51 protein-coding genes, 1 tRNA gene, 2 pseudogenes and 1 riboswitch (1 of these 55 cut by a window edge) are annotated in these 57205 nt (G+C 63.5%); of the genes and pseudogenes, 15 read left to right on the top strand and 39 right to left on the bottom strand.

The features are described from left to right. A pseudogene (locus tag ACX80Z_RS14060) lies at positions 1-252 on the top strand (IS3 family transposase) (its annotated part extends 455 nt beyond the left edge of the window); the annotation flags it as partial. A 35-nt stretch (positions 253-287) separates the two neighbouring features. On the opposite strand, the gene ACX80Z_RS14055 reads toward ACX80Z_RS14060, so the two are convergent. Continuing rightward, positions 288-1490: an IS30 family transposase gene (locus ACX80Z_RS14055; protein ID WP_459316291.1), complete on the bottom strand. Its 1203-nt coding sequence runs from the start codon at positions 1488-1490 to the stop codon at positions 288-290. Between the two features lie 426 nt (positions 1491-1916). On the opposite strand from ACX80Z_RS14055, the pseudogene ACX80Z_RS14050 reads away from it, so the two are divergent. Beyond that, positions 1917-2369, top strand: a pseudogene (locus ACX80Z_RS14050) (IS3 family transposase); the annotation flags it as partial. Positions 2370-2828: 459 nt separating this feature from the next. On the opposite strand, the gene ACX80Z_RS14045 reads toward ACX80Z_RS14050, so the two are convergent. Together ACX80Z_RS14045 and ACX80Z_RS14040 are read right to left on the bottom strand one after the other, a co-directional pair. Next, on the bottom strand, positions 2829-3452 hold the full coding sequence (locus tag ACX80Z_RS14045; RefSeq protein ID WP_459316287.1) for a histidine phosphatase family protein: 624 nt from the start codon (positions 3450-3452) through the stop codon (positions 2829-2831). 13 nt (positions 3453-3465) lie between these two features. Next, entirely contained in the window at positions 3466-3972 is a 507-nt protein-coding gene (locus ACX80Z_RS14040) for a DinB family protein (protein WP_459316286.1), read from the bottom strand. Positions 3973-4320: 348 nt separating this feature from the next. Between ACX80Z_RS14040 and ACX80Z_RS14035 the strand changes: the two genes are divergently transcribed. Beyond that, on the top strand, positions 4321-4929 hold the full coding sequence (locus ACX80Z_RS14035; RefSeq protein ID WP_459316285.1) for a phosphotransferase: 609 nt from the start codon (positions 4321-4323) through the stop codon (positions 4927-4929). 308 nt (positions 4930-5237) lie between these two features. Further along, positions 5238-6101 carry a phosphotransferase family protein gene (locus tag ACX80Z_RS14030; protein WP_459316284.1) on the top strand — a complete coding sequence of 288 codons (864 nt, stop codon included), beginning with the start codon at positions 5238-5240 and terminating at the stop codon, positions 6099-6101. Positions 6102-6162: 61 nt separating this feature from the next. Here ACX80Z_RS14030 and ACX80Z_RS14025 read toward each other — a convergent pair whose 3' ends face one another. Beyond that, positions 6163-6807, bottom strand: coding sequence for an MBL fold metallo-hydrolase (locus ACX80Z_RS14025; RefSeq protein WP_459316283.1), 645 nt, complete (start codon positions 6805-6807; stop codon positions 6163-6165). 276 nt (positions 6808-7083) lie between these two features. Between ACX80Z_RS14025 and ACX80Z_RS14020 the strand changes: the two genes are divergently transcribed. Together ACX80Z_RS14020 and ACX80Z_RS14015 are read left to right on the top strand one after the other, a co-directional pair. Beyond that, entirely contained in the window at positions 7084-7659 is a 576-nt protein-coding gene (locus ACX80Z_RS14020; protein WP_459316282.1) for a GNAT family N-acetyltransferase, read from the top strand. 174 nt (positions 7660-7833) lie between these two features. After that, positions 7834-8181, top strand: a complete 348-nt coding sequence (locus ACX80Z_RS14015) for a hypothetical protein (protein WP_459316281.1) — start codon at positions 7834-7836, stop codon at positions 8179-8181. A 288-nt stretch (positions 8182-8469) separates the two neighbouring features. On the opposite strand, the gene ACX80Z_RS14010 is transcribed toward ACX80Z_RS14015, so the two are convergent. From ACX80Z_RS14010 to ACX80Z_RS14000, 3 genes are all read right to left on the bottom strand, one after another. Next, entirely contained in the window at positions 8470-8859 is a 390-nt protein-coding gene (locus tag ACX80Z_RS14010; protein ID WP_459316280.1) for a hypothetical protein, read from the bottom strand. A 214-nt stretch (positions 8860-9073) separates the two neighbouring features. Then, positions 9074-9415, bottom strand: coding sequence for an SOS response-associated peptidase family protein (locus ACX80Z_RS14005; RefSeq protein WP_459316290.1), 342 nt, complete (start codon positions 9413-9415; stop codon positions 9074-9076). A gap of 446 nt (positions 9416-9861) precedes the next feature. Further along, positions 9862-9943, bottom strand: a tRNA-Leu gene (locus tag ACX80Z_RS14000). 146 nt (positions 9944-10089) lie between these two features. On the opposite strand from ACX80Z_RS14000, the gene ACX80Z_RS13995 reads away from it, so the two are divergent. Further along, the gene (locus ACX80Z_RS13995; protein ID WP_019482407.1) at positions 10090-10692 is read left to right on the top strand and encodes an ANTAR domain-containing response regulator; all 603 of its coding nucleotides are present in this window, start codon (positions 10090-10092) and stop codon (positions 10690-10692) included. A gap of 113 nt (positions 10693-10805) precedes the next feature. On the opposite strand, the gene pyk is transcribed toward ACX80Z_RS13995, so the two are convergent. From pyk to hisI, 11 genes are all read right to left on the bottom strand, one after another. Continuing rightward, positions 10806-12299 carry a pyruvate kinase gene (gene pyk, locus ACX80Z_RS13990; RefSeq protein ID WP_459316279.1) on the bottom strand — a complete coding sequence of 498 codons (1494 nt, stop codon included), beginning with the start codon at positions 12297-12299 and terminating at the stop codon, positions 10806-10808. A 70-nt stretch (positions 12300-12369) separates the two neighbouring features. Then, positions 12370-13827, bottom strand: coding sequence for a glutamate synthase subunit beta (locus ACX80Z_RS13985; protein WP_019482409.1), 1458 nt, complete (start codon positions 13825-13827; stop codon positions 12370-12372). Then, positions 13820-18529 (bottom strand): glutamate synthase large subunit, encoded by a 4710-nt coding sequence (gltB, locus tag ACX80Z_RS13980; RefSeq protein WP_459316278.1) that lies wholly within the window; start codon positions 18527-18529, stop codon positions 13820-13822. Before gltB ends, ACX80Z_RS13985 begins: the two co-directional genes overlap by 8 nt. A gap of 266 nt (positions 18530-18795) precedes the next feature. Beyond that, the gene (gene lgt, locus ACX80Z_RS13975) at positions 18796-19854 is read right to left on the bottom strand and encodes a prolipoprotein diacylglyceryl transferase (protein ID WP_459316277.1); all 1059 of its coding nucleotides are present in this window, start codon (positions 19852-19854) and stop codon (positions 18796-18798) included. Between the two features lie 3 nt (positions 19855-19857). Beyond that, positions 19858-20658, bottom strand: a complete 801-nt coding sequence (gene trpA / locus ACX80Z_RS13970) for a tryptophan synthase subunit alpha (RefSeq protein ID WP_019482412.1) — start codon at positions 20656-20658, stop codon at positions 19858-19860. Next, positions 20655-21989: a tryptophan synthase subunit beta gene (gene trpB, locus ACX80Z_RS13965; protein WP_019482413.1), complete on the bottom strand. Its 1335-nt coding sequence runs from the start codon at positions 21987-21989 to the stop codon at positions 20655-20657. Before trpB ends, trpA begins: the two co-directional genes overlap by 4 nt. Positions 21990-22032: 43 nt before the next feature. After that, positions 22033-22857 carry an indole-3-glycerol phosphate synthase TrpC gene (gene trpC / locus ACX80Z_RS13960; protein WP_459316276.1) on the bottom strand — a complete coding sequence of 275 codons (825 nt, stop codon included), beginning with the start codon at positions 22855-22857 and terminating at the stop codon, positions 22033-22035. Beyond that, the gene (locus ACX80Z_RS13955; protein WP_443110854.1) at positions 22858-23106 is read right to left on the bottom strand and encodes an HGxxPAAW family protein; all 249 of its coding nucleotides are present in this window, start codon (positions 23104-23106) and stop codon (positions 22858-22860) included. Between the two features lie 159 nt (positions 23107-23265). After that, a complete protein-coding gene (locus ACX80Z_RS13950; RefSeq protein WP_459316275.1) occupies positions 23266-23913 on the bottom strand; it encodes a Trp biosynthesis-associated membrane protein in 648 nt (215 codons plus the stop codon). Then, complete coding sequence (locus ACX80Z_RS13945) at positions 23910-25481, bottom strand: anthranilate synthase component I (protein ID WP_459316274.1); 1572 nt, start codon at positions 25479-25481, stop codon at positions 23910-23912. The genes ACX80Z_RS13950 and ACX80Z_RS13945 overlap by 4 nt, the downstream gene beginning before the upstream one ends. A 16-nt stretch (positions 25482-25497) precedes the next feature. Next, positions 25498-25929 (bottom strand): phosphoribosyl-AMP cyclohydrolase, encoded by a 432-nt coding sequence (hisI, locus tag ACX80Z_RS13940; protein ID WP_459316273.1) that lies wholly within the window; start codon positions 25927-25929, stop codon positions 25498-25500. Positions 25930-26049: 120 nt separating this feature from the next. Between hisI and ACX80Z_RS13935 the strand changes: the two genes are divergently transcribed. Continuing rightward, positions 26050-26697, top strand: a complete 648-nt coding sequence (locus ACX80Z_RS13935) for a TIGR03085 family metal-binding protein (protein ID WP_024475694.1) — start codon at positions 26050-26052, stop codon at positions 26695-26697. Between the two features lie 26 nt (positions 26698-26723). On the opposite strand, the gene hisF is transcribed toward ACX80Z_RS13935, so the two are convergent. From hisF to aspS, 10 genes are all read right to left on the bottom strand, one after another. Next, positions 26724-27494, bottom strand: coding sequence for an imidazole glycerol phosphate synthase subunit HisF (gene hisF / locus ACX80Z_RS13930; protein ID WP_459316272.1), 771 nt, complete (start codon positions 27492-27494; stop codon positions 26724-26726). Positions 27495-27504: 10 nt separating this feature from the next. Continuing rightward, the gene (gene hisG / locus ACX80Z_RS13925) at positions 27505-28347 is read right to left on the bottom strand and encodes an ATP phosphoribosyltransferase (protein WP_019482420.1); all 843 of its coding nucleotides are present in this window, start codon (positions 28345-28347) and stop codon (positions 27505-27507) included. Between the two features lie 81 nt (positions 28348-28428). After that, on the bottom strand, positions 28429-28692 hold the full coding sequence (locus tag ACX80Z_RS13920; RefSeq protein WP_459316271.1) for a phosphoribosyl-ATP diphosphatase: 264 nt from the start codon (positions 28690-28692) through the stop codon (positions 28429-28431). Between the two features lie 63 nt (positions 28693-28755). Then, a complete protein-coding gene (gene ribH, locus ACX80Z_RS13915) occupies positions 28756-29235 on the bottom strand; it encodes a 6,7-dimethyl-8-ribityllumazine synthase (protein WP_019482422.1) in 480 nt (159 codons plus the stop codon). Between the two features lie 61 nt (positions 29236-29296). Next, on the bottom strand, positions 29297-29953 hold the full coding sequence (locus tag ACX80Z_RS13910; protein WP_459316270.1) for a GTP cyclohydrolase II: 657 nt from the start codon (positions 29951-29953) through the stop codon (positions 29297-29299). Further along, positions 29950-30618, bottom strand: coding sequence for a 3,4-dihydroxy-2-butanone-4-phosphate synthase (gene ribB, locus ACX80Z_RS13905; protein ID WP_019482424.1), 669 nt, complete (start codon positions 30616-30618; stop codon positions 29950-29952). The genes ACX80Z_RS13910 and ribB overlap by 4 nt, the downstream gene beginning before the upstream one ends. Next, the gene (locus tag ACX80Z_RS13900; RefSeq protein ID WP_459316269.1) at positions 30615-31325 is read right to left on the bottom strand and encodes a riboflavin synthase; all 711 of its coding nucleotides are present in this window, start codon (positions 31323-31325) and stop codon (positions 30615-30617) included. Before ACX80Z_RS13900 ends, ribB begins: the two co-directional genes overlap by 4 nt. Next, entirely contained in the window at positions 31310-32422 is a 1113-nt protein-coding gene (gene ribD, locus ACX80Z_RS13895) for a bifunctional diaminohydroxyphosphoribosylaminopyrimidine deaminase/5-amino-6-(5-phosphoribosylamino)uracil reductase RibD (protein ID WP_459316268.1), read from the bottom strand. The genes ACX80Z_RS13900 and ribD overlap by 16 nt, the downstream gene beginning before the upstream one ends. Positions 32423-32427: 5 nt before the next feature. Then, complete coding sequence (gene pnuC / locus ACX80Z_RS13890) at positions 32428-33111, bottom strand: nicotinamide riboside transporter PnuC (protein WP_024475689.1); 684 nt, start codon at positions 33109-33111, stop codon at positions 32428-32430. A 102-nt stretch (positions 33112-33213) separates the two neighbouring features. After that, a riboswitch (FMN riboswitch) is annotated at positions 33214-33359 on the bottom strand. Positions 33360-33473: 114 nt separating this feature from the next. Next, positions 33474-35240, bottom strand: coding sequence for an aspartate--tRNA ligase (gene aspS, locus ACX80Z_RS13885; RefSeq protein WP_019482428.1), 1767 nt, complete (start codon positions 35238-35240; stop codon positions 33474-33476). A gap of 116 nt (positions 35241-35356) precedes the next feature. On the opposite strand from aspS, the gene ACX80Z_RS13880 reads away from it, so the two are divergent. Then, positions 35357-36622, top strand: a complete 1266-nt coding sequence (locus ACX80Z_RS13880; protein WP_459316267.1) for an APC family permease — start codon at positions 35357-35359, stop codon at positions 36620-36622. A 21-nt stretch (positions 36623-36643) separates the two neighbouring features. Here ACX80Z_RS13880 and hisS read toward each other — a convergent pair whose 3' ends face one another. Continuing rightward, on the bottom strand, positions 36644-37999 hold the full coding sequence (gene hisS, locus ACX80Z_RS13875; protein WP_459316266.1) for a histidine--tRNA ligase: 1356 nt from the start codon (positions 37997-37999) through the stop codon (positions 36644-36646). A 321-nt stretch (positions 38000-38320) separates the two neighbouring features. Between hisS and ACX80Z_RS13870 the strand changes: the two genes are divergently transcribed. After that, a complete protein-coding gene (locus tag ACX80Z_RS13870; RefSeq protein ID WP_459316265.1) occupies positions 38321-39994 on the top strand; it encodes a DUF349 domain-containing protein in 1674 nt (557 codons plus the stop codon). A gap of 125 nt (positions 39995-40119) precedes the next feature. Further along, complete coding sequence (locus ACX80Z_RS13865; RefSeq protein ID WP_459316264.1) at positions 40120-40743, top strand: hypothetical protein; 624 nt, start codon at positions 40120-40122, stop codon at positions 40741-40743. Between the two features lie 35 nt (positions 40744-40778). Here ACX80Z_RS13865 and ACX80Z_RS13860 read toward each other — a convergent pair whose 3' ends face one another. The 9 genes from ACX80Z_RS13860 to pdxT all read right to left on the bottom strand — a co-directional run bounded on the left by ACX80Z_RS13860 (position 40779) and on the right by pdxT (position 50850). Then, positions 40779-43124 (bottom strand): RelA/SpoT family protein, encoded by a 2346-nt coding sequence (locus tag ACX80Z_RS13860; protein WP_459316263.1) that lies wholly within the window; start codon positions 43122-43124, stop codon positions 40779-40781. Positions 43125-43438: 314 nt separating this feature from the next. Beyond that, the gene (secF, locus tag ACX80Z_RS13855; protein ID WP_019482434.1) at positions 43439-44449 is read right to left on the bottom strand and encodes a protein translocase subunit SecF; all 1011 of its coding nucleotides are present in this window, start codon (positions 44447-44449) and stop codon (positions 43439-43441) included. Next, entirely contained in the window at positions 44450-46186 is a 1737-nt protein-coding gene (secD, locus tag ACX80Z_RS13850) for a protein translocase subunit SecD (RefSeq protein WP_019482435.1), read from the bottom strand. Positions 46187-46275: 89 nt separating this feature from the next. Further along, positions 46276-46812, bottom strand: a complete 537-nt coding sequence (locus ACX80Z_RS13845; RefSeq protein ID WP_024475682.1) for a preprotein translocase subunit YajC — start codon at positions 46810-46812, stop codon at positions 46276-46278. 103 nt (positions 46813-46915) lie between these two features. Beyond that, positions 46916-48055 (bottom strand): Holliday junction branch migration DNA helicase RuvB, encoded by a 1140-nt coding sequence (gene ruvB / locus ACX80Z_RS13840; RefSeq protein ID WP_459316262.1) that lies wholly within the window; start codon positions 48053-48055, stop codon positions 46916-46918. Further along, a complete protein-coding gene (gene ruvA, locus ACX80Z_RS13835; RefSeq protein ID WP_024475681.1) occupies positions 48055-48681 on the bottom strand; it encodes a Holliday junction branch migration protein RuvA in 627 nt (208 codons plus the stop codon). The genes ruvB and ruvA overlap by 1 nt, the downstream gene beginning before the upstream one ends. Positions 48682-48769: 88 nt before the next feature. Further along, positions 48770-49342 carry a crossover junction endodeoxyribonuclease RuvC gene (ruvC, locus tag ACX80Z_RS13830; RefSeq protein WP_019482439.1) on the bottom strand — a complete coding sequence of 191 codons (573 nt, stop codon included), beginning with the start codon at positions 49340-49342 and terminating at the stop codon, positions 48770-48772. A gap of 49 nt (positions 49343-49391) precedes the next feature. Continuing rightward, the gene (locus ACX80Z_RS13825) at positions 49392-50150 is read right to left on the bottom strand and encodes a YebC/PmpR family DNA-binding transcriptional regulator (protein WP_019482440.1); all 759 of its coding nucleotides are present in this window, start codon (positions 50148-50150) and stop codon (positions 49392-49394) included. Then, positions 50134-50850, bottom strand: a complete 717-nt coding sequence (gene pdxT / locus ACX80Z_RS13820) for a pyridoxal 5'-phosphate synthase glutaminase subunit PdxT (RefSeq protein WP_019482441.1) — start codon at positions 50848-50850, stop codon at positions 50134-50136. The genes ACX80Z_RS13825 and pdxT overlap by 17 nt, the downstream gene beginning before the upstream one ends. A 69-nt stretch (positions 50851-50919) precedes the next feature. Here pdxT and ACX80Z_RS13815 point away from each other — a divergent pair, with 69 nt between their 5' ends. Both ACX80Z_RS13815 and ACX80Z_RS13810 read left to right on the top strand, forming a co-directional pair. Continuing rightward, the gene (locus tag ACX80Z_RS13815) at positions 50920-52191 is read left to right on the top strand and encodes a MurT ligase domain-containing protein (RefSeq protein ID WP_459316261.1); all 1272 of its coding nucleotides are present in this window, start codon (positions 50920-50922) and stop codon (positions 52189-52191) included. Continuing rightward, positions 52191-52913, top strand: coding sequence for a type 1 glutamine amidotransferase (locus ACX80Z_RS13810; RefSeq protein WP_019482443.1), 723 nt, complete (start codon positions 52191-52193; stop codon positions 52911-52913). The genes ACX80Z_RS13815 and ACX80Z_RS13810 overlap by 1 nt, the downstream gene beginning before the upstream one ends. 15 nt (positions 52914-52928) lie before the next feature. Here the strand turns inward: ACX80Z_RS13810 and ACX80Z_RS13805 are convergent, their stop codons facing one another. Then, the gene (locus ACX80Z_RS13805) at positions 52929-54215 is read right to left on the bottom strand and encodes a CapA family protein (protein ID WP_459316260.1); all 1287 of its coding nucleotides are present in this window, start codon (positions 54213-54215) and stop codon (positions 52929-52931) included. A gap of 127 nt (positions 54216-54342) precedes the next feature. On the opposite strand from ACX80Z_RS13805, the gene ACX80Z_RS13800 reads away from it, so the two are divergent. Both ACX80Z_RS13800 and ACX80Z_RS13795 read left to right on the top strand, forming a co-directional pair. Next, complete coding sequence (locus tag ACX80Z_RS13800) at positions 54343-56352, top strand: M3 family metallopeptidase (protein ID WP_459316259.1); 2010 nt, start codon at positions 54343-54345, stop codon at positions 56350-56352. Between the two features lie 6 nt (positions 56353-56358). Continuing rightward, on the top strand, positions 56359-57069 hold the full coding sequence (locus tag ACX80Z_RS13795; RefSeq protein WP_116778095.1) for a GNAT family N-acetyltransferase: 711 nt from the start codon (positions 56359-56361) through the stop codon (positions 57067-57069). Positions 57070-57205 lie beyond the last annotated feature (136 nt).

Raw genomic sequence — 57205 nt, 5'->3', positions numbered from 1 at the left:
GATCACCACCGTGATGACCCTGCGTTCGGGTACCGGTTCATCGCCGATGAAATCAACGCCAGCGCCCAGGTGGTGAGTGAACGAAGGATCTGGCGGCTGTGTTCAGCAAATGGCATCCTGTCGGTGATCCACCGTCGGCGCAGATCCGGGATCAAGACCGGCCCGCCGGTCCACGATGACCTCATCGATCGGGACTTCACTGCGGCGGCGTCGAACCAGAAATGGTTAACCGACATCACCGAACACCCCACGGCTTGAATTCTAGGCATCGTCGCAACACCGGCTCGCTATGTGAGTTCCAGTAAAGCATGCAGGCGCTCTGCCGGGGTGTCCCAGCCCAGGGACTTGCGTGGCCGCTCGTTGAGTTCAGCGGCAACTGCTCGAAGATCTTCTGCGGTGTGGGTCGAGAGACTCGTGCTCTTGGGGAAGTACTGACGCAACAAGCCGTTGGTATTCTCGTTGCTGCCGCGCTGCCAAGGACTGCCGGCATCGCAGAAATAGACGTCCATGTCGGTCGCGACTTGAAACGAGACGTGTTCGGACATCTCGGCTCCTTGGTCCCAAGTTAGCGATCGTCGTAAGGCATCAGGGAGTTGGATCACGGTCTTCACCAGCCCGTCGCGCACGGTTTCAGCGGTGTGGTCGTGCTCGAGGTGCACGAGCGAGACGAATCTGCTGGAGCGTTCAACAAGAGTTCCGATCGCCGATTGGTTCAGGGCGCCGGTAATGAGATCGCCTTCCCAATGCCCGGGCACTGCCCGATCGTCGGCCTCGGCTGGGCGCTCAGCGATGGAAATCATGGGATCCATGAAACGCCTGGTTCGGTGGGCGGAATCACGGCGGGGTTTCCTTCTTGTCCGCCCGCGGCGCATCGAGGCTGCTATCTCTCGCTTGAGTGCGCCCTGGCCCTGAATGTAGATCGCTTGATAGACCGTCTCGGTACTCACCCGCATCCTCCCGTCGTCGGGGAACTCCTTCACGATCCGGTGGCTGATCTGTTCCGGTGACCACCGCTTCCGAAGCTTCACCTCAACATAGGCGCGCAGAGCCCCCTCGTCGAGTTTGCGGGACCTGCGCCGCGGCCGGCGTGCTGCAGCGGTACGGTGCGCCGCATAAGGCAGGTAGCCGATCGTTAGGGAGGCGTTGCGCTCTAACTCTCGACTGATCGTCGACGGGCTGCGGCCCAGCACCCGGCTGACGGCACGCATCGACTGGCCGCTCCTACGCAGATCGTGGATCTGCTCGCGTTCAACCAGGCTGAGGTAACGGGCATCTACAACGGTCTCGAGTCGCACCAAATCAACTGGTGTCCCTCGTGTGTAGGTGGTGCGCGGTGACTTCACATTTGCCAGTATCGCCGCTTGGGCGTAGCGGACCACACGCCCGTCCGGGTAGCGGCGTCCGCCAGTGATCTGGGTGATGCCCTTGTCCCAGTCTGCCGCGGTCCGTTTGTCGACCTGGACTTGACTGGCCGCCGCGGCCCGATTCACCCCGGCAGCTCGGAGATCGAGAAACCGTGCCCGCTGAGCGCGGGTATCCGTGCCTGTGAAGATCCCGGCCCGATGCGCCCATTTGTAGCAGGTGACCCGGACAAAGCCGAGTTCCTTCGCCACCCGCGACACGTTTCCACTGATCTTCAGCCGTCGGAAGAACTCGGCTTTGTCCTCAGCCGTGTACGACCGGTTCTTCACGCGAGGTGTGGACAGCTGCGCCTCGCTGCGCCACCGGTAACAGGAGTCGACGCTCAGCCCGAGCTCGGCCGCGACAGCACGAATCGTGCCCCCACGATCCAAACGATGAAAGAACTCCTCCCACTCCTTCGCCATGTACTGCAGGTTCTGCTTTCCACGAGGTCGACCGACCACAACATGCTCCCTGAATCTCAGGGTGTTGCGACGATGCCTAGAATTCAAGCGGACGAAGGCAAGCTTTACCTCTGTGCCATCAAAGATCTGCACTCGAACCGGATCGTCGGGTATTCCATGGACGGGCGGATGAAAGCGTCCCTGGCAGTAGCGGCCTTGGACCATGCCGTTTCGTTCAGAAAACCCGCGGGTACGGTAGTTCACTCCGATAGAGGGTCCCAGTTCAGATCTAGGAAATTCGTCTCCGCCCTGCACGTCTATGGGCTGAGCGGATCGATGGGACGGGTGGGCGCGTGCGGTGACAATGCTGCGATGGAATCGTTCTTCTCGCTGCTGCAAAAGAACGTCTTGAACCGGAAACGGTGGGAAACCAGGGCCGAGCTCAGGCTCGCCATCACGACCTGGATCGAGCGGACCTACCACCGAAAACGCCGGCAACGCACCCTCGGCCAGCTAACCCCGATCGAGTTTGAGACAATAAACAACGCGGTCGCTGCCGCATAGCAAACTATCAACCCCAGCTGTCAACTAAACCTTCAGCAGTCCCCCCGGCCTAATGCCAGCGAGATGCTCCAACTCAGGACAAACAGATCGGTAACCTTTGCGCGCCTGACTGTCGGCTGATCACGAACGTCCGGTTCCATGGTTATCACTTTACTGATGCCGGCCGAGGGGAACTGCTGGGGGCGTTACATTCAAAAAATGGAATGGGCCTGCTACGGGTCCTGCACGGCGGGCCAGCCTCGACGAGCGGATCTCCGGATGGGGCACCGTTTGGAGGTAATCACACAAACGTAGGTACGGCACCATCCCAAACGGGCACGAATAACGAGACAACTCGCTCGGCGTGTTGCTCCATTTGTCTTGTCGCCCACAAGCATCACCCGAACCATCGTTGCGGGCAGCATCCAAAGATCAGTCCAACCATTTCGCGAGGACCACGATCTGGGGGTCTTCATCCGGTCATGCGGAAAGATGACCGGTTTCGTTCAGCGTGACCACCGCGTGGTTGTGGAAATAATCGTCTTCCCGAAGGTGAGTGATACTGCCTGAGTCGAGGTGGAAGCTCACAGTATCGAGTGAGTCTAGAGGCATACCAATCCAGTGAGCAATCGCTAAGGTTGCGGAACCTCCATGGGTAACGATGACCTTCTGGGGTGCAGGGTCTCTCATTATGGTGTCCATTCCGGAGAAGACTCGGCTCGCCCAATGCGCTTTGGTCTCAGCGCCTGCCAGACCTTCATCATGGTCCATCCTTTCCCCGTTCGGTGGGGGTGGAATGAATCGTTCCCGGAATAGAGCGTCAGGCATGCCATCACCCTCGCCATAGGATTTTTCGCGCAGGGCGGTCAGCTCCTGAGGAGCAACATCAAGGACGGATCCGACAATGGCAGCGGTTTCCCGAGTGCGGCGAAGATCTGACGTGTAAAGCGCAACTCTGGTCTCCACGAGGTTGGAAAGGGCCTGTGCGATCTGCTCCGCTTGATCTCGCCCGCGTTCGGTAAGCCGCGAGTCAAACCAGCCACCTACCCGGTTCTCTACATGGTGAGTGGCCTCTGGATGGGTGACAACGAAAATCTCCTTCATGGAAACCATCTAATCAGGCGCCGCTCCGGTCCAATATGATCTGTTCTCTCAAGATATCGGCGTGACCACAGTGTTGGGCCAGCTCGCGGAGGACATGAAGGTAGATCCACCGCATCGGTAGCGGCCCTCGATGATTGCCGCTCACTAGATCGTCAATTTCCAGGCCTGCTGCGGTATCACGAGAGACAGTGCAGACCTGGCGGTAGACAGCCCGAACGGCATCAATGGTGTCGCCTGGTTCTAATTCAAATGACTCGTCTGGCCCCACAGGACAACCAATTTCTTTGCGTGAACGGCCTGTGATCGCTTCGTTGAACCACACCTGTTCAACAAAGGTGGCGTGCTTAACGAGACCTAACAAGGTCGTCTTAGAGGGAACCAACTGGCGGCGGACTTCTTCCTCAGTCATGCCATCCAGGCAGGCATAGATGGCTCGGCGGTGGTCGTCGAGGAATGAGTCAAATTGTTGGCGCAGCGGTGCCGTGAAGCTCGCTCGATCATGGCTTGGCGTTGAGATCACATCCAAGACCCTACCTGGCCAAAGAAGATCAGCTGATGAGTAAATTGCGTCATTTATTGATCAAAAAAACGCCGCCAATAACCGATCAACTCCACACGTCGTGTCTCACTCGCCGGTGTCTCTGAATCCATCGTTACCGGACGCAGGTCGAGACATTTTCTCAATTGCTATGTTGGTGGTGCATCTTGGGAAAAGTAGGCTTCGGGTGTGAGTGATGATGAGCAGCTAACAGGCGGCAATACTTCGGACAGTGTTGTTCGCGTCGGACAAACAGTGCGGAAACCTTGGCAGCAAAAATCCGCAGCAGTACAAGGCTATTTGCAGGCGCTTCGTGAGGCAGGAACAGATGTGCCAAAACCCTTGGGGCAGGACTCCGACAATCGACACGTCGTCGAATACATTGACGGTGACCTGGCACTAAACCAGCTCCCTCTCAGCCTGGATGCCCTGACCCGGGTTGGTCGACTGGTCCGACAAATCCACGACGCAAGCGAAGCCTTCCCGCTCCCCCACGGCGTCGACTGGAACCTCCCCTTGCCGGCCAAAGCTCCGGATCTGATGTGTCATAACGACCTTGCCCCGTGGAACCTCATTATTGGAGAACGGTGGGTCTTCATTGACTGGGACGGAGCTGGCCCCAGTACCCGGCTGTGGGACTTGGCCTACGCCGCCCAATCGTTTAGTTCGATGTTTGAAGGACAACCAGTAGAAGAAGCCGCAGCAAATCTCAAAGCATTCGTTGACGGATACGGCGCGGATACCGAACTACGCCGGGCTCTCCCGGAAGCGATCACCGAGCGGACACAAGCGATGTACGAGCTACTGGAGGAATCCCATCGGACAGGATTTCAGCCGTGGGGCGCCATGTACGCCGACGGACACGGCGAGCACTGGCGTGCCGCCTCTCAATACGTGAGGCAGCATCAAACTACTTGGAAGCAAGCCGTACTTCCCTAGAGCCAGTCACCTACGGCGGTCACGTCTAATAAACCATCTTTTCCGGGCAGCGATTCGCTCTATTCCACCGAGTTCAGAATCCATTCCGTGGTCGGCCGCGCTGAAGTTTGACTATGACAGGTTGAAGTGGCCCACTGTGACGGTCTGGACCGGACCGCCATACGACTTGTTTCTGCTAACCGACAGTTGAACGCCGCCGAACTGGCAAGAATTAAACGATAGGAAGAAGTGGCGGCTTGCAATGGTCAATTTCGGACCTACGGTCGAAGGGATCTTGCCCTCTTCGGGGGCTTCGCCTGTTACTTTGGATGATGGGGAAGATAGAGAATGACGGACTAAATGCCATTGTGGATGCCGCTATCGGCTGTCTGCCGCCGGCTGCCCAGTCAGCACGTCGGTCAACTGTGGACATTGGCTCAGCTCACATCGTTGTCCTGATCGATAACCACGCTGCCGTTCGAGTTGGACGCGATTCGAATATGGCCGCCACGATGCGTCGTCGACAAGATCTCGTTGACAAGATTCCAACGTCTATCGGATTGAGCCTCCCGCGGTCATTAGGCCCCGTAGTAGAACTTGACGGGCTTTCCGCTGTCGCGAGTGAGCTGATACCTGGAGCACCCTGTCCAGCGGGTGAGGGTCAACCTCACGAGCTTGAACATTTACTTGCCCAGGTATCGTCCATCCCAACCGAACCGATCGATGAGTTGCTTGCGGAACCACTGGCTTTTTGTGGTGGGTCGGATTGGTATCGGGTTCAATGCGAAGAGGTCATCCCTCGCCTTGATCAGAGCATTCAAACGCGAGCGTTCGATGCCATCAACTCCCTAGCAAACCTCGAACCCGCCCGTGAAGTGTTTTCTCACGGTGATCTTGGGGGGCACAACGTTTTCTGGGAACAGGATCGTATTGTTGGCGTACTTGATTGGGATCTAGCCTCTCGCAGTGACCGCTCCACAGACCTCGCTTGCATCGGTGCATGGAATGGGCCGGACAAGCTGCCCCTAATCGCCAGCACTTCGGAAGTGAATAGAGCAGCCGTCAGACTCAATACTGCGCGGCTGCAACAAGTCGCGTTCTCCATACTTAATGGTCGATCTGCGGAAGAGATCGACCAGGCCATCGACCGAGCAAATATCTGGCTCCGACAGAAGCAATCGCTGTCCGCCTGAGTACATTACAATCAGGCCATCCTGCAAGCCGCTCCGTCAATTTTCTCCGGAAGATAAGGGCTTAGAGATGAACCGTTTCTCCGACGTGCAAGCGTCTGATTTCGATGCCTGCACGTTGGGCTTCGAGGTCGAGGACAGAGTCCAATACCTGAAGGCCCCAGTGGTTGAGCAATCCGTCATGGATCGCGTAGATGCGATCCCGCTGAGACGCTCGGATGTAGGTCACCAGGTCCGGCACAGTAAGCCAGGGTGCCTGTCCAGGAGCGAGAAGTACCGGCGCAGGAACAGCAGTGAGTGCATCGCCCGGATGAAGGACGGTGTCGTTAATGAGGAATCCAATATTGTTGACTGGACTCGCATCCGGATGGCTGTAGTTATGCAACGCACCGACGGCCGCTATTCGAAAGCTGCCCACAGAGACCGTCTGGCCGTCCTTCATCACTTCCACGTGATCGCGGATGCGCGGAAACGACTCAAGCTTCTGAGCAACACCAGCGCAGGTGATAATCCGCAGATTCGGCGCGTCAGCTAGAGCGGCGTCGAGGGCTTCTTCATCGAAGTGGTCGAAATGTTCGTGAGTGATTAACACTGCTCGGGCGTTCTCCCAGGCTTCCGGTTCTGGAGTAAGCCTTCCAGGATCGATAACAATGGAGTCGGCATGTTCGCTGAGCCGGACACACGCATGGCCGTACTTCGTGAGCTCCATAAACAAACCTTTCCAGTTCGAAGGTGAGCGCGTTGCCAAATATTGAAACCACCGGCGCGCAGAGCATCATTCACTTTGCCCTTCACCCTGGCTCCGTAGCCCGCATACCTCAGAAACCTACGATACCGATAGCTGTCGGAAGATTCGATGTGGATTTGAGCACTATATGGCGGCCTTCTTAGATCCGTAAGGGGCCCAGATCAAACCGAGGCGCTCGACCCGGCCTGCCCATCTATAGCGACTAAGCGCACGGAAGGAACCGCGGCGGGCACCTGAATGAAGTTGGAACGCCAGTCAATGGGCACAATTGTCTATATGACCGATTCGATAAAGGTGAGAATTGCGGACCGAGAAGACGCGCCCGAGCTGGTGAGGATGCGACACGAGATGTTTCGGTCAATGGCTAGCGCTGGTGCTGCGGGCCGACCGGAGGAGATCGAAGACACGTCGTGGTACACCAATGCGCAGGAAGCAATCGCTACCCAGATCAGTCGTGGCACGCTGGGTGCCTTCGTTATCGATGCCGAGCTATCGTCCCGATCTTCTGCCAATACTTCTAAAAGGTTGCTCGCTGCGTGCGCCATAGCAACTCTAGAGGAACGCCTACCTGGCCCAGGGTTTCCCCGTGGGCTCAGCGGGTCAATGTCGTCAGTGTTTGTTGAACCGACACATCGTGGTCGCGGATACGCGCGATTGGTGGTCTCCACCGGACTGTCCTGGCTGGATAGCAGAGGCGCTGAGGTAGTCGATCTGCATGCCACTCCCCAGGCGACTGATCTCTACCGGGCTTTGGGATTTACCGAGCCCCGCTCTTTATCTCTTCGTCGCCTTTTGTTGCACCCGAGCCGCTAGTTACCACTGGCAGAACACCGCCAAATTGTGACTGTTAGCCAGGAATGGCGGTTAATCGCAGCTTCAGTTGGCGGTCCTGTCGCCCTATTTAGCCATCCCCAACCGCAACACACTGTAGGCACTGATTGGGTAGGCTGATGATAACTCGCAGGCGAGCATTTCTATGGAGGGCCCATGACAGTAGTTGTTGTTCCTGACCCTGAGACCCTCTCCCGCGGTTGGAGTGATTGGATCCTCTTCGCGGAGGTCCAGGAGCAACTTCGGGAACGAGGTTCGAAGGAGGAAGTCTCCGATTCGATCACGTGGGCTGTGCTCCACCAGCACGAAGGCTACGTTCGGCCTGGCGTCATCTTGCCGGATCGCGTGGAGTTCTGGAGTGATTCTGGAGCTGACCTGTCTTCGCGAATGCAGACCTGGCTCGATTTTGTCCCACCTGACGACCCCCAGGGGCCAGCAATGAACCTGTTCTTCGAGATCACCGATCGGGCTATGGCCATCATCCCGGAGGAGCTTCAGTTCTGACTCTCAAGCGACCGGTTAGGGATGGGCTTCCGAACGTTCAAGACGCTAGGTTGAGTCGTTCAGCGAGTTGAGGCTAACAGAAAAGCGTTCCGCTTCCGCATCACCGATGACTTGGCTGAGTGATTCCTGGAACCAATCCAGCTCCAGATTGCATCCACTTGGTTTCTACTGACTGATCCGTTATTGAGCAGCAAACTAGCTATGGGGCTCGCCTCGGGTTCATACTCGCTCTGCGGTGCGCCGGCTGCAGTTAACCGCCGCTCCTGGCCAACAGTCACAGCCTTCTAGCTACATCCGTTCTCGACCCCGTTCACGCCAGTAGTCGTTTCTTTGCTTCCGTACAACACGGACCAGGAACACCACCAGCGACACCACGACGACAGCTTGAACTGCAAGAACAACCCACTGCCCCGCCCCGGACCCCAAAGCTGGTATCCACGGGGGGACGGTGAATACAACAAGAACCAGCACCAGAAAAACCAGCCCGGCCCGCTGCTGCTGCTGGAAAGATGGCCCTGAATCCCCGTCCGGTCTGTTTGGGATGATACGTATCCAGGGCTCCCCCGGCTTCCGCTCTGTTCTCCTGTCCCGGTTGCGCCAAAACACGAACGCAATTATCAGAAGTACTACGACAATCGGAATCAAGATCGCAAGTAATTCAGCTGCTTCAACATTCATGTCGGCACCTTTTGCAGGACAACGAAAGCATTCATGCCTGAGATCGTACTCCTGAAGGTGAGGGTTCTTGCCCGCCCGTAAGCCGGTCCCCCACCGCAACGCACGTTTCTAACCAGGCTCTCGGTTAAGACATCAGTGCCCCCTGACTAGGAGACTCGCGTATACCCCGCCCGAGAAATTGTCTCGCTTAGGTGGCTCAAGTGCGAATGGCCAGCTATTGGGCTATTTCGATGAGCTGTGGGCCATTGTGGCCCACTGAGCCGACTTCCTTGCCGACGACTCGCGGCACCAAGTGAGGTTCGGGCACGGAGCTGACCAGCTCTCGGACCTGGTTCTTGTCCGCGGTCGCCGGGTCCAGCCAGTCCGCTTGGAGGTCTTTGAGGATGATCAGCGGTGAACGTTCGTGGATATGCCCCAGCGCGTCGGTGGCCGACGTCGTAATGACAGTGGCAGTGACCAACCACTTATCTGGATGCTCCTCGGGCAGCTCGGGATTGGGCCAGAACTCATAAAGGCCGGCTACGGCCAACAGCTCACCCTCTTCCTGCCGGGACAGGTAGATCGGGGAGAAGCATCATCGCTGTGCGTCATTCTGATCCCCATCATCGCTGGGCGGGTCCTCCGTGCAACCAGGGCGCGAAGCGCCGTGAGATGGCCAAACTTTCGTTCGGCGCTCCTCCGTCGCTTATCTCCTCACGAAAGTTCGGACTTCTCCCGGTCCCCCAAGTTGCACTCCGGCCCCTCGTGCCCAGCGGTGATTCCTCTATCAGAACGGCACCAGGAGGAAAACTCGTTCGAAAAATCTTCACTAAAGTCATGTACCTTCCCCGCCACTCCCCCATGAAGAAGTAAGAAGGCCAGCAAGGGCTTCAGGAGAGAAAGGAGATAACCCGCCACAGGACGATTGCAACCCACCCACCGAAACAGGCACACCGTGTTCACCATCTGAGCCGGTTTGTGCACAGTCAGAGAGCGAAACAGCCTCTGACAAGGGGAAACGTGTGCCCGAAGTGGGACTTGAACCCACACATCTTTCGATACTGCATTTTGAGTGCAGCGCGTCTGCCAATTCCGCCATTCGGGCCAACATGCGCCCTGACTGATATGAAATGAACTACTCAAGTCTTCGTCAGTGCGCGAAACTACTCTACATGCCGATAGGCTGTTTTAGTGAACCGGTAAGGCACTGCCCTGCCGGGCAAATCTGATTGATTGAACAAGGAGCCTCCTGTGTCTGAATCCAACGAGTCGACCGTCTCGGGTGTTGCGCGGCGCGTGATTGTTGCCGAAGATGAAACTCTCATCCGTCTGGACATCGTGGAGATCCTCCGTGGCGAAGGATACGACGTCGTCGCCGAAGCCGACAACGGCGAAAAGGCCGTCCAACTGGCCAAGGAGCACAAGCCCGATCTGGTGCTGATGGACGTGAAGATGCCTGTCATGGATGGCATCACTGCAGCCGAACAGATCGTCAAGGCGCGCATCGCGCCCGTCGTTCTCCTGACCGCCTTCAGCCAAAAGGAATTGGTTGAGCGGGCACGCGACGCCGGTGCCATGGCTTACGTGGTCAAGCCGTTCACGCCAGCCGATCTGATCCCGGCCATTGAGATTGCCCTCTCCCGCCACGAAGAGATCAAGGCACTGGAAAATGAGGTCTCGGACCTGCAGGAACAGTTTGCCACCCGCAAGCTCGTGGAGCGCGCCAAGAGCCTACTCACCACCAAGATGGGCCTCACCGAGCCCGAGGCTTTCCGCTGGATCCAGAAGACCTCGATGGACCGTCGCCTCAGCATGCGCGAGGTCGCCGAAACCATCATCAACCAGGTCAACTAAACACCTAGCAGCGCCCCCGGCAGCACAAAGCTGCGTAGACACAAAAAACCGGCTGCCGCAGCACGTATCTGTGCCGCGGCAGCCGGTCTGTGTCTGCTGACTTACCTACAGACCTATTTGAGCTTGTTCTTGACCGGCCACGGACCGACCTTCTCCTTGTTGGGAGTGTAACCGTTAGGGAGCTGTCCGGCGTCCGCAATGTCGCCGACCTTATGCACCTTGATGGAGTTGGTCGAGCCTGCCTGCCCCGGAGGCGACCCGGCAGCAATGACCACCAGGTCATCCGGCTCCACGAGGCCCTGCTCCAACAGCACCCGATCCACCTGGGCGGTCATCTGGTCGGTGTGCTCCACGAACTCCACGAGCATCGGCTGGATACCCCAGATCATCGCCATTGAGTTCAGCGTTGATTGAACCGGGGTGAAAGCGAATACCGGCTTGGTGGGCCGCAGGCGCGACAAGCGACGTGCCGAGTCACCCGATTGGGTAAAGGTACAGATGTACTTCGCGTCCAGCTGATCGGCGATCTCCACCGCCGCACGGGTAATCGCACCGCCACGGGTTTTGGGCTTGCTACCCAGTGGGGGTACCCGGTCCAGACCGTGCTTCTCGGTCGACTCGATGATGTTCGCCATCGTCTGGACGGTCTCCATGGGGTACTTGCCCACACTGGTTTCGCCCGAGAGCATGACGGCGTCGGCGCCGTCGAGTACTGCGTTGGCACAGTCAGACGCCTCAGCACGCGTGGGCCGCGGGTTGTCGATCATCGATTCGAGCACCTGGGTTGCCACAATAACCGGCTTGGCCCAACGACGGGCGAGCTCGATGGCCCGCTTCTGCACAATCGGTACCTCTTCGAGGGGCAGCTCCACGCCCAAATCGCCGCGCGCCACCATGATGGCGTCAAACGCGTCGATGATCTCTTCGATGGCGTCCACCGCCTGGGGCTTTTCGATCTTCGCAATGACCGGAACCCGGCGTCCCTCTTCGTCCATAATTTCGTGAACGCGGACGACGTCGGACGCGTTCCGCACGAATGACAGTGCCACCATGTCGACGCCACGCTGGATGGCCCACCGCAGGTCGGCCTCATCCTTGTCGCTCATCGCAGGCACACTCACCGCGACACCGGGAAGGTTGATGCCCTTGTTGTTTGATACAGCGCCGCCGACGGTGACGACAGCAACAACCTTCGTGCCGTCGACCTCAGTTGCGCGCATGGCAACCTTGCCGTCGTCGATGAGCAGGGTGTCGCCCACATTGACGTCGTTGGGCAGTCCGAGGTGGGTGGTGGAGCAAATGTCCTGCGTGCCCTCGACGTCCTCGGTGGTGATGGTGAAGGTGTCGCCGGGAGCGAGTACATGCGGGCCATCAACAAATCGACCAAGGCGGATCTTCGGCCCCTGGAGGTCAGCGAAGATCGCCACCGGACGGCCCAGCTCTTCCGAAGCCTGCCGCACATACTCGTAGGTCTGGTTATGCACCGTGTGATCGCCGTGGCTCATGTTCATCCGGGCAACGTCAACACCGGCTTTCAACACCGCCACCGTGTTCTCATAGCTCGCGATTGCGGGGCCGAATGTTGCAACAATTTTTGCGCGTCTCATGAAACCTAGCCTAGTCGTCTTGTAGTAGATGATGTTGGGTGCGCGGCGGCCTGCTCGCGACTTCGTACACTCAGAGCACTGCCATGGCTCGGTCGGTGGGAGCCACCGGTGCCGGCAGTTTGGTCTTCCCCATCAGCCACTGATCCACTGCCGCGGCGCAAGCGCGCCCCTCCGCGATGGCCCAGACGATCAATGACTGTCCGCGGCCGGCATCGCCCGCCGCGAAAATCCCGGGAGTGTTGGTCATGTAGTAACCGTCCCGGCCAATATTGCCGTGTTCGTCGAACTCGGCCTGCACCTGCTCGGTGATACCGGCCGGTTCGGGTCCGGTGAATCCGAGTGACAGGAACACCAGGTCCGCCGGGATGTTTCGTTCGGTGCCAGCCTTCGGCACCCGGCGTCCCTCCACGAACTCCGTCTCGGCAACGCGAATAGCCGTCAGCTTGCCGTTCTCGCCGACAAATTCGACGGTGGACGCGAGGTAGGTCCGCTCGCCACCTTCCTCATGCGCGCTGGCAACCTCGAACAGGGTCGGGAACGTTGGCCACGGCTGGTGCGCGGCGCGGTCCGCCGGAGGCTGTTGACCGATTGCCAGCGTCGTCACCGATGCTGCGCGCTGACGGTGCGCGGTACCCAGGCAATCCGCACCGGTGTCACCGCCACCGAGGATGACCACGTGCTTGCCTTCGGCGTCGATCTGCTGTTCGACGACGCCGCCTGCGCTCACCCGATTGGCTTGCACCAGGTAGTCCATCGCGAAGTGGACGCCCTCAAGTTCCCGGCCAGGGATGGGCAGGTCACGCGGGATGGTGGCACCGGTGGCCACCACGACGGCATCGTAGCGGCGCCGCAGCTGGTCCCAACTGATGTCCCGGCCCACCTCGACACCGGTCCTGAACCGGGTGCCCTCGGCGCGCATCTGCTCAAGGCGCCGTTCCAGATGGTGCTTTTCCATTTTGAAGTCGGGGATCCCGTAGCGCAGGAGTCCACCGATCTTGTCGTCACGTTCGTAGACCGCGACCGTGTGACCGGTCCGGGTCAGCTGCTGCGCCACGGCAAGACCAGCCGGGCCTGAGCCGACGACGGCGATGGTCCGGTCGGTGAGCCGCTCCGGTGGGTGCGCCTCGACCCAGCCCTCGGCGAAGGCTTCATCGATGATTGACACCTCCACCTGCTTGATCGTCACAGGCGGCTGGTTGATTCCGAGCACGCAGGACGCCTCACACGGGGCCGGACACAGCCGGCCGGTGAACTCGGGGAAGTTGTTGGTGGCGTGCAGCCGCTCAATCGCTTCCCTACCTTTGTCACGGTACGTGAGGTCATTCCATTCCGGGATCAGGTTGCCCAGCGGGCAGCCCTGGTGGCAGAACGGGATACCGCAGTCCATGCACCGTCCGGCCTGGGCTTTGAGGACACCCTTTTCCTGCGCCTCATAAACCTCTTTCCAGTCCATAATCCGCACTGGCACTGGCCTGCGGGGTTGGGTCTGGCGTTCGCGTACCTTCATGAATCCGCGTGGATCACCCACCGGTTACCTCCAAGATTCGGGTCCAAGCTTCTTCACCGTCGGGATCGAGCCCATCTTCGATGGCCGCCGCCCGCGCATCAAGGACCGCTGCGTAGTCACGCGGCAGCACCTTGGTCAGTCGGGCGATCGTGTCATCGAAATTCTCCAGCAGGTGCGTTGCAAGGTTCGATTCGGTCTCTTCCACATGCTTGATCATCAGCTGACGCACTATTTCGATATCCTCGGCGTCGAGATCAACGAGTTGAAGTTCGCCGTTCTCAAGGCTCTGGATGTTCATGCGCCGCCGGTTCAGGTCCAGCACGTAGGCGGTACCACCGGACATCCCAGCCCCGAAGTTGCGGCCGGTCCGACCGAGGATCAGGGTCTGCCCGCCGGTCATGTACTCGCACCCGTGGTCGCCGATTCCTTCGACAACCGCCGTGGCACCCGAGTTGCGCACCAGGAAGCGCTCCCCTACCTGCCCTCTGAGGAAGATTTCGCCGCTGGTTGCCCCGTAGCCGATCACGTTGCCGGCGATCACGTTGCGGTCGGCTGCGAACACGTTGGAGCGGTCGGGCCGAACAATCACCCGGCCGCCGGAGAGGCCCTTACCCACGTAGTCATTCGAGTCGCCGAACAACCGCAGCGTGATCCCCGCTGGCAGGAATGCTCCCAGCGATTGGCCGGCCTGCCCGGTGAGCGTCACGTCGATGGTGTCGGTGGCCAGCGTCTCGATACCGAACCGTCGGGTCACCTCGTGTCCCAGCATGGTGCCCACCGACCGGTCGGTGTTGACCACGTCAACCGAGATCTTCACCGGCGCACGGTTCTCCAGTGCGTCCGCGCTCATCTCGATGAGCTTCCGGTCGAAGTGCTGATCCAGCTCGTGGTTCTGGGTGGTCATATTGCGCATCGGAGCGTCGTCGCCGAACTCGTTGCCGCGCAGGATCGGATCCAGATCCAGCCCATCGGCTTTCCAGTGGTTGATGGCCTTGCGGGCATCGAGTGATTCGCTGTGGCCGATCGCCTCTTCAATGCTCCTGAAGCCCAGGCTGGCGAGGATTTCCCTGACCTCCTCGGCGAGGAACTCGAAGAAGTTGACCACAAACTCCGGCTTGCCGGTGAACCGGGACCGCAGTTCGGGGTTCTGGGTGGCCACGCCCACAGGACACGTGTCCAGGTGGCAGACGCGCATCATGATGCAGCCGGAGACAACCAGCGGGGCGGTGGCGAAACCGAACTCCTCGCCTCCCAACAGGGCTGCGATGACGACGTCGCGTCCGGTCTTCAGCTGACCGTCCACCTGGACCACCACGCGGTCGCGAAGCCCGTTGAGCATCAGGGTCTGCTGCGTTTCCGCGAGGCCCAACTCCCACGGAACTCCGGCGTGCTTGAGCGAGTTCAGTGGGCTGGCACCGGTGCCGCCGTCGTGCCCGGAGATGAGGACGACGTCGGCCTTGGCCTTGGTCACGCCCGCCGCGACGGTGCCGATCCCCACTTCGGAGACCAGCTTGACGTGCACCCGGGCCGATGGATTGGACCGCTTGAGGTCGTAGATCAGCTGGGCAAGATCCTCGATCGAGTAGATATCGTGGTGCGGCGGTGGCGAAATCAACGCCACCCCCGGGGTTGAGTGCCGGGTCCGGGCTACCCAGGGGTAGACCTTCTGGCTCATCAGCTGACCGCCCTCGCCGGGCTTGGCACCCTGCGCCATTTTGATCTGGATGTCCTGGGCGTTGGTCAGGTAGAGGCTGGTGACACCGAACCGGCCCGAGGCAACCTGCTTGATGGCAGAACGACGCTCCGGATCGAGCAACCGGTCAACATCTTCGCCGCCTTCACCGGTGTTGGACTTGCCGCCCAACCGGTTCATGGCGATGGCCAGCGTCTCGTGGGCTTCCTGGGAGATGGACCCGTAGCTCATGGCACCGGTCGAGAATCGTTTGACGATGCTGGAGACTGGTTCCACCTCGTCGATGGAAATCGGTTCGCGCACCCCCTCCTTGAACTGGAGGAGCCCACGCAGGGTCATCAGTTCCTTGGACTGGTCATCGACGCCGCGGGTGTACGCCTTGAAGATGTCGTAGCGCCGCTCCCGGGTGGCATGCTGCAGCCGGAACACTGTTTCGGGGTTGAACAGATGCGGTGGGCCGTCGCGGCGCCACTGGTATTCGCCGCCATTGTCCAGGCTCTGGTGCGGATCGTCGATGCCATCCTCGGGGTACGCGCTGGCATGCCGGGCAGCCGTTTCGGCCGCCAGCACGTCCAGGCCGACGCCGCCGAGTTGCGTCTGGGTGCCGTGGAAGTATTCGTCGACCAGTTCCTGACCGAGGCCCAGCGCTTCGAACGTCTGCGCGCCGCAGTAGGAACCCACGGTGGAGATGCCCATCTTGGACATGATCTTCAGGACACCCTTGCCGAGCCCCTTGATCAGGTTGGCGACGGCCTGCTCGGCGGTGACGCCGGTGACGTCACCGTTGCGAACCAGCTCCTCACAGCTCTCCATCGCCAGGTACGGGTTGATCGCTGAAGACCCGTAGCCGATCAGCGCTGCCACGTGATGTACTTCGCGCACATCGCCGGCTTCGACCACGAGGGAGGTCTTGGTCCGGTTGGCGCTCTTCAGGAGGTGATGGTGGACAGCGCTGGTGAGCAGCAGCGACGGGATCGGTGCCCACTGCGCGTTCGAGTCACGGTCCGAGAGCACCACGTACTGGATGCCCCTGTTGATGGCGCTGGAGACCTGCTCGCAGATCTCGGTGAGCCGCGCCCGCAGGGAGGCTTCCCCGCCGTCGGGCCGGTACAGGCCGCGCACCTTCATGGCGATGCGTTCGCCGTCGTCGTTGGAGAGATTGGCGATCTTCGCCAGTTCGTCGTTGTTGATGACCGGAAAGCTGAGCCCCACCTGGCGGGAGTGCACCTGTTTGGTGGAGAGCAGGTTGCCGTTCGGGCCGATGGAGGCCCGCAGTGAGGTCACCAGTTCCTCGCGGATAGAGTCCAGCGGCGGGTTGGTGACCTGGGCGAAGGACTGCACAAAGTAGTCGAAGAGCAGCCGCGGGCGCTTGGACAGCACTGCCACCGGGGTGTCGGATCCCATGGCGCCCAGCGGTTCCGCGCCGGCCTTCGCCATTGGGCCGATCAGGATGCGTAGTTCTTCCTGCGTATAGCCGAAGGTGCGCTGGCGCCGGTTGATGGACGCCTTGGTGTGCAGGACGTGCTCGCGTTCGGGGAGGTCCTTCAGGTGCAGCAGGTTGTCTTTGACCCATTCACCCCAGGGGTTGGCGGAGGCGATTTCGGCCTTGATCTCCTGGTCCTCGATGACGCGGCCTTCCTCGGTGTCGACGAGGAACATCTTGCCCGGGGACACCCTGCCCTTGTGGACCACCTTTGATGGTTCGATGTCGATGACACCCACCTCTGAGGCGAGCACCACCAACCCGTCCTCCATCACCCAGTAGCGGGCGGGGCGTAGTCCGTTGCGGTCCAGGACCGCGCCGACGAGAGTGCCGTCAGTGAAGGACACCGCGGCTGGGCCGTCCCACGGCTCCATCAGCATCGAGTGGTACTGGTAGAACGCACGGCGGGCCGGATCCATGGTGGAGTGGTTTTCCCACGCCTCCGGGATCATCATCATGATGGCGTGGGTGATGGGCCGGCCGGAGAGCATCAGCAGTTCGGCGACCTCATCGAACGACGCCGAATCCGACGCCCCGGGCGTGCAGATGGGGAACAGCTCTTCCGGATCATCGCCGAGCAGGCTGTGGGAGAGCTGCGACTGGCGGGCGCGCATCCAGTTCCGGTTGCCCTTGACCGTGTTGATCTCGCCGTTGTGGGCGATGGTCCTGAACGGCTGGGCCAGCGGCCAGGACGGGAAGGTATTGGTGGAGAACCGGGAGTGGACAATGCCCAGCTTGGTCTTGAACCGCGGGTCGGACAGATCGGGGTAGAACGGTTCCAACTGCGCGGTGGTCAGCATGCCCTTGTAGACCATGGTCTTCGAGGACAGCGAGGGGAAGTAGACGCCGAGCTTGTTCTGGGCGCGCTTACGGACCCGGAACGCCAGGGCATCAATATCGACGGCGTCTGCAGTGTCACCGGCTGGTGCCAGGAAGAGCTGCACAAAATGGGGCATGCAGGCGCGGGCCATGGCGCCGACCAGATCGGCCTGGATCGGCACGTCCCGCCAGCCGAGGACGGTGAGTCCCTCGGACTCGGCAATCGCTTCCAGCCCGGCACGGGCGGTTTCTTCCTCACGGCCTGCGGCGGGGAGGAAAGCGGTCCCGACGGCGTACTGCCCGGCGGGTGGGAGGTCGAAGTCGACGACGGCCCTGAAAAACTCGTCGGGCACCTGGGTGAGGAGGCCTGCGCCGTCGCCCGTTCCCTCGTCGGCGCCTACCGCACCCCGGTGTTCCAGGTTGCGGAGCGCGGTCAACGCATGGTCGACGATGTCGTGGCCGGGCTCGCCGCGGAGGGTAGCGATCACGGCAAGGCCGCAGGCGTCCTTCTCGTTCTCCGGGTTATACAGTCCCTTGGCCTCGGGGATGTTGGCGAACCTCTCGAAGGGAGATTCGACGCCAGGGCTGGTGACGTCGGGGCCGGTTGCCTCCGGGGCAACCTCGTCGACGATTGACGGGTGCTGCTGGTGCTCGGCCGATACATTTGCCGCCGAGTTCTCAGCTGTGGAGTTGCCGGCTGCGGAGTTGCCGGAAATGGGAGCATTCATAGGTAGAGTCCTTCCCCCAGAATGGAGCGTCGGGAGGGGACGGCCTTGGCCCCAGGTCTGCAGCTTCGTGAGCTGCGCACTACACGAACTTATTCAAGATTCTATGGCTTGGCTGACGTTTTCCGGAGGTTCCTGGGACAACGATTGCAGAACAAACGGGCACTGGTGTGCCCGACCATAACCGGCACTCCGCCCGAGGGGTGGTCTGCGGCGCGCCGGGGCCACGTCTCTGTGGCGGTGTCCATGGTGGGCGGTGGCCCTGGACGCTAGGGGCGGGAATCGTTCTCCCTTGGCGTGTCAGGAGTGACTTCCGTCTCGGGAAGGTTTTCCTTGCTGCCGTTTGTTTCGACGAGATTACCACGGGTAGTGGAATTCGTTTCCTCTGTGTCCGCATGGTGGGAGTGGATCCCACCGTCGGCGTCTGTTTCGTCGGTGACCGCTGGTTCCCGCCCGGGAAGGTACAGCGACTGGGTGCCGGTGCTTTTACGCTTGACCCCAAGATAAATCAGGACAGCGATCGCGCCGATCAGGACCAGGATGCTGGTCCACACATTGAGGCGCTGGGTGACACCGAAGAAGGTGACCAGCTCGGCGTCGTCAATCCTGAGGGCCTCGATCCAGACCCGACCGGCGGTGTAGTAGGCGGCGTAGGCCCAGAACATCATGCCACCGCGAAGGCCGAAGCGCTTGTCAAGAAGCAGCAGGAGGGCGACGCCGGCGAGATTCCACAGCATTTCGTACAGGAAGGTGGGGTGGAACAGCGTGTCGGCTGCCATGCCGTCCGGGAAGTTGGCGTTCTCGGGGTCGATTTCCAGGCCCCAGGGCAGCGTGGTGGGCGCGCCGAAGAGCTCCTGGTTGAACCAGTTCCCCAACCGTCCGACCGCCTGCGCCAGCAGGATTCCCGGTGCGGCGGCGTCCGCGAACGCACTGAGCCGGACCCCCGACCTGCGGCATCCGATCCAGGCACCGACGGCGCCCAGGGCGATGGCGCCCCAGATGCCCAGCCCGCCCTCCCAGATCCGTGGGATGCGGGAGAGGTCACCATCCGGTCCGAAGTAGGCGTCCGGTGAGGAGAACACGTGATAAAGCCGTCCACCAAGGATGCCGAAGGGGATGGCCCAGATGGCCACGTCCCAGATGACGTCAGGGTTCCCGCCATACCGCTTCCAGCGGGCAACGGTCAGCATCAGTGCCAGAACAATACCGGCCAGGATGCATAGGGCGTAGGTGTAGAGCGTCAGCGGCCCAAGGCTGAAGGATGCCCACTCGGCTGGCGGGCTCGGAATACTGAGGGGAAGCGCCCCGATGGTGCTCACGATACCCATGGGTTAGCTCTTTCCCGTTCCGCTACTGAGATCCTTGGTCAATTCCGAGAGTGCCTCGACGCCACCGTCGCGCAGGGCAGCAACGAGGGCGGTGCCCACGATCACCCCGTCCGCATAGGCGGCGATTTCCTTGACCTGTGCCGCCGTTGATACTCCCAGGCCCACGCAGGCGCGTTCGGCACCCGCGCCGTGGGCGGCGTCGACGACGGCGCGCGCCGCCGAGCTGACTGCGGTCCGTGCGCCGGTGATGCCCATGATCGACACGGCGTAGACGAACCCGCGGCTCGCCTTGACCGTGCGCTCCATGCGTTCGGGGCTGGTTGAGGGTGCCACGAGGAAGATCCGGTCCAGGCCGAACTCGTCGGAGGCTGCAATCCACGCTCCGGCCTCATCAGGGATGAGGTCGGGGGTGATCAGTCCCGCCCCACCGGCTTCGTGCAGGCGCCGGGCAAATTCGCGGACACCCAGCTGCATCACCGGGTTCCAGTAGGTCATGACCAGCACGGCCGCGTCAGTCTGGGAGGTGATGCCCTCGACAATGTCGAAGATCCGCTCGACGGTGAACCCGTTCTTGAGGGCCTGCACTGTCGCGTCCTGGATGACTTGGCCGTCCATGACGGGGTCGGAGTAGGGGATGCCGATCTCAATCAGGTCCACGCCGTTGTTGGCCATTGCCAGCGCCGCATCAATGGTGGTCTGGACGTCGGGGAAGCCCGCAGGCAGGTAACCGATCAGGGCCGCGCGTCCGGCGTCTCGTGCCCGGTCGATTGCTGCGGCGGCTTTGCTCGTGGTCTGGGTGGTCACAGCTGTTCTCCGTCTTTCCCGATTTCGGCTTCGGCGCTGTCATCTGGCAGCAGGTCGAAGTACTCGGCAGCGGTAGCCACGTCCTTGTCACCCCGGCCTGAAAGGTTGATCAGCACAATCTTCTCGGACGGATCCCCGCCCTCCGCGGCAAGCCGCTGGCCCACCTTGATGGCACCCGCCAGAGCGTGGGCCGTCTCGATGGCTGGGATGATTCCTTCGCTGCGGCACAGCACGCGGAAAGCGTCCATGGCCTCGGCGTCGGTGATCGGTTCGTAGCTGACCCGGCCAATGTCGGCGAGGTACGCGTGCTCGGGGCCCACCCCAGGGTAATCGAGTCCGGCTGAGATGGAGTGGGACTCGATGGTCTGGCCGTCGTCGTCCTGCATCAGGTAGGAGCGGGCGCCGTGCAGCACTCCCGGGCGTCCGAGGGTGATGGTCGCGGCGTGCCGGCCGGTTTCGACGCCCTCACCGCCGGCCTCGAAGCCGTACAGGGCCACCCCTGGGTCGTCCAGGAACCCGTGGAACATGCCGATGGCGTTGGACCCGCCCCCGATGCAGGCGCAGACGGCGTCGGGCAGCTTGCCGGTTTCCGCCAGCATCTGCTCGCGGGCTTCTTCACCGATGACTTCGTGGAAGAACCTCACCATTGATGGGAACGGGTGCGCTCCGGCAGCGGTGCCGAGGAGGTAATGGGTGGTGTCGACGTTGGCCACCCAGTCGCGCAACGCCTCGTTGATGGCGTCCTTGAGCGTCTGGGACCCGCTGGTCACAGGGATCACCGTGGCGCCAAGCAGCTCCATCCGGGCAACGTTCAGCGCCTGACGGCGGCAGTCTTCGGCACCCATGTAGACGACGCACTCGAGACCCATCAAAGCCGCCGCGGTGGCGCTGGCCACGCCGTGCTGACCGGCACCGGTTTCGGCGATGACCCGGGTTTTACCCATTCGCTTGGCGAGGAGAGCCTGACCCAGCACGTTGTTGATCTTGTGGGATCCGGTGTGGTTGAGGTCTTCACGCTTGAGGAAGATCCGGACTCCCCCGGCATACTCGGCGAAACGCTTGGCCTCGGTGAGCAGCGACGGCCGGCCGGCATAGGTGCGATTCAGTTCGGCCACCTGGGCGGTGAACTCGGGATCGGCCTTCGCCTTGTCAAAGGTGTCGGTCAGCTCATCCAGGGCAGCGATCAGGGACTCGGGCATCCATCGGCCGCCGTACTCACCGAAGTACGGTCCTGGGGCGTGGCGGAGGCTTGCCGTCGGATCGAGGAACGCGTCGGCGGTATCGGTGGTGACCCCGGTGGATGCGTTGGCTGCCTGTGGCGAATCGGTCATGAGCTTGCCTGTCCTGTTGTGGTGGTGTGCTGCGTACCGGTGGTTAGGCGGTCGGCTGGTCCTGGTCGGCCAGTCGGGCGCTGCGGCCGGCGTCGAGGAACGCCGCGATGGTGTCTTCGGGGTTGTCGTGGCGAACCAGCGCCTCGCCAACCAGGATGGCGTCTGCCCCATCCGAGGCGAACCGGTCGACGTCGGCCACGTCCCGCACGCCAGACTCGGCGACGATCAGTGTGCCCGCGGGGATTCCTCCGGTCAGTGGCCCGAAGACTGACCGGTCAATGTCAAGCGTCTTGAGGTTGCGCACGTTGATCCCGATGATTTTGGCCCCCACCGCAACGGCCCGTTCAACCTCGACGTCCGTATGGGTTTCGACCAGCGCGTTCATCCCCAGCTCGTGGGTGAGAGCGAGGAAGCGTGCAAGTTCCTCGTCGGTGAGGGCCGCGACGATCAGCAGGATCAGGTCGGCTCCGTGGGCACGAGCCTCCCAGATTTGGTACTCGTCAACGGTGAAGTCCTTGCGCAGCAGGGGGAGGTCGACGGCGGCGCGCACCGAGTCGAGATCCGCGAGGGACCCCCCAAAACGGCGTTGTTCGGTGAGGACGCTGACGACGGAGGCCCCGCCGGTTTCGTAGCGGACCGCCAGTCCTGCCGGGTCCGCAATGTCCGCCAGCGCACCCTTCGAGGGGCTGCGCCGTTTCACCTCCGCGATCAGGGTGATCCCCGAGCCGTCACCGCTCAGGGCCGCGTAGGCGTCCCGGGGTGCCGGGGCGGCCGCGGCGTCGTCGCGCAGGTGCTCTAGCGGACGCGCCGCAACCCGCGGCGCGAGGTCCTCACGGACGCCCGCAATGATGTCGTCGAGAACGCTCACCTAGTCGTCTTTGCCCTTCAGCTTCGAACCGCCGACGCCGTAGCCTGCACGCTTCATGACGAAACCGGCAGCGAGACCGATCACCATGACTGCAATGCCAATCCAAAACAGGACCGTGCCGGCGTCGAAGTTTCCTTCAGTGCTGGCGAAAACATAGGCGAACGACGAGACGGCGGCGCCTGCCAACATGATCAGGACGCAGGTCCATGCGGCGGGGCTATTGCCATGCCCGATGGTCTCGTCATGCATCGAGGCGTGGCTCTGCTTGGAGTTCTCCGGGTGCTCTGTCGAAGCGGTCCGGGTGGATGCGTTAGCTGTGGCGTCTTTGGCCATGGTGACTCTCCTTGAAACTGGTCTACTGTCCATTCTGCCATTAGTTCAGGGCGACCGCGGTCTGCCCTCACCCGTTTAGCTGGTGGGATCTTTTCCCTTGGTCAGCTGGTCCCAGCTGTCGATCTCGTCCGAGTGGGCGGTCGTCTTCCGGGCTGGCGAATCAGCGTCGGCTACTTTCTCGTACCGCATGGAGCGGTTCCAGCTGCGGCCGGCGAGGAGCATCCAGACGGCGGCGCCGATCAGGCCCAGCCCGGCGAATGCCGCCAACCACGGGAAAAGGGTCAGCACGAGTCCGGCGTCGCTGTCGGTGCTGACGCCGATTGCTTCCCCAATGGCGGGGGCCGCCGCACCGGTGGGATCCGCCACCACGAGCAGGCTGTTCCAGACAATGCCGACACCGGCGATAAACAGGATCGCCACCACCAGAATCCGGGCGATGCGGCCGGCGATGGAAACGGCCAGCGCTGCGGCCAGGGCGACAAGCGCGAATGCGGTGACTGCGGTGGCCGCGTCGCTGCCGGGGATCTGCAGGTCAGGGGTCTGGACGGCGTCCTGCGGCAGGATCACCGTCAGCCAGGTCTGGGTGGTGCTGGCGAATGCGATAAGCGAAAAGAGCACCGTGGCAAGAATTACGGTGCTCTTGCGCTGCCAGCCCCGCGGGGCTGCCGGCGTGCTGCCATGGTTCGGGCCGGTGGTGTGGGGTGTTCCTGAACTGGTGCTCATGCGGGGGGCAACTCCTGAAGGTCAGTTGCGGAAACAGTCCTGAGGCTTGAGGCGATCAGGGCCGCCCGCAGCGGGGCTGCCGCCTTGTTGACCGTCTCCTGCGCCTCGTCCTCGAGAACCGAGTCGGCAACGATTCCGCCGCCGGCTTGCACATAGGCGCGGCCCTCACGGAGCAGTGCGGACCGGATGGCGATCGCTAGGTCCATGTCGCCGGCGAAGTCGAGGTAGCCCACCACCCCTCCGTAGATGCCCCGGCGGTGGGGCTCAACCTCGTCGATCAGACGCAGCGCCCGGGGTTTGGGCGCACCCGAGAGCGTTCCGGCGGGGAAGGTGGCGGCGAGGACGTCGTAGGCGGTTTTGCTGGGTGCCAGTGATCCGACGACGGTCGACACCAGGTGCATGATGTGACTGAACCGTTCCACCTCCATGAACTGGGTGACGTCCACTGACCCGGGGACACAGACCTTGGAGATGTCGTTGCGTGCCAAGTCCACCAGCATCAGGTGTTCGGCGCGTTCCTTTTCGTCCGCCAGGAGTTCATCGGCCAGGGCGCGGTCCTCCTCGAGGGTCTGGCCGCGCGGACGGGATCCCGCGATGGGGTGGGTGATGACATCGTTGCCGGTGACTGTGACCAGTGCCTCCGGGGAGGATCCGACAATCGAGTATTCCCTGCCATCGGCGTCAGCCAGGCTGAACAGATACATGTAGGGGCTGGGATTGGTGTTGCGCAGCACCCGGTAGACATCGAGGGGTGATGCCTGGCAGTCGAGTTCGAAGCGGCGTGAAATGACCACCTGGAAGACGTCGCCGTCGACAATGGCCCGCTTGCCCCGCTCGATTGCGGCGAGATACTTGGGTTTGTCCCATCGCTCGTCGACCCGGGACAACAGCTCGGCGGTGTCCACCGACCCGTCCTGCAATACCGAAACCGGCTGTTCGGCAGCTTCACCCAGCTTGGTGAGCATTGCACGGATCCGCCGGACGGCGTCGTGCCACGCCTCGTCCACCCGGTCGCTGGTTCCGTCGAAGTTGATTGCATTGGCTACCAGGGTGAGGGCGCCCTCCGAGTTGTCGTGCACCGCCATGTCGGTCACCAGGCACATGGCCAGCTCGGGGAGGAAAAGGTCGTCCTCGGGAGGGCTGGTCAGCCGCTCCCAGTGCCGGACCGATTCCCAGCCGATAAACCCCACCAGCCCCGAGGTGAACGGCGGCAGGTTGTCGAACCGCCGGGTACGCAATGCCTCGATGGTCTGGCGGAGGGCTTCAACCGGGCTACCTGAGGTGGGAACACCCGCGGGCGGCTCCCCCAGCCAGTGTGCCTCCCCGTCGAGACTGGTCAGCGTCGCCCGGGAGTGGGCGCCGATGAAGGAGTACCTCGACCACACGCCCCCAACAGCTGCCGATTCCATCAGGAACGTCCCGGGCTCGCCGTTGGCAAGCTTGCGGTAGATGGCAATCGGGGTGTGGGCGTCCGCCAGCACCTTCAGATGCACGGGTACTACCCGACGCTCTTTGGCGAGCTCGCGGAACTCGGCAAGGCTGGGGCTGATGACTCCAAGTTCCTGCATGAATGTGTGTGCTCTTTCAGCTGGCGGTGGGAAAGTTTTGGGGGGAACTGCCCGAGCCGACGACGACGTCGAGGTCCCGGCCATCGAAACAGGTCCGGGTGCCGGTGTGGCAGGCGGCGCCGACCTGGTCCACCCGGATGAGGAGGGCGTCACCGTCGCAGTCTATGGCCGCGGACTGGACCCACTGGATGTGCCCGGAGGTGTCGCCCTTGCGCCAGTAGGTGTTGCGGGACCGGGAAAAGAAGGTGACCCGCCCCGTGGTGAGGGTGCGATGGACCGCTTCGTCGTCCATCCAGCCGAGCATCAGCACTTCGCCCGAATCATACTGTTGGATCACTGCGGCGACCAGCCCGGCGGGGTCGCGCTTGAGGGCCGCGGCGATCCCCGGATCGAGGGTCTTCCCCTCGGAAGAATCAGGCGTTGGCGTGGTGTCGGTGTGTGTTGGCATCGTCGTCAATTCTATCGCGCCGGTTGGCAGCCAGGAGACGGTGGCTGGTAGCCCATTGGAACGTCTAATCCGGCGGTGTTTCGTGCCAAAAAGCAGCGGATCGTGCTAGTTTCAGCAGTGATGCAATATGTAGAACCTTCCCGCGAAGTCTTGGCCGAAACGCTTCTCGCAGCAGGGCCCCATTCGCCCACGTTGTGTGCTGGCTGGCAGACCAAAGAGTTGGCAGCCCACTTATATCTGCGGGAACACCGACCTGCTGTCGGCCTTGCCATGGTCATCAAGCCCCTGGCCGCCGTATCCGAGAAATCAGTGCGAAAGATGTCCGCCAAAGCCGATTCGGCTGCCGGGTATCAGAAGCTGGTCGCGGATTTCCGTGCCGGGCACCCTTTTTACTCGCCCATGAAGCGCTCAAAGTCACTTGATGCCAGCGCCAATCTGATCGAATACTTTGTGCATACCGAGGATGTCCGCCGCGCGCGGAGCCGGTGGGCGCCCCGTGCCCTCGATGAGGATTACTCAGACGCCCTCTGGGACGAACTCATCAAACGTGCTGCCATCCTGTACCGGGGCGTGGATCTGGGTATCGTGCTGGTTCGGTCCGATGGTTTACGCCATGTGGCCAAGCGCGCACCGGTATCGGTCGCCATCAAGGGCGATCCCGGAGAGCTGCTCATGCACGCCCATGGTCGCACCCGCCACGCCCTCGTGACGTTCGAGGGCCAGCCCGACGCCGTCGCGCTGCTCGATAGCGCCGAAGTAGGGCTCTGAACCCTCCCTCTGGCGAAACCCTCCCTCTAGCGGACCGGGAAGCCCGCGTCGCTGATGGCCTTCTTCACCTGGGCAATGGCGTCCAGGGGCCCGAAGTGGAACACCGACGCCGCGAGCACCGCATCGGCCCCGGCCTGCACTGCTGGCGGGAAGTGCTCAGGCAAGCCGGCCCCACCGGAGGCGATCAGCGGAACCTTGACGGCGGCACGCACCGCGCGGATCAGCTCCAGGTCGAACCCGGCTTTGGTGCCGTCGGCGTCGATCGAGTTGAGCAGAATCTCGCCCACCCCACGGTCGGCTGCTTCCCTGGCCCACTGCACGGCGTCGATCCCGGTGCCCTGACGGCCCCCATGCGTGGTCACTTCGAAGCCCGACGGCGTCCCGCCACCAGGCACGCGCCGCGCGTCGAGCGAGAGCACCAGAACCTGCGACCCGAAGTGGCTGGAGATTTCGTCGATGACGTCCGGCCGGCTGACAGCTGCCGTGTTGATCGATGCCTTGTCGGCCCCGAACCGCAGCAGCTTGTCGACGTCCGCAATCCCGCGGACTCCCCCGCCGACTGTCAGCGGGATGAAGACTTCCTCCGCGGTGCGGGCGACGACGTCGAACGTGGTGTCCCGGTTGCCCGAGGACGCGGTGACGTCCAGGAAGGTCAGTTCGTCGGCGCCGGCGCGGTCGTACCGGTGAGCGAGCTCCACCGGGTCACCGGCGTCACGCAGATCGGCGAAGTTGATGCCCTTGACAACGCGACCGGCGTCGACGTCGAGGCACGGAATGACGCGAATGGCTACACCCATGGCTGCCTCCCTAGACCCTGCAGGCGTGGATGGTGCTGACGAGGATGGCGCGGGCGCCGAGCTCGTACAGCTCGTCCATGATGCGGTTGGTCTGGTTGCGCAGCACCATTGACCGGACAGCTACCCAGTCCGAGTCGCGGAGCGGCGACACGGTCGGCGACTCAAGGCCGGGTGTGAGGGCTGCCGCTGCGTCGACCAGGTCCTTGCGGATGTCGTAATCCATCAGCACGTACTGCCGTGCCACCAGGACACCCTGCAGCCGCCGGATCAGCACGTCCAGCCCAGCCGGGGTGTCCCCGCTGCGCCCAATCAGTACGGCTTCGCTACGCAGGATCGGGTCGCCGAAGATTTCCATCCCAGCGGCCTTGAGCGTGTTGCCGGTTTCGACGACGTCGGCGATGGCGTCGGCGACACCGAGGCGCACCGAGGATTCGACGGCGCCGTCGAGCCGTACCACCGTGGCGTTGACGCCATGGTCGGCGAGATAACGGCGCAGCAGTCCGTCATAGCTGGTGGCGAGCCGCTTGCCGTCGAGCTGCCCGACGTCGGTGAAGTCGCCCACCGGGCCGGCGAACCGGAAGGTCGAGGCACCGAAGCCGAGCGTCAGACGCTCTTCGGCGTCGACGTCGGCATCAAGGAACAGATCGCGGCCGGTGATCCCGACGTCGAGCGTCCCGGAACCCACGTAAACCGCGATGTCGCGGGGACGGAGGAAGAAAAATTCGACGCCGTTGTCCGGGTCTTCAAGGACCAGTTCACGGGTGTCGCGGCGCTGGCGGTAACCAGCCTCCGCGAGCATGGCGGAAGCGGATTCGGACAGGGCGCCCTTGTTGGGGACTGCTACACGAAGCATAGGGGTTCTTTCGCTGAAGTTTTCGAGGAGGTTCTGCTGGTTACTCACAGCTGGGCACTCACAGCTGGGGTGGGACGGTGGCTATAGATGCTTGTACACGTCGTCCAGGGTCAGACCCTTGGCGATCATCAGGACCTGTAGGTGGTAGAGCAGCTGGGAGATTTCCTCGGCGGCTGCCTCATCCGACTCGTATTCGGCGGCCATCCACACCTCGGCGGCTTCCTCAACCACCTTCTTGCCGATGCCGTGAACACCGGAATCGAGTTCGGCGATGGTGCGCGACCCGACCGGACGTGCTACGGCCTTGGCGCTAAGTTCAGCAAAGAGTGTTTCGAAGCTTTTCACAACGCCAACGTTACTGGGTTGGCGGCGTTGAGCCTCATTCGGCAAGGTCCGTGTGACAAAGCTCTACCCCTGCCAGGGATCGAGCACTGCTGCGGTGGTCAGCGCGGCAGCGACCGATTCGTAGCCCTTGTCCTCGCTGGACCCGGGCAGCCCCGCCCGGTCCAGCCCCTGCTCCTCGGTGTCGCAGGTCAGGACGCCGAACCCAACGGGCTTTCCGGTCCGGACGCTGACATCGGTGAGACCTGAGGTGGCGGCCTGGCAGACATAGTCGAAGTGCGGGGTGCCGCCGCGGATGACGACGCCCAGCGCCACCACCGCGTCAAAGTGCGGTGCCAACCGGGCGGCGGCAACGGGCAACTCGAAGCTGCCCGGGACGCGGACCACGGTGGGCTGGATTCCGGCATCCGTGGCGGCCCGGAGCGCGCCGGCAAGCAATCCGTCCATAATCTCCGTGTGCCAGCTGGCGGCGACGACGACGAGGCGAAGCTGCCCCTGTCCGGACAGGTGGCTGAGGTCGATGGTTGGTGCGCCGTGGCCGCTCATGAGGGTCTCTTTTCGGTGGGTTGAGGCTGGTGAGGCTAGTGGGTCTGGTGATCGGGGTCGGTCAGCTCTGCTGGATCCCGTGGTCTTCTAGCAGGGTCAGCTGGTGGTTCAGCCGGTCCCGTTTGGTCTGCAGGTACCGCTGATTCTCGGCGCGCGCGGGCACCTCCGAGGGAACCATCGCGGTGACGTCGATGCCGTGCAGAACGAGTTTGTTCCGCTTTTCGGGGTTGTTGCTGAGCAGCCGGATGGAGCGCAGACCAAGCTGGCTCAGGATTGCCGCGGCGGCCTGGTAGTCCCGCGAGTCGACCGGCAACCCGAGCTGTTCGTTGGCTTCGACAGTGTCCGCCCCGGTGTCCTGCAGGGCGTAGGCGCGCATTTTGTTGGCCAGGCCAATCCCCCTGCCCTCCTGGCCGCGCAGATACAGCACCGTGCCGCCCTGCTCGGCGATCAGTTGGAGGGCCTGCTCAAGCTGTTCGCCGCAATCGCAGCGATACGAGGAGAAGACGTCCCCGGTCAGGCACTCCGAGTGCATCCGCACCAGGGGTGCCTCCCCTTCGGGGCCGGAGTCGCTGCTTGCCCCGGGTGGGTTGGCCCCGGCGGAGGACAGGCTCAGGTGTTCAACCCCGGTCACCCCGTCGGTCCAGGCCTGGGTGGTGAACTGACCGAAGGCCGTGGGAAGGGCAACCTCCGGCCCGCCGGTGACGCTGGTGGTGTTCATCGGAGGCCCTTCTCGTCTCTGGTGGGGTCACTGAGGTGGCTCAGCAGGTCTTTGATGGAGATCAGGGGCACACCGTGGCTGTCGGCGAAGTCCCTGAGGGCGGGTAGCCGCATCATGTGACCCTCGTCGTGGACCACCTCGGCGATAACCGCCGCGGGTTCCAGGCCGGCGAGGGCGCACAACTCCAGCCCCGCCTCGGTGTGGCCTGGACGTTCACCGACGCCGCCCGGGGCGCCGCGCAACGGGAACATGTGGCCGGGCCGGGTGAGGTCGGCCGCCGTCGTCGTCGGATCGGCGAGGAGGCGTGCGGTGACCGCCCGGTCGGCGGCGCTGATCCCGGTGGAAATGCCCACCGCCGCGTCACAGGACACGGTGTAGGCGGTGCCCTTGGCGTCCTCGTTGACGGCTGTCATGGGCGGCAGCAGCAGCCGGTCCGCGGCGGCGCCGGAAATCGGAACGCACAGCACGCCCGAGGTGTACCTGACGGTCCAGCCCACCAGCGCGGGGGTGGCGAACTGGGCGGCGAAGATGATGTCGCCTTCGTTTTCGCGCCGCTCATCGTCGACGACGACGACGGCCCGACCGGCTGCCATCGCCGCCACCGCCGCTGGTACCGAGTCCAGGCGGACGGCTTGGCCCTGGAGCGCCGTGTGGTGGGCGATCATGGCTGCGGCCCTGCGACCGTCGGAGGGACCGACGGTTTCAGAATTGCCGGTTTCTGGATTGGGATGGTCTGGGTGTTCGGCGTCTGCCAGGCGGGCACCATGAAGCTCATGAGCCGCTCAGCGTATTTGGCCATCACATCCATTTCCAGGTTCACTGAATCCCCGACCTGTTTCAGGCCCAGACTGGTTTCCTGCAGGGTGGTGGGAATCAGCCCGACCTCAAACCAGGGGTCGGGAGCGGACACGGCGGACACGGCGCTGACCGTAAGTGAGACGCCGTCGACGGTGATAGACCCCTTTTCGGCCGCGTAGCGGGCCAGCCGGGTTGGTAGCCCGAAGCGCAGACGGTGCCAGGCGCCCTGGTTTTCTCGCTCAAGCAGGGTACCGATCCCATCGACGTGGCCCTGCACCACATGGCCATCCAGCCTCCCACTCGCGGGGACGCAACGCTCAAGGTTCACGGTGCTGCCGGCGGCCAGCGACCCGGTGGTGGTTCGCAGCAGGGTCTCCCCCATCACATCGACGGCGATCCGGCCGCCCTCAACACTGGTTGCGGTCAGGCAAACCCCGTTGACGGCGATTGAACCGCCCAGGCCCAGGTCCTCGCCGGTGGTTGGCGCGTCGAAGACCAGGATGGCGCTGGTCTGGTCCGCCGAGACGTCAAGTGAGACAACGCTGCCCTTTTCGGCGACTATTCCTGTGAACATGTACTGGGTCCTTTGCTGCTGGTCTGATGAGAAGCTGCTGGGTCGGCGGGTGCCGGGCTGAGGTGGAAGCGGACGTCGTTTCCGCACTGGGTGATCCCCGCGCCCCCATGCGGGTCGAGCATCCAGCTGCTGGCGTCCCCCAGTGAAGAGATCCCCAGGGCCTGGACCGCTGGCGTGCCGGCACCCAGGAACATCGGCGCCTGGTAGACGATGAGTTCATCGACCAGGCCAGCGGTCAGAAACGCGGTGGCTATGGTGGGTCCGCCCTCGATCATCAGGTGGCCAACGCCGTCGTCGTACAGCTGACGCGCTGCCTCCCCCGGGTCGCGGGTGGTGAGGTGGACGAAGCGCCCGCGGCGGATTGCCGCACCCACAGGGATGGGGCGACGTCCCATGGCGACCCGGAGGGGCTGCCTTTCCGCGTCGGTCCCGTCAGGGTTGCGGGCAGAGAGTCGAGGATTGTCGGCCAGTACGGTACCAGTGCCCACCAGGACCGCATCGGCGCGCTGCCTGATGGAGTGGCCGTCGCTGCGGGACTCGGTGCCGGTGATCCACTGGCTGGAGCCGTCAACCGCGGCAACCTTACCGTCGAGGGTCTGGGCGATTTTGAGGGTGATGAAGGGGCGGCGGGAACTGGTGGCTTCCCGCCACCGGTGGTTCAGCTGGTGCGACTCATCGGCCAGCAACCCGCCAACCGCCTCGACGCCGTGGGCGGTGAGCCAGCCAGCGCCACCAGCGGCAGGGCCGTGGACGTCGTCGGCGGCGTAGACCACGCGGGTGATCCCGGCCGTCGCGATGGCTTCGGTGCAGGGGCCCGTACGCCCGGCATGGTTGCAGGGTTCAAGGGTGCAGATCAGCGTGCACCCGGTCAGGTCCGCCCGCTGCGTCAGGGCGTTGGTGAGGGCATCGACTTCGGCGTGCGGAGTGCCCGCCCCCCGGTGGTAGCCGGAGCCGATCACCGTGCCGCGCTCGTCGAGTACCACTGCTCCCACCAGTGGGTTGGCGCCACGCACACCGCGCCCGGCCAGTCCGATGGCGGATCGCATCGCGTCGCATTCAGCGGCGGAGAAGACAGGGTTCAGGGAGGTCGTGTCCACGGCGTCTACCGGACCGTCGGATCGGGGAGCAGGACATCGATGCGGGGCTTGCTGCGCTCACGGGCGCGCATCCAGACGAAGAACCCGATCAGGGTGAACACCCCATAGAACAGGTACATGAAGGCTGACGCGTAGTAGCCGGCGCTGAAGAGCAGTGGCACCCCGACGACGTCGACCGCCACCCAGATGAGCCAGAACTCGACCCAGCCCTTGGCCATGCCGACGGTTGCCAGCAGCGAGCCGACAAACGTCCAGGCGTCCGCCCACACGGGTTCGTAGGAGCCGAGCATCCGGAAGAGGGGTGTCAGCGCTACCGTGCCGACGATCATGGCGACCACCAGGCCGATCCGCGCGCGGCGGGGCGCCCAGCGTGGAGTGACGGCGTGGCCGTCGGCCTGGCTGCTGGCACTCCACTGGCGCCAGCCGTAGACGGCGACGGCGATGAACATGATTTGGCGGCCGGCCTGGCCGAGGAGGTTGGCGGCGTCGGCTCCGCCGAAAAAGGAACCGAGGAAGACGGTGAGGAGCAGGACGTTGCCGATGATACCGACGGGCCAGGCCCAGAGTTTCCGGCGCATCCCGCCGAGCGCGCTGAGGAGCCCGAAGACGTTGCCGATCACCTCGCGGAGCAGCAGCGAGCTTCCGGCGACGGGGATCTGAGCGTCGAACAGCCACCTCAGAAAATCCATGTCGACCCCTTGTCTCGAGCGGTGCGCTCCGGGGTAACGACAGGAACGGCCGGTGCTGTCGGCGGCGCACGAAGGCACCACCAAACCAGCACAGCCAAAGCTGTACGCGCTTCTCCCATCCAGACTTTAACTGTCGGTACCGGAATTTCACCAGTTCAACCGGCCACGCCAGCGCGGTAGCACTGGCAGCGGACGGGTCGCGGACTATCACCGCCGGTTCGGAATTACACCGACCCCGGAGCACGTTTGTGTGTATCAGTATTTCATAACCGGATTGGGCGTGTGTCCATTCCCGTCACAAAGCAGCAGAACCCGCCAGCTCCCCCGCCATTCAACCCAAGCGGGGGTGGAGGAGCTGCGCTCTAGTTCTTTTTCTCCGGCTTGAAGTCCACTCCGGCTTCCCTCCGCTGCTGCGCGGTGATCGGAGCGGGAGCAGCCGTCAGCGGGTCGAAGCCGCCGCCGGACTTCGGGAACGCGATGACGTCGCGGATCGACTCGGTGCCCGCCATCAGCGCGACGACGCGGTCCCAGCCGAACGCGATGCCGCCGTGAGGGGGCGCGCCGAACTTGAATCCTTCGAGCAGGAAACCGAACTTTTCCTGCGCGTCCTCCTGGCTGATGCCCATCACCGAGAACACCCGTTCCTGCACATCCCGCTGGTGGATACGGATCGAGCCGCCGCCGATTTCGTTGCCGTTGCAGACAATGTCGTAGGCGTACGCCAGTGCGGTCTCTGGATCCTTGTCGAAGGTGTCCAGGTATTCGGGCTTCGGTGAGGTGAACGCGTGGTGCACTGCCGTCCAGGCTCCCCCGCCGACCGCCACGTCGCCGGCTGCGACAGCCGCCGACGCCGGTTCGAACATCGGTGCGTCAACAACCCAGACGAAGGCCCAGGCCAACGGGTCGATGAGACCGGTGCGGTGGCCGATTTCAACGCGTGCTGCGCCGAGCAGCGCGCGGGAGGGAGTCTTCTCGCCGGCGGCGAAGAAAATGCAGTCGCCGGGGTTGGCGCCGACCGCGGCGGGCAGGCCGTCACGCTCGGCCTCGGTGAGGTTCTTGGCGACGGGCCCGCGGAGGCTGCCGTCGTCGTCGACCAGAACATAGGCGAGGCCCTTGGCGCCGCGCTGCTTGGCCCATTCCTGCCAGGCGTCGAGCTGGCGGCGCGGCTGGGACGCCCCGCCGGGCATGACGACGGCACCGACGTAGGGCGCCTTGAACACGCCAAAATCGGTGTCCTTGAAGAACTCGGTGAGCTCGGTCAGTTCCAGGCCGAAGCGCAGATCGGGCTTGTCTGAGCCGAACCGGGCCATCGCATCGGCGTAGGTCATCCGCTGGATCGGCGTGGGGATTTCGACGTCAATCAGCTGCCAGAGCGCCTTGACCAGGCTCTCACCCAGGGCAATGACGTCATCCTGCTCCACGAAGCTGGCTTCGATGTCGAGCTGGGTGAACTCCGGCTGACGGTCCGCGCGGAAGTCCTCATCGCGGTAACAGCGGGCAATCTGGTAGTACTTCTCAAAGCCGCCCACCTGCAGGAGCTGCTTGAACAGCTGCGGAGACTGCGGCAGGGCGTACCAGGAGCCGGGCGACAGACGGGCTGGCACCACGAAGTCGCGGGCACCCTCAGGGGTGGACCGGGTCAGGGTGGGTGTCTCAATTTCGACGTAACCATCCTGGTGCAGCAGCTCGCGTGCCACCCGGTTGGCCTCGGAACGCAGCCGGAGGTTGGCGTTGGGCGCTGGCCGGCGGAGGTCGAGGTAGCGGTGCTTCAGGCGTGCTTCCTCCCCAACCTCCACGTGCTCGTCGATCTGGAAGGGCAGCGGGTCGGAGGTGTTGAGGATGGTCACGGTCTCGGCGATGACTTCGATGCCGCCAGTGGCCAGGGCCGGGTTCTCGTTACCCTCGGGGCGCTTCTCGACGGTGCCCGTGATCTGCAGGACGTACTCGTTGCGCAGTCCGTGGAACACTTCCTCTTCCCGGACCACCACCTGGGCGAAACCCGAGGCGTCGCGCAGGTCAAGGAATGCGACCCCGCCGTGATCTCGGCGGCGGGCAACCCAGCCTGCCAGGGTGACGGTGTGTCCAATGTGCTCAGTCCGTAGCGAACCGAGGTCATGTGTGCGCAGCACAGCATTCCTTCCGGGTGGAGGTGCGGGGCAGAAAAGGGCTACCCGCGTATGAAAAGATCGTCTCGTCCGAGTTTACCGGTGATACCGGGACCCACCCGCCACGGCAGGGATCACACATGGCAATGGCTCATCCACCAGGGACCAATCCGCCAGGCCTTCGACGGCAGCTGGGCGGCTTTGACGCCACGACCGTGGGGATCGGCTCCATGATCGGCGCCGGCGTGTTTGTGGTCTTCGCGCCAGCTGCGGCCTCAGCGGGAAGCTGGCTGCCCCTCGCCGTGGCCATCGCCGGTTTCGTGGCCTACTGCAACGCGGCGGCGTCCGCGCAACTGGCGGCAGTGCACCCGCACAGCGGCGGCACGTATATCTACGGTCGACGCCAGCTCGGCCCCTGGCCCGGGTTCATCGCCGGCTGGAGTTTCGTTACCGGCAAGATCGCCTCGTGCGCAGCGATGGCGCTGACTTTTGGGTTGTACGCCGCCCCGGGTTTTGAGACCGCCGCAGCCGTCGCGGCGGTGGTCGCCCTGACCGTCGTGAACCTGTTGGGTGTCAGTCGTACCGCCCTGATGACCCGGATCATCGTGTCCCTGGTGGTCCCGGTACTCGCTTTCGTGGTGGTCGCCGCCTTCGCCGCCCCCGCACCGCCAGACGCTGTCCAGCTGCCCACCAGCTGGCTTGGAGTGCTGCAGGCCGCAGGACTGCTGTTCTTCGCGTTTGCCGGGTACGCCCGCGTCGCCACCATGGGCGAGGAAGTGCGCGAGCCGCAACGCAACATCCCGGCAGCGATCTTCGGATCCCTTGGCTTCACCCTGGGGCTGTATCTGTTGCTTGCGTGGGGTCTGCTGGCAGCGCTGGGCCCGACGGCGCTTGCCGCCTCCGCCGCACCGTTGCGTGAGGTGTTCACTGCCTCGACCTCAGCAATCCCGGCAACTGCTGTCACCGTCGCGGCAGCACTCGCCAGCCTCGGAGCCCTGCTGGCCCTCATCGCCGGGGTGGGCAGGACCACGCTGGCCATGGCCCGTGAAGGAGATCTGCCCCGGGCCCTGACCGGGATCTGGCAGCGCTTCGGTGTTCCCTACGCCGCTGATCTGGCAACCGCCGTCGTCGTCATCGGCCTGCTCCTGACCACTGACGTCCTGACGGTGGTCGGATTCTCCAGCTTTGGGGTGTTGATCTACTACGCGATCGCCAACCTGTCGGCGTTTACCCTCACCCACCGGCCGTGGCATTCGCCGCGGGGGCTGAACGTGGTGGGTTTTATCGGCTGTGTGCTGCTGGCCCTCACCCTGCCCACGACGTCGGTGCTCACCATGGTGGCGGTCCTGGCCGCTGGCGTGCTGGGCCGCGTCGTCGTCGTGGGAGTACGACGACGACGCTCCTGACCTTGTGGTGCGGTGCCCGGGTCAGGCGTCGGCTGGCTCGGCGCGGAGCACCGACGGCACGAGATCAGCTGCCGGGGGCGTCCAGGTGCCGGGATCGGCAGGTTCCTGGGCGCCGGTGCGGATGTCCTTGACCTCGTGGGTGCCGTCCTCAGCGGTGAACCAGACGAAGGGGATCCCACGACGGTCGGCGAACTTGATCTGCTTGCCGAACTTCTCGGCAGTGGCGGCCACCTCAGCGGAAATGCCGCGGGCTCGCAGGGCCGCGGCGATGTCCTGGGCCGCCGACCAGGAGCTGTCGTCGGTCAGCGAGATCAGGACTGCGGTGGGCACCTGCCGCGACACGGCGGTGAAGCCCTGGCTGAGGATCCGCGACACCAGCCGGGTTACGCCGATCGACAGGCCGACTCCGGGGAACGTCCGGTTGCCTTTGGCTGCCAGGCTGTCATACCGGCCGCCGGAGCAGATCGATCCCAGTGACTCGTGCCCGTTCAGCACGGTTTCGTAGACCGTTCCGGTGTAGTAATCCAGGCCGCGGGCAATGCTGAGGTCGGCAACCACCCGGCCGGGCGCGCGCTTGGACGCTTCGGCGATCACCTGCTCCAGCTCCCCGAGCCCCTCTTCCAGCAGGGGGTCGGTGACCCCGAGGGCGCGGACCTGGTCGACGAATGACACGTCAGCGGTCCGGATCGAGGCGAGCCGGAGGGCGAGGGCTGCCTGGTCGGCGGTGGCACCGAGTTCGGTCTGCAGCAGGGCCGTGACCTTCTCTGCCCCGATCTTTTCCAGTTTGTCGATGCTGCGCAGCACCCCGGCGGTGTCCTCGAGGCCGATGCCCCGATAGAAACCCTCGGCGAGTTTCCGGTTATTGACGCGCACGGTGAACTCGGGAATGGGCAGGGCCGAGAGGGCATCGACCACCACGAGGGCCAGTTCGACGTCGTACCGGAACGGGAGCACGCCGTCGCCCACGACGTCGATGTCGGCCTGGGTGAACTCGCGGAACCGGCCGTCCTGCGGGCGTTCACCGCGCCAGCACTTCTGGATCTGGTAGCGCCGGAAGGGGAACGCCAGGTGGCCGGAGTTTTCGACCACGTAGCGGGCGAAGGGAACAGTCAGGTCGTAGTGGAGGGCAAGGCCGTCGTCGGAGCTGGTTGCCCGGCCGCCGTCGTCGTCGGCCTGAAGGCGCGACACAGCGTAGACCTCTTTGTCGATGTCCCCTTTGCGGAGCAGGTGGGACACCGTCTCGACCGCCCGGGTTTCGATGTTGGAGAAGCCATGCAGCTCGAAGGTTTTCCGCAACGTGTCCAGTACATGCAACTCAACCAGGCGTTCCTCCGGCAGCCATTCGGGAAAACCGGACAGTGAGGCCTTGCGTGCCATACGGCTGAGCTCCTTGCAGGATGTGACATCGGGTTGACGGTCTCCGATTTTACCCGGCTTTGGCGGGGAACCCGGACATCGGTGGGCACCATTTCCGCCTCCGATGTCTGGGCTGACCCCCGCTGTCCGGGTACCGCACCGAAACAGAGGTCGCCGCACAGTCCTCGTGGGTGGGTGCACCGAGATTCCGCTGGCGAACCCTTATGCGTAAAGTAGCCTCTGAGGCTGCGCGGTGCGGGGACGCCGTGGCGATAGACTCGATAGCCCTGAACCATTTGCCGCGAGGTAGCAGGCAAACCAACGAGTGAAAGACTTCTAGCGGTGACACAAAGTCAGCAATCCGACGAAACACCCCGTACCGACGAAACGTCAGGCGACGAGGAAACAACAACTGGTCTTGAGCAGGCGGTTGAGCCCGAGCAGGCTGAATCAGCCGCGCCTGAACCCGAGGCACCCGAGGCTGAAGCTCCCGAGGCTGAAGCAACCGAGGCTGAAGCACCCGAGGCTGAAGCACCCGAGGCACCCGCACCCGAGGCTGCGACTCCCGAGGCTGAAGCAGCCGTCCCTGAACCTGCGGCACCCGAGGCTGAGTCAGCCACGCCTGAAGCTGCCCGCCCAATGTCTTCCCCCGGCGCCGCTCCCAGCCCCGCAGCGATGGCTCCGCGACCCGGCGCGAAACCTGGTGGCAAACCCGGCGCGAAACCAGGCGCAGCAGTCGCCGCTCCCCCGGCGCACAGCACCCCGCTAAGCGAAGCAGCCAAGTTCGCCCGGGTCGAGGACGACGGTCACGTCTTCCTCATCGTCAACGGCGAGGAGCACGCCGTCGGGCAGTACCCGGATGCCTCCAAGGATGAGGCGCTGGCATATTTCGTGCGCAAGTACGACGACGTCGCCAGCCAGATTGTGCTCCTGGAACAGCGCGTCCAGGCGAAGGCACCATCCGCCGACATGCAGAAGACCGCCGGTCATCTGCGGGAGCAGGTCGCAGAGAAGAAGATCGTCGGCGACGTGCTTGCCCTTGAAGCGCGGCTGGACGCCCTGAACGGCCAGATCGCGGAGCTTGTTGCCGCCGAAAAGGCCGAACAGGATGCGCTGAAGTCGGCTGAGCTCGCAGCCCGCGAAGCGATCGTCGCGGAAGCCGAAGAAATCGCTGGCCGCGACCCATCCACGGTGCAGTGGAAAGCCAGCAGCACCCGGATGAACGAGCTGTTCGAGACCTGGAAAGCGGCGCAGAAGAACGGCATCCGGCTTGGCCGCGGCACCGAAGACGGCCTGTGGAAGAGGTTCCGCGCGGCGCGCACCATCTTCGACCGGCATCGTCGCGCGTACTTCTCCCAGCTGGATACCGACAACGCCTCGGCCAAGCAGGCCAAGGAGTCCCTCATCCAGCAGGCCGAGGCGCTTTCCACCTCAACCGACTGGGGCCACACCGCCGGCGAATACCGCCGGCTGATGGATGAGTGGAAGGCCTCCAAACGGGCCAGCCGCAAGGACGACGACGCCTTGTGGGCTCGTTTTCGGGCCGCCCAGGACAAGTTCTTCACCGCCAGGAAAGCAACCAACGAGGCAATCGACGAAGAATACGGGGCAAACCTTGTGGTCAAGGAAGCCCTGCTGGTCGAGGCACGCCAGTTGCTGCCCGTCAGGAACCTCGCGGCCGCGAAGAAGTCGCTGCAGTCGATTCGTGACCGCTGGGAGGAAGCCGGCAAGGTGCCACGCGCGGACATGGGTCGGATCGAAGCCGGTATTCGCGAAGTTGAGGACGCGGTGAAGGCTGCCGACGACGCCCATTGGGAGCGGACCAACCCTGAGACCCAGGCCCGCACCAACAGTGCTCTGAGTCAGCTGGAAGCCACTATCGCTGCTCTGCAGGAGGATCTGAACGCTGCCGAGAAGGCTGGCGACGCGAAGCGGATCGCTACCGCCAAGGAAGCCCTGTCCGCACGCCAACAATGGATGGATATGCTGCAGAAGTCGGCGCAGGACTTCTCCTAGCGGCACCCGAACACTCAGCCCCGGTGTGGGGTTGTGGATGAGTAGTCTGGTACGTCACCAGCCCGGTTATCCACAACTCGACGCCGGGGCTTTCGCTTTGGGGCCAGACTCGGAATGCTTGGGCCATGTCCCACCTTCGGCTGGGAGCCGCTACCGGAGAAACCCCAGCAGAGCCGATCACCTCAACCGGCGGAGTGCTCTTCCGAGCCCATGACATCTTCAGCAGCGTCGAGTTGCAGGCCATGCGCATCGACGGACTGCTGCGCCGTGTCTGCGGGAACTCCTATGCCCGCGTGGACCACCATCTTGACCCCGCCTCCCGCGCCCAGTCTGCGATCCTGTGCGTCCCGGCGTCGTTGCGGGCCAAGGTTGCGCTTGCCCGCCAAAGCGCGGCCTGGGTCTATGGCTGCGCGCCGCTACCCGAAACAGTGAACCTCGTGACAGATCACCGACGCCGCACCACCGCCCTGCCACCGTTCAGTGAAGCCCTGATGCATCAAGTCGCTTTGGGACCCTGCGATGTCCGGGTGGTCGGCGGGGTGGGCGTCACAGCACCATTGCGGACCGCACTCGATGTTGCAGTGCATGGACATGACGACTGGGCAGTGCCAACCCTCGTCCGACTGGCAGTTCACCCCGATCTACGGTGTGACCTGGTCCTGGTGGTCAGGGCGTTGGAAGCAACCCGACGTGTTCCTGGCAAGAACCGCGCCCTGGCCCGCCTCCAGAGCGCCATGCACTCGGGCTAGATCCACCCCATTCGGCACCGGCGGTCGACGGCGAGCTAGAGCCTCCGTTGCGCCCCGGTGGTGCGGTAGACGTCAAACACGCCGTCTATCCGGCGGACCGCGTTGAGGATGTGGGTCAGGTACTTGGGATCCCCCATCTCAAAAGCAAACCGCGACAGTGCCACCCGGTCCGTCGAGGTATTCACGCTTGCCGCGAGAATGTTGACGTGGTTCTCGGAGAGGACCCGGGTGACGTCGGAGAGGAGGCTCTTACGATCGAGCGCTTCAACCTGGATCTCGACCAGGAACACGCTGGACTGGGTGGGAGCCCAGTCGACGTCCACAATCCGATCCGGCTGATCCCTCAGTTCCTCGACGTTGCGGCAGTCGTTCCGGTGGACTGACACCCCCGAACCGCGGGTAACGAACCCGATGATGGGATCCGGCGGAACTGGAGTACAACAGCGCGCAATTTTGACCCAGACGTCGCCAACGCCGCGCACCGTCACGCCGGAATCGGAGAACTTGGGTCGGCGCGGTGTGGTGGCGACCGCCGTCTCGGCGAGGCTATCTTCGGCACCCTCGTTCCCACCCATCAGGGCGACCAGGCGTTCGATCACGTTCTGGGCGGAGGAATGGCCGTCACCGACCGCCGCATAAAGAGCAGCGATGTCCGCGTGCCTCAACTCCTGGGCCACCGCTATCAGTGCGTCATGGGTCATCATGCGCTGAAGTGGCAGGTTCTGCTTGCGCATTGCGCGGGTGAGCAGTTCCTTACCCTTTTCAATCGCCTCTTCGCGGCGTTCCTTGGTGAACCATTGGCGGATCTTGTTGCGAGCCCGCGGGCTCTTCACGAACCCCTGCCAGTCCTGGCTCGGGCCGGCACCCTCGGCCTTGGAGGTGAAGATCTCCACCCAGTCGCCGTGGTTCAGCTCGCTGTTCAGCGGGATCAGCTTCCCGTTGACCCGGGCTCCGATCGTCCGGTGCCCCACCTCGGTGTGCACTGCATAGGCGAAGTCCACCGGAGTGGACCCGGCAGGCAACGCCATAACCTCACCCTTGGGAGTGAACACGAACACTTCGCGGGCGTTGATTTCGAAGCGCAGCGAGTCAAGGAACTCGTCCGGGTCGGCTGTCTCCTGCTGCCAGTCGACCAGACTTCGCAGCCACCCCATGTCGCTGTTGTCGGGTCCTTCTCCGGTTTTGCCGCCAGCGCCCTTGTATTTCCAGTGCGCTGCAACGCCGTATTCGGCTCTGCGGTGCATGTCGTGGGTCCGGATCTGAATCTCCACCGGACGTCCGCCGGGTCCGATCACCGTGGTGTGGAGCGACTGGTACATATTGAATTTGGGCATCGCGATGTAGTCTTTGAACCGGCCGGGCAGCGGGTTCCAGCGGGCATGCAGCTGGCCCAACGTTGCGTAGCAGTCCCTCACGCTGTCCACCAGCACCCGGATCCCCATCAGGTCATGGATGTCATCGAAGTCCTTGCCGCGGACGATCATCTTTTGGTAGATGGAGTAGTAATGCTTCGGGCGTCCGGTGATTGTCGCCTTGATCTTCACCGACCGAAGGTCTTCGCCGATCTGGGTGCGCACCACTGCCAGGTGCTTTTCCCGTTCAGGCGTACGATCCCCCACCATCCGGACGATCTCTTCGTACACCTTCGGGTGCAGCGCCGCAAAGGACAGGTCCTCGAGCTCCCACTTGATGGTGTTCATGCCGAGCCGGTGCGCAAGCGGAGCGAAGATTTCGAGTGTCTCGCGGGCTTTTCTGGCCGACGACTCGGGAGAGACAAAGCGCCAGGTCCGGGCATTATGGAGCCGGTCTGCAAGTTTGATCACCAGGACACGAATGTCCTTGGCCATGGCGACCACCATTTTGCGAACGGTCTCGGACTGGGCAGCGTCGCCGAAGGACACCTTGTCCAACTTGGTGACCCCGTCCACCAGCATTGCCACTTCGGCGCCGAAGTCACGCTTGATGTCGTCGAGGGTGCATGCGGTGTCCTCGACGGTGTCATGCAGCAGGGCGGCAGCCAGCGTGGTGCCGGTCATGCCCAGTTCGGCAAGGATCGTTGCCACCGCCACCGGGTGGGTGATGTACGGATCGCCGCTTTTTCGCTTCTGGCCCTCGTGGCTGCGCTCGGCCACCAGGTACGCCCGCTGGATCAGGTCGAGGTCTTCCTTGGGGTTGTTGGCCCGGACCGTCCTCAGCAGGGGCTCAAGCACCGGTGAATACCCGTTGGAGGCTCTGCCCGTCAGGCGAGCCAGCCGTGACCGGGTCCGGATTTTCCGATCGGGCAGCGCGCTGTGGTCGGCGCTGGCCGCCGAGGGGGCTGATCCCGATGAGGTCACTGCGACGTCGCGGCTGCGGACGGGCGGTATTGTCGCCGGGGGCACCGGAACTTGGTCAAGCTGGGCGGTCGAAGGGCGCGAAAAGGTGCCAGGGCGCTCCTCACGGTGTTCCGTGTCTGGCCGCTCTGCTGGACCACTGGCATCTGCCACGTACTACCCCGATTCCTCAGCCGTCAGACGGCTGAAAAAGAATTACACCATGCCTCTTCTCCGGCACGCATATTTAAGTTTAGTCCGACGGACCAAACCCTGCTGCACCGATCCCCGGCTGCCGCCAAACTGGGAACAAAAAAACCGTGTCCCGGCCCCCTCAGGGGACCAGGACACGGCCGTCAGGTCGCCGATTGCTCCTGCGACAGTCAGGGCGCAGGGACGGCTTCTGCTGCTTCGACCGACCGGCGATGCAGCACGCGCTTCTCCTGCCGCTTCATGCCCGGCTCGCGCATCCGCAGCCACGCGTAAACGGGTGCGGCGACGAAGAGAGTGCCGATGGTCCCGATGATAATGCCGATGAACAAGGCGAGAGACAGATCCCGGAGGGTACCCGCACCAAGGAGCATCGCACCGATGAAAAGAATCGATGCGACCGGCAACACGGCGACAACCGAGGTGTTGATGGAGCGCACCAGCGTCTGGTTGACCGCAAGGTTTACCTGCTCACCAAAGGTTCGCTTGGTAGAAACATCGAGGTCGGCGGTGTTCTCCTTGATCTTGTCGAAAACCACCACCGTGTCATACAACGCATAGCTCAACACCGTGAGGAAACCGATCATCGCCGATGGTGTCACCTCGAAGTTGCTCAGCGAGTACAGACCGGCTGTCACCGTCATGACCACGAACAATCCGCTGAGTGCGGCCACCGACATTTTCCAGGTCCGGAAATACAGGGCCATCAGCACCGCGGCCAGCAGGATGAACACGACCAAGCCAATCAAGGCCTGCCGGCTGACGTCCTCGCCCCAGGTGGGCCCGACGAAGTTGGTAGTGACTTCTTCTTCGGTAACCTCATACGCGCTGATCAGAGCGTCCCGGACGCTGAGGGTCTCATCATCGGAGAGCCGCTCAGTCTGGATACGCATCGTCTGCGGCGCGATGTTCGTGACGCTCGGTACCGCATTTGGTACCACTCCCGTAACAGCCTGCTCACCGAGGGCGATGTCAGTGTTCTCCACACTCGACACCGTAAACTCGGAGCCACCCCGGAAATCGATCCCGAGGTTGAAGCCACCCTTGACGATGGGGATGATGATCGACACGAGGACGGCCAACGCTGCAATGGTGAACCACAGCTTGCGCTTGCCGACGAACGGGTAGGACAGCTTGCCCGAGTAGAGGTCGTTGCCAAATTTGGCGAAACTATTGCCCCGCATTTAGTTTTCCTCCTGGTCTGTGCCATTGCTTCGCGCGGCCAGGGCTTTTTGTTCGGCCAGCCGACGTTCGGCGATGGTGGTGCGTCGGGCGATTTCACCTGAGACTGCCTTGTTCTTGGTGCGGGGGGCTGCCGTCTGCGGTGTTGCCGACGGCATCCGGATACGACCGGCACCACGATAGAGCGGCATAATGCCAAGCTTCTTCGGATCGACACCGGAAAACCGGTGTCCCTCGCCGAAGAACTTGGTCCTTGCCAGCAGGCGCATCACCGGATGAGTGAACAGGAAGACGACGATCAGGTCGGCCACAGCTGTCAATCCGAGGGTGAACGCGAACCCACGAACGTTGCCGACAGCGACGAAGTACAGCACGACGGCGGCCAGCAGGCTGACGGCCTTGGACGCGAGGACGGTGCTCTTGGCCCGGCGCCAGCCGTTCTCTACGGCTGAGACGAGCCCCCTGCCATCTCGGAGCTCATCGCGGATTCGTTCGAAGTAAACGATGAAGGAGTCGGCTGTCTGCCCAATTGCGACAATCAGGCCGGCCACACCTGCGAGGGAGAGCCGGTAGTTTTCGGTCCAGCCCAGGATGCAGATGGCGAGGTAGGTGAGGAAACCTGCCACCACAAGGGACGCAATCGTCACCAGTCCCAGCATCCGGTACTGGAAGATCGAGTAAACGGCGACCAAAATCAAGCCGATGATGCCTGCAATCATGCCGAGCCGGAGCTGGTCGGCTCCGAGAGTGGCCGAGATCTGCTGCTCGCTTTGGATCTCGAAGCTGATCGGCAGTGCGCCGTACTTCAGTTGTTCGGCCAACGCCCCGGCCGACTCCTCCGTGAAGCTACCGCTGATCGAGGGCCGCCCATCGGGGATGACGGCCTGGGTGGTCGGAGCCGAAATGATCGTCCCATCGAGCACGATGGCGAACTGGTTCCGTGGATCGCCCTGACCGAAGGCGAAGAGACGTTCGGTGACTTCCCGGAAGGTCTCGCTGCCCTCGGAGTTGAACTGGATGTTGACTGCCCAGGTGTTCAGTGACTGACCCTGCGCGCCGCGCTGCATGCCGAAGTCGGCGGAGTCGATGTCGGTGCCCGGCACTTCCACCGGCCCGAGAATGTATTTGCCCTGGGTGCCCGGCTCGCAAGCGACCATTGGCTCATCGGCGGGCGCTGCTTCTTCGGCGGGTTCGAGTGCCTCGGGCGATGTGCAGTCGAGGGCCTCGAACTCGGAGAACAGTTCTGCCGTGATCCAGTTGGGATCGCTGGCATTGGTGGGTTCGTCGGTAGGAGCGGGCAGTTCTTCTTCGGGGGTGGGCGTTTCCGCGGCGGGCGCCTGGCCCGGACCGCCAAAGAGTACTGGTCGGAATTCCATCTGTGCCGACGCCTGAATCAGTTCGCGGGTTTCGGCGTCGGGAATACCGGGGAGTGACACAATCACGTTGCGGCCGGACTGGGTGTTGATCTCGGCCTCTGCCACGCCACTGCCGTCGACCCGCTGCCTGATGATTTCCACAGCCTGGTCGAGCTGCTCTTCGGTAATCTCATCGCTGCCGCCCTGCACCTGGGGCGCCAGGATCATCTGGGTTCCACCCTCAAGGTCGAGTGCCAGCTTGGGGCTCCAGCTCGCGGTGCCCCAGATGGACCCGCTGCCCAGGAGAACTGCTAGTAATGCAAACATAACGCCGAGCCAAACGAGTGTCCGTTTGGCTGCCGTGCCTGGGCCGGTACGAGGCATGTGGAATTTCCTTTTATCGAGAGAGCGCGCGTCGGTGGTTCTAGGGGTGGTGGGGCATCACACTCGATGGTGCTGCCCCACCTGCGGCGCTAGATGTCCTTGTTGTCCCGCTTGTTGTCGTAGTCCAGACGGATGTCCTCGTCTGAGCGGGCGTCAAGACGCTCTGTTCCGGATTCGGGGAGCACCGTGTCATGGTTCGGCTGATCCTGGCCGTCAACAGCAGTGGTCCGGGTGTCGGTGGCCGAGTTGTCGGCGACGGGGCTGGTCAGCGAGGATGCGTCGTCGGGGACGGCCGGCGTTTCTTCGTCATCGGCGGCCGGCTCAGGCTGCACCACCTTGGTGAGGGTCTGCATGTGTACCGTGGCCCTGGCACCGGGACCAAGCTCGAGCACTGCCTTGTTGTTCTCTTCGTCGAGAGAAATCACTGTACCGAACAGGCCGAAGTTGGTCATCACTTCGGTGCCGGGAACCATCTGGGTGCGCTGCTCCTTGATGGTCTTCTGGGTCTTCTTCTGCCTCCGGAACATCATGAAGATCAATGCTCCGAGTGCCAGCGGCAAAAGCAGGCTGAAAATATCGAAGCCTTGCTCTGGGGCGGCAGTCTGGGCTAATAAGGTTGAGAACACAGAGTAGTTCCGTTTCTATATCTTGGGATCCGCACGCACCTGACGTGCCGCACGTCATATCAGTGTAAAGGGAAACGGGATTGTCCGCGTCCTTTCGGCGCCCCTATCCCTCGGTGTTGGCCCATTCCGTTACCCCACTGTTGTCTTCGGCACGGTTGCCTTCCGGGCCGTTTTCCTCGGAGAGGACGGTGAAGAGGTCCTCCGGCATGGCAGCCGCAACATTCGCCGGCATGACGAGTCCCAGGTGGTCCCAGGCCGCTCGCGTGGCGATTCGTCCCCGGGGGGTCCGCCCCAGCATCCCCTCCCGCACCAGGTATGGTTCGGCGACGGTTTCGACTGTCTCGGGTTCCTCGCCGACGGCGATCGCGAGGGTCGAAAGTCCCACCGGACCGCCGTTGAACTTGGTGATCAGGGCGGTGAGCACGGCGCGATCGAGCCGGTCGAGGCCTTTGGCGTCCACTTCATACATGTCCAGCGCCGCCCCGGCGCACCTGGCGTCGATCAGGTCGACGCCGTGCACCAACGCCCAGTCACGCACCCGGCGGAGGAGCCGGTTGGCAATCCTGGGCGTACCGCGGGACCGGCCTGCCACCTCGGAGAATGCGGCCGAGTTGACCTTCATGTCCATCAGCATTGCCGAGCGACGCAATACCAGTTCCAGTTCTTCGGTGGAGTAGAACTCGAGGTGGCCGGTGAACCCGAAGCGGTCCCGCAGGGGCCCTGGAAGTAGCCCGGCCCGGGTGGTGGCGCCGACCAGGGTGAATGGCGGCAGGTCCAACGGGATGGCTGTTGCGCCCGGCCCTTTGCCGACGATGATGTCGACCCGGAAATCTTCCATCGCCATGTACAACATTTCCTCGGCCGGCCGGGACATGCGGTGAATTTCGTCGAGGAAGAGTACCTCGCCGTCGGTCAGCGAGGAGAGAATGGCCGCGAGGTCGCCGGCGTGCTGGATGGCCGGTCCGGAGCTGATGCGCAGGGGCGCGTTCATCTCGGCGGCGATGATCATGGCCAGGGTGGTCTTGCCAAGGCCCGGCGGGCCGGAGAGCAGGACGTGGTCGGCTGTTCGGCCGCGCAGCCGCGAGGCTTCCAGGACCAGGGAGAGCTGCCGGCGGACCCGTTGCTGCCCGACAAAGTCATCGAGGTTTTTGGGGCGCAGCGCTGCTTCCACCGCCCGGTCCTCTGGATCCCCGGTGGGTGAAACAACCGGGACCTCCTCCCCCGCCGCGTCGTCGCGGGCCATCAGCTGACCCGGCTCCGCGCCGAGGCCCGGGCGCCGTCCTGGCCAAGTCTGCGCAGGGTGAGTTTCAGGATGTCACCCACGTTGCCGGACGCGGCTACCTCTGGTGCTTCGGCCGTCGCCGCGTCTATCGCGGTGGTTGCGTCCTTCTCCGACCAGCCGAGCCCCATCATTGCCGTCAGGACCTGTCCCTGCCAGGCGTTCTTCGGCGGGGCCCCGGCGGTGCCGAGCGGAACGAGTTTGTCGGCCAGTTCGAGGACAATCCGGCGGGCGCCCTTCGGGCCGATTCCCGGGACTTTACTGAAGGCCTTGTCGTCACCCGAAGAGGCAGCAACCCGGATGGCTTCCGGTGCGTGGACGGCCAGCACGGCCAGTGCCAGCCGTGGCCCGACTCCGCTGACGCCGAGCAGCGTCTCGAACACCTCGCGCTGGTCTGCCTCCTCGAACCCGAACAGTGTCATGGAGTCCTCACGGACAATCATCGCGGTGAAGACTTGCGCTTCCTGTCCGGTGCGCAGGGTGGCGAGGGTCTGCGGGGTGGCCAGGATCTGCATGCCAAACCCATTGACGTCCAGCACGGCCGAGTTGAGGCCAACGTGGCTGACGGTGCCGCGGAGGGAACTGATCATGCGCGCTACTCCAAAATTTCTATCCGAACATATCTACGAACAGCGTACTGGTTCCTGCCGGCTTTTCCGGATGCGCCACACCGTCGGGCTACCTGCGCCGTCGGGCTTTCGCCTCGGCTTCAGCCCAGATCCGCTGCGCGGCCGTGGCGTTGCCGCCGCCGGCCGACGCCCGGTTGGCGGCAACACCTTGCCGCCAGGCGTGGGTGATGGCCAGGGCCAGAGCGTCAGCGGCATCGGCTGGTTTGGGCGCCGTATCGAGCCGAAGGATTTTGGTGACCATCTTGGTGACCGCTACCTTGTCTGACTGCCCGTTACCGGTGACGGCCGCCTTCACCTCGGTGGGGGTATGAAGGGCCACCGGGATACCACGCCGGGCGGCCGCGACCATGACGACGCCGGAGGCCTGGGCTGTGCCCATGACGGTACTCACGTTCAGCTGGCTGAACACACGTTCGACGGCGAGCACGTCGGGTGCGTGGGTATCCAGCCAATCGTCGACGGCGTCGGAAATCACGAGCAGCCGACGGTCCAGTAACTGGTCGGCGGGGGTGCCGACCACTCCGACGGCGACGAGCGTTGACCGGCGGTTGGGTTCAATGTCGACAACTGCCAGCCCGCAGCGGGTCAGCCCCGGGTCCACTCCCATCACGCGCAGGGTCATGCGGCAGCCCGGCGATAATGCGACTGGGCGGGAAGGTTTGCCACTGGGTTTAGTCGTCGCCGTCCAGCTCGGCGAGCACCTCGTCGGAGAGGTCGGCGTTTGAGTAGACGTTCTGGACGTCGTCGAGGTCCTCGAGTGCGTCAACCAGGCGGATGAACTTGCGGGCGCCGTCGGCGTCGAGCTCCACCTGCATTGAGGGTACGAACTCGGCCTCGTCGGTGTCGTAGTCGATCCCGGCTTCCTCAAGACCCGCCACCACGGCGCGGAGATCCTGCGGTTCTGAGATGACCTCAAAGCGGCCGGCTGTTTCCTTGACCTCTTCGGCGCCGGCGTCCAGCACGGCGAGGAGAAGATCATCCTCGGTGAGTTCGCCGCTTGGCAGTGTAACCACGCCCTTGCGGGTGAAGAGGTAGGACACCGACCCCGGGTCGGCCATTGAGCCGCCGTTGCGGGTGACCCCTAACCGGACTTCCGAAGCGGCGCGGTTCTTGTTGTCGGTCAAACATTCGATGAGCAGGGCCGAGCCCTGCGGCCCGCGGGCCTCATACATGATGGTCTGGTATTCGACGGCGTCGCCCAGCAGACCGGCGCCGCGTTTGACGGCACGGTTGATGTTGTCGATCGGCACGGACGTCTTCTTCGCCTTCTGCACCGCCAGTTCAAGACCAGGGTTGCCGGCCATATCGGCGCCGCCCGCACGGGCGGCGACCTCAATATTCTTGATCAGTTTGGCAAAGGATTTGGCGCGCTTCGCATCAATCGCGGCCTTCTTGTGTTTGGTTGTTGCCCATTTAGAGTGCCCCGACATGATCTACCGTTCTCCTTACGATCATTTGCATAAACAATTCGTGAATCCGCCGCTCCCCGGTTACCTCGGGATGAAAGCTCGTGGCGAGTAGGTTCCCCGACCGCACCGCAACAATCCTAGCGACCCGGTTCGAATCGGGATGCTGCCCTGTGAGACCGGCTGGCTGCGCTGGTACCTGCGCGAGGACCTCGACCGAGGGACCCACCCGCTCGACCCAGGGCGCCCTGATGAATACCGCGTGGACCGGCTGGACCTTCCCGGAGCGCTCCGGAGCCAACCCCGAGAACTCGAGCTCCGTTTCGAAGGAGTCCCGTTGCCGCCCAAAAGCGTTGCGGCGCACCACGATGTCCAGCCCGCCGAGGGTTTGCTGCGGGCGGCCCTGCAGGTCGGTCGCCGGGTCGGCGATGGCATCGGCGAGCATGATCATCCCCGCGCAGGACCCGTAGACGGGCAGCCCCGCACTGATGAGCTCACGAAGTGGCTCTGCCAGGTCGAAGGCGCGGGTCAGCTTGTCGATGGCAGTCGATTCGCCGCCAGGAATGATGAGGCCGTCAAGTCCGGCCAGCTCGCCGGGCCGGCGAATAGCGCTCGCCCGTCCGCCGAGGGACTCGACGGTGCGGATATGTTCCCGCACGTCACCCTGGACGGCCAACACGCCGATATGCACGCCGGATGTGTCCGGTGCGGGGAATGTGGTCATCTGACCATTCTAGGTTGGGGTGCACGTCAGAGGATAAACCGCCGCCCTGACTGCGATAAGTTAGGTTCCATGTTTCCCTTTAGTGTGCTGGTCGGTAAGGCCGTGCGCCGCATCTCGCGGTTGCGTGGCGGAGGCTCGGCGCTGCCGGGCCTCGTGGTCGAGAAAATCGATCCGGGGTTCATGGGTCGCGCCCTGACCGGTCTGCCCCATGGGGTGGTGGTGATCAGCGGAACCAATGGGAAGACGACCACCACAAAGATGGTGGTGGAACTGCTGCAGGGCCAGGGCCTGACGGTGTTCACCAACCGGACCGGCAGCAATTTTACCCGCGGGGTTGCCGCCGCGCTGTTGGGCGACGTGAACTGGCGGGGCAGGCTCAAGGCGGACATCGCCGTGCTGGAACTGGATGAGGCGCATGCAGTCCACTTCGTGAAACTGGTACCTCCTACTCATTGCCTTCTGTTGAACGTGCTCCGCGACCAGCTCGACCGTTTTGGTGAGATTGACCAGACCACACGGTTGTTGGAACAGATCGCCGTGAAGACCACTGGCACAGTCGTCTTGAACCGTGAGGATCCCCGGGTGGCCGGAATTGCCTCGACCGTGCCGAACGCAAAGATCGCCTACTTCGGTCTCGATTCCTCGTTGCGCAACACCTTCCCCAACGACGACGAGCTGCGCGGCGACATTGGCGTCGCTCCCCCCTCAAGCCTTCCCGCTGACGTCATCCTGGAACACGTCGACGGTAACTCGGCGTCCTTCCTGGTCGACGGCGAACTGACCAGCGTGGACCTGCGGCTTCGTGGCGTCTACAACATCTTCAATGCCGCAGCCGCCCTGGCCACCGCGCGGACCGTCCTGGGTGACGCCATCAACCGGGCGGCCCTGTTCGCCTCCCTGGCCACCGTTGAGCCGGCCTTCGGGCGCGGCGAATCGCTCGTGGTGGACGGCAAGCCGTTGGAACTGGTGCTGGTGAAGAATCCCAGCGGGTTCCGGCTGGGGCTGAAATCGTTCGATGCCACCGGCTACGCCACCATGATCGCGATCAACGACAATTACGCCGACGGCCGGGACATGTCCTGGTTGTGGGACGTCGACTTTGATTCGCTTGGTCTGGCTGGAGTGGAAATGGTCAGCGGCGTCCGTGCGTATGACATGGCTTTGCGGTTGAAGTACGACGACGTCGAGGTGCGGGCTGTGGAGCCCGACACAACGGCTGCGCTCCGGGCGTTCATCAGCTCAACCTCTGACCAGCCGAAACGGATTTTCTGCACCTACACGGCCATGCTCGCGGTCCGGCGCGACCTCTCCAAGATCACGACAGTCGAGGTGGTTTCCTGATGACCAAAGGCACCCTTAACATCCTTCAGCTCTACCCGAAGGAAATGAACATCTATGGCGACTGGGGCAACGTCCTGGTCCTGAAGCAGCGGCTGACCTGGCACGGGTATACCGCGAACATCCTCGAGCACAGCGCTGGCGACGAGTTCCCCGACGACGTCGACCTGATCATCGGCGGCGGTGGACAGGACAGTGGACAACTGGTCATCCAGCAGGACCTGCAGGCCATCGCGCCGAGGCTCAGGGAGCTCGCCGAGGATGGTCTGCCCATGCTGGTGATCTGCGGGCTGTATCAACTGTTTGGAAAGTTCTTCAAGACCCACGACGGGACGATCATCCCGGGCATCGGAATCCTTGACCTCGAAACTCATGGGACCAACGAACGCCTGATCGGCAATGTGGTGGCGGACAGCGAGGAGTTCGGCGAGATCCACGGGTATGAGAACCACAGTGGCCAAACCCACCTGGGTGCTGGCGTCAGGCCGCTGGGAACTGTCACCAAGGGTGCTGGCAACAATTCGCAGGACGGGCACGAGGGTGCACGCCACCTGAACGTTGTTGCGAGCTATCTGCACGGATCCTTGCTCCCAAAGAATCCGGCGATCGCCGACTTCCTGCTGCGGAAGGCTGCCGAACGGAAGTTCGGGTCATTCGAGCCGGCTGATCTGGACGACAGTCTCGCCGATTTGGCCCGCCGGCATGCAGGGGCGCGACCCCGCTAGAGTCGCCCGCCGGGATCATCTGTCGTTGGCGAGGTCCCAGGGGTGGGCGCCGTCGGCCACCGCACCGAAGGTGTCGACAACCGCGCCGATTCGGTCGCTGACCTCAGCTTCCCGTTCCGGGGAGGTGCAGGTGCCGGGCACCTGGTTCGGCCCCAGCGCGCACCAGCGATACGGGTCGCTGACAATGATCGACGGCAGCCAGGCCAGGTCGCTAACGCTCCAGTCGCCGTCGGTTTCGGCGAATTGGGCCCTGATCATCAGCCCCTCATTATTGACGGCGTGAACGGGAGACAATTCACTGACACCGTTGCCGAGCCCGTAAACAATCCAGGTGTCGTTGTATTTTTCGATCGGCAGCACCGAGTGTGTGTGGTGACCGTAGATGAAGTCGACCTCACCGCTATCGGCCAGGGCGTGGGCTACCTCCACCTGTTGCGCGTTGGGCAGCGTCGCATACTCGTCGCCGGCGTGGATGGCGGCGATGACGACGTCGGCCCCCTCCGCCCTGGCCTGCCGGGCCTTGGCGGTCATCACGTCGGCGTCGATCAGGTCCACCTGCCAGGGCTGTTCAGGGATCAGCCCGTTGAGACCGTAGGTCGCCTGAATGACAGCCACCCGTGCCGCGGGAGTTTCGAGGATCAGGACTTCCCCGGCGGCCGCCTCATCGGCGTAGGACCCGGTGTGTTCAAGCCCAACTCCGTCCAGCACGTCGAGCGTGCGGGTCAGACCCTCAGTGCCGGCGTCGATGGTGTGGTTGCTAGCCGTAGTGCAGGCGTCGTAGCCGACCGCTTTCGCAGCCTCAAGGATCTGGGGTGGCACGTTGAACTGCGGGTAGCCGCTGAACGGCCCCTCGGGGACCGCCACCGGGGTTTCCAGATGACAGATTCCGAGGTCGGCGTAATCGAGGTATTCGCGCTGCCCGGACAGCAGCGGCTCAAAATCAAACGGTACCGCTGCGCCCCCGGAGGCGTTGCCGCCGACGGCATCAGCCGCCGCCTGGTCCCAAAGGCCAGGGTGGAGCAGCAGGTCGCCAGTGGCCGCCACGCTGAAGCACCGGTCCGCGTCGCAGGGCGGACCCTTCCCGGGAGTGCTCTCGGGGGTTGGTTCGGCGACCGGCGAAGGCGTTGCGGGGTTGCCGGACGTCGTCGGAGCGGCAGCCGTCGTCGTCGGACCCTGGCCCGCTGTACCGCCCTGCCCATCCGGGGCCTGCCCATCCGGGGTACCGCCATCCACTCCAGAGCAGCCGCTGAGGAGCCCGACGCCAAGCGCCAGTGCGGCGATCCTGCGTGGCACAGCTCTCATTTGCGACTCCTTTGACGACTATCCCCATGATAGGCGCCGCGACCCAACCCGGTGCAGGGTCGCCTCGGGTGGTTTCGGGGGCCGGGGTGCTGCGGAGCTGACCACCCATGTGTAAGGGTTAGTTGTTATGAGCAACCCCTTCCTTGCACCCAGTACCCTGCCGTATCAGCTTCCACCGTTTGGGTTGATCCAGGATGACCACTACCTGCCGGCCTTTGAGACGGGTTTCGCCGAGCATCTCGCCGAGATCGATGCGATCGTCTCCGCGCAGGAACCAGCGGACTTCGAGAACACCATCGTGGCCCTTGAGCGGGCTGGGGAAACCCTGCGCCGGGTGGCACTGGTGTTCTACAACAGCTCGTCCTCCCACTCGACTCCCGCGATTCAGGAGCTCGAAACCGAGGTGGCGCCACGTTATGCCGCTCATCAAGACAACATCTTCCTGAATCGCGGACTGTTTGAACGGGTCAGCGCAGTGTCCACTGATGGGCTGGATGCCGAGGCGGCACGCCTGGTCCAGGAATACGTGAAACGGTTTATCAGCGCAGGCGCCCAACTCGACGACGAAGCGCAGGACAGGCTCCGGGCGTTGAACACCGAACTGTCCCAACTCAGCACCGACTTCCAGCAGCGGCTGTTGAAGGACACCAACCGCTCAGCACTGCTGATTGACACGGCTGAAGAACTGGACGGCCTCTCAGCGGATGACATTGGCTCAGCTGCCGCAGCAGCCGAATCGGCCGGCCACCCGGGAAAGTACCTGCTGACCCTGATTCTGCCAACGGGCCAGCCTGCGCTCGAGACTCTCACCAACCGTGCGACGCGTCAGCGCCTGCATGAGGCGTCAGTGAACCGGGGCTTCGCAGACAACGAATACGGCACGCTAACCATCGCCGCACGAATGGCAGAGCTGCGCGCCGAACGGGCCGCGCTTTTGGGCTTCGACAGCCACGCCGCGGCTGCCACGGACGACCAGACAGCTCCGTCGCTCGACGCCATTCACCGGATGCTGGGGCAACTGGCCCCGGCGGCGGTTCGTAACGCACGGGAAGAGGTGGTGGAGCTGGAGGCCGCCGCCGGTCACCCGATCGAGGCGTGGGACTGGGCGTATTACTCCGAGAAGGTACGCGCCGCCAAGTTTGACGTGGACCTCGCTTCGCTGCGTCAGTACTTCGAGTTGGAGCGAGTCCTGCAGGACGGGATATTCTTCGCTGCCAACCGATTGTACGGACTGACCTTCACCGAGCGGGACGATCTGGAGGGTTACCACCCAGAGGTACGGGTCTGGGAAGTCAAGGACGCCGACGGCGAAGGGCTGGGCCTGTTCCTCGGCGACTATTACACCCGGGACACCAAGAATGGCGGGGCCTGGATGAACTCCTTCGTGGAGCAGTCGGCACTGAACGGCACCCATGCCGTAGTCATCAACAACCTCAACGTTCCCAAGCCGCCCGCCGGCGAGCCGACCCTGCTGACTTTCGATCAGGTGGTGACCACGTTCCACGAGTTCGGGCACGCACTGCACGGATTGTTCTCCTCGGTCACCTACCCCACGTTCTCAGGGACCAGTGTGCCGCGGGACTTCGTCGAGTATCCGTCGCAGGTTAACGAAATGTGGATTCTGTGGCCCGAGGTGGTCGCCAATTACGCCAAGCATTACCAGACCGGTGAAGCGCTGCCGGCGGAGACCGTTGATAAGCTGCTCGCCGCGCAGACCTGGGGCGAAGGCTTCGCGACCACGGAATACCTGGGCGCGGCGTTGCTCGACCTGGCGTGGCACGCGATTCCGGCGGGGACCACGGTTGCTGATCCGGTCGCCTTTGAGCGGGAAGCGCTCACCTCAGCAGGACTCGACTTTTCCCCGGTCCCGCCTCGGTACCGCACCGGCTATTTCAAGCACATCTTCGCGGGTGGGTATTCGGCTGCCTATTACGCCTACATCTGGAGCGAAGTGCTGGACGCTGACACGGTTGAATGGTTCAAATCCTCAGGCGGCATGACCCGCGAAAACGGTGACCACTTCCGGACCGAGCTGCTCTCCCGTGGCAACAGCATCGACCCGTTGCAGGCGTTCCGCAACTTCCGCGGCCGCGACGCCCTGCTTGAGCCGCTGCTGACTCGCCGAGGGCTGGTCTAAGTCACCATGGTCACCATCGCGGCGTGCCAGCGCCTGCAACGTTCCTGGTTTGCCGCGTTGTCCTCGGCGACGGGGGGACGCACCTTCACGACCCACGGGTCCGACTGGGTGTGGCTGCCAGCGCGCCGCGAACTGATCCTGCTCTTTCCGCAGGAAATCTCTCCGGCAGGGATTCGGCCCGCGTTGGCCGAGGGTGTCCGCCTGGGGGCCCACACGGTGGGCGCCTGGCTGGGCGGCGGTGTCAAGGGCGCGCCACTGACCGGGCTGGGATTCAGCCCAGGCTGGCAGCCCTGGTGGATGGCTGCGCCAGTTGAGGAGCCAGCCGGGTACGACGACGACGCCGCGGTCCTTTCCACCGAGGTCCCCGAATATGGGGGGCCACTGGCGCAAGAACTCAGGGTGGTGCGGTCCCAGCCCCGGCAGGCGTGGCACGCCGTGGCGCGGGTGGATGGCACGGTTGCCGGGGCCGGGTATTCGTTTTACCCATCGGGGGTTCCCGGGCTCCGAGGATTGGGCGGCATCTTCAACATGGAGGTGCTTCAGGAGTATCAGCGGCACGGTCTGGGCACCGCGCTGCTGAGCAGGCTCGCCAAAGCTGCTGCCGCCTCAGGCGCCGAGCATCTCGCGCTGAACGCGACCCCACAGGGTTATGAACTGTACTCACAGCGGGGTTTTGAACTGATCGGCAGAGGCCAGACCTACTGGCTGCAGCTGTAGCAACCAAAAGAGCGGACCACCAGAATGAACTGCTCCCCGATAGTTGGACTGAGAATTCAGTTCTGATTTACGGGGAGCAGTTCATGTTTGAGAGCAGTTCATTATCGGAGGACCAGCGTCAGGCCGCGGTAGCGTT

This window comes from Arthrobacter sp. TMT4-20 (assembly GCF_054510775.1).
Note: the sequence above shows the minus strand (reverse complement) of the source record. Positions and strands in the feature narration are given on the sequence as shown.

Coding starts and splice junctions, on each gene's coding strand:
- ACX80Z_RS14045 (WP_459316287.1), bottom strand. CDS start 3,452: ATGAAGGAGATTTTCGTTGTCACCCATCCAGAGGCCACTCACCATGTA.
- ACX80Z_RS14030 (WP_459316284.1), top strand. CDS start 5,238: ATGATGGGGAAGATAGAGAATGACGGACTAAATGCCATTGTGGATGCC.
- ACX80Z_RS14025 (WP_459316283.1), bottom strand. CDS start 6,807: ATGGAGCTCACGAAGTACGGCCATGCGTGTGTCCGGCTCAGCGAACAT.
- ACX80Z_RS14020 (WP_459316282.1), top strand. CDS start 7,084: ATGAAGTTGGAACGCCAGTCAATGGGCACAATTGTCTATATGACCGAT.
- ACX80Z_RS14015 (WP_459316281.1), top strand. CDS start 7,834: ATGACAGTAGTTGTTGTTCCTGACCCTGAGACCCTCTCCCGCGGTTGG.
- ACX80Z_RS14010 (WP_459316280.1), bottom strand. CDS start 8,859: ATGAATGTTGAAGCAGCTGAATTACTTGCGATCTTGATTCCGATTGTC.
- pyk (WP_459316279.1), bottom strand. CDS start 12,299: ATGAGACGCGCAAAAATTGTTGCAACATTCGGCCCCGCAATCGCGAGC.
- gltB (WP_459316278.1), bottom strand. CDS start 18,529: ATGAATGCTCCCATTTCCGGCAACTCCGCAGCCGGCAACTCCACAGCT.
- lgt (WP_459316277.1), bottom strand. CDS start 19,854: ATGGGTATCGTGAGCACCATCGGGGCGCTTCCCCTCAGTATTCCGAGC.
- trpB (WP_019482413.1), bottom strand. CDS start 21,989: ATGACCGATTCGCCACAGGCAGCCAACGCATCCACCGGGGTCACCACC.
- ACX80Z_RS13955 (WP_443110854.1), bottom strand. CDS start 23,106: ATGCATGACGAGACCATCGGGCATGGCAATAGCCCCGCCGCATGGACC.
- ACX80Z_RS13950 (WP_459316275.1), bottom strand. CDS start 23,913: ATGAGCACCAGTTCAGGAACACCCCACACCACCGGCCCGAACCATGGC.
- ACX80Z_RS13945 (WP_459316274.1), bottom strand. CDS start 25,481: ATGCAGGAACTTGGAGTCATCAGCCCCAGCCTTGCCGAGTTCCGCGAG.
- hisI (WP_459316273.1), bottom strand. CDS start 25,929: ATGCCAACACACACCGACACCACGCCAACGCCTGATTCTTCCGAGGGG.
- ACX80Z_RS13935 (WP_024475694.1), top strand. CDS start 26,050: ATGCAATATGTAGAACCTTCCCGCGAAGTCTTGGCCGAAACGCTTCTC.
- hisF (WP_459316272.1), bottom strand. CDS start 27,494: ATGGGTGTAGCCATTCGCGTCATTCCGTGCCTCGACGTCGACGCCGGT.
- hisG (WP_019482420.1), bottom strand. CDS start 28,347: ATGCTTCGTGTAGCAGTCCCCAACAAGGGCGCCCTGTCCGAATCCGCT.
- ribH (WP_019482422.1), bottom strand. CDS start 29,235: ATGAGCGGCCACGGCGCACCAACCATCGACCTCAGCCACCTGTCCGGA.
- ACX80Z_RS13910 (WP_459316270.1), bottom strand. CDS start 29,953: ATGAACACCACCAGCGTCACCGGCGGGCCGGAGGTTGCCCTTCCCACG.
- ribB (WP_019482424.1), bottom strand. CDS start 30,618: ATGATCGCCCACCACACGGCGCTCCAGGGCCAAGCCGTCCGCCTGGAC.
- ACX80Z_RS13900 (WP_459316269.1), bottom strand. CDS start 31,325: ATGTTCACAGGAATAGTCGCCGAAAAGGGCAGCGTTGTCTCACTTGAC.
- pnuC (WP_024475689.1), bottom strand. CDS start 33,111: ATGGATTTTCTGAGGTGGCTGTTCGACGCTCAGATCCCCGTCGCCGGA.
- ACX80Z_RS13880 (WP_459316267.1), top strand. CDS start 35,357: ATGGCAATGGCTCATCCACCAGGGACCAATCCGCCAGGCCTTCGACGG.
- hisS (WP_459316266.1), bottom strand. CDS start 37,999: ATGGCACGCAAGGCCTCACTGTCCGGTTTTCCCGAATGGCTGCCGGAG.
- ACX80Z_RS13865 (WP_459316264.1), top strand. CDS start 40,120: ATGTCCCACCTTCGGCTGGGAGCCGCTACCGGAGAAACCCCAGCAGAG.
- secF (WP_019482434.1), bottom strand. CDS start 44,449: ATGCGGGGCAATAGTTTCGCCAAATTTGGCAACGACCTCTACTCGGGC.
- secD (WP_019482435.1), bottom strand. CDS start 46,186: ATGCCTCGTACCGGCCCAGGCACGGCAGCCAAACGGACACTCGTTTGG.
- ruvB (WP_459316262.1), bottom strand. CDS start 48,055: ATGGCCCGCGACGACGCGGCGGGGGAGGAGGTCCCGGTTGTTTCACCC.
- ruvA (WP_024475681.1), bottom strand. CDS start 48,681: ATGATCAGTTCCCTCCGCGGCACCGTCAGCCACGTTGGCCTCAACTCG.
- ruvC (WP_019482439.1), bottom strand. CDS start 49,342: ATGACCCTGCGCGTGATGGGAGTGGACCCGGGGCTGACCCGCTGCGGG.
- ACX80Z_RS13825 (WP_019482440.1), bottom strand. CDS start 50,150: ATGTCGGGGCACTCTAAATGGGCAACAACCAAACACAAGAAGGCCGCG.
- pdxT (WP_019482441.1), bottom strand. CDS start 50,850: ATGACCACATTCCCCGCACCGGACACATCCGGCGTGCATATCGGCGTG.
- ACX80Z_RS13815 (WP_459316261.1), top strand. CDS start 50,920: ATGTTTCCCTTTAGTGTGCTGGTCGGTAAGGCCGTGCGCCGCATCTCG.
- ACX80Z_RS13810 (WP_019482443.1), top strand. CDS start 52,191: ATGACCAAAGGCACCCTTAACATCCTTCAGCTCTACCCGAAGGAAATG.
- ACX80Z_RS13805 (WP_459316260.1), bottom strand. CDS start 54,215: ATGAGAGCTGTGCCACGCAGGATCGCCGCACTGGCGCTTGGCGTCGGG.
- ACX80Z_RS13800 (WP_459316259.1), top strand. CDS start 54,343: ATGAGCAACCCCTTCCTTGCACCCAGTACCCTGCCGTATCAGCTTCCA.
- ACX80Z_RS13795 (WP_116778095.1), top strand. CDS start 56,359: ATGGTCACCATCGCGGCGTGCCAGCGCCTGCAACGTTCCTGGTTTGCC.